The sequence below is a fragment of the Comamonas sp. A23 genome (assembly GCF_004522605.1).
GTDB lineage: Bacteria > Pseudomonadota > Gammaproteobacteria > Burkholderiales > Burkholderiaceae_C > Comamonas > Comamonas thiooxydans.
This window is the reverse complement of sequence record NZ_RSDT01000009.1, coordinates 1-56,113: the sequence shown is the minus strand read 5'-3', so window position 1 is coordinate 56,113 and position 56,113 is coordinate 1. Positions and strand designations below refer to the sequence as shown.

Here is a 56,113-nt window from a genome sequence, read left to right as displayed (position 1 = left end):
ACGCCACAAGAAGCTCGATGAGCTGGTGGCCAAGTGGCGTTTGTATCAGGCACCACGTGCCCAGGCGGGTCGTCGTGAAGCTGCGCAGATCGAAAGCGAGATCGGCGAGAAGCGCTACATCCGTGCTCGCAAAGGTGTGGTGCTGTCCACTGGCGGCTATATCTTCAATTCGGAGTTGCTGGAACGGCATGCGCCGGCTTACAAGCCCGGCTGGCTGACCGGTGCTGCGGGCTGCGATGGCTCTGGTCTGCGCCTCGGGCAATCCGTGGGAGGGATCGCTCAGGATCTGAACAATATCTCGGCCTGGCGCTTCATCACCCCACCCTCGGTCTGGCCCAAGGGTCTGGTGGTCAACACCAAAGGCGAGCGCTTCTGCAATGAACAGGTCTACGGTGCCAAGCTCGGCTACGAGATGATGGAAAAGCAGGGGGGACAGGCTTGGCTCATCATTGATAGCAAGCTGCGCAGGCAGGCTGCGTGGCAGTGCCTGTTTGGCGGTTTGTGGGCCTTCCAGTCCATGCCCGCGCTGGCGCTGATGTACAAGGTCGCGATCAAGGGCAAATCTGTCGCCGATCTGGCCAAAAAGCTTCGCATGGATGCAACAGTGCTGCAGCTCCAGTTCGATCGCGCCAATGCCGCTGCACGCGGTGAGATCGAAGACCCGTTGGGCAAGTCCCAGGACATGCGCCATGAGTTCAAGGGCGGCTCGCTGTTTGCCATCGATATCTCCATCAGCCAGAAGATGTTCCCGCTGGCCGTCCTGAGCCTGGGAGGCCTCAAGGTCAACGAGGACAACGGTGCAGTGATTGACGGTGCCGGCTATGACATTCCCGGGCTGTATGCCGCGGGGCGCACCGCCATTGGTGTGGCTTCCTCGCGTTATGTGAGCGGCTTGTCCCTGGCCGACTGCGTGTTCTCGGGCCGCCGAGCGGGCAAGGCGGCTGCACTGGAAGGGGGCGAGCCCCCTGCTGCCCAGGCAGCGTGTCCGCAGGCAAGCGCTGTGGAGAGCGTCAGTTCCTGACCCCGTGGATTGGGGACGATCTTGTGCCGGGGCGCCAGTGCAAGGTTGCACAAAAGAGTGAGTGAGTAAGGGGTAAGAAGAAATGAGCAGTGAAGCCACAACAACCGCATCGCGGTATCACCCGCTGCGCGTGCGCGCGGTGATTGACGAGACGCACGATACAAAGTCAATTGTGTTCGAGGTGCCAGAGGCTCTGGCTGAGCAATTCAGCTATCGTCCCGGCCAGTTTCTGACTCTGCGACTGCCTATCGAGGGCCGCTATGTGCCTCGCTGCTACTCCATGTCCAGTGCCCCGATGCTCGACGATGCCTTGCGGGTGACTGTCAAGCGCGTCGTCAAGGGACGAGGCTCCAACTGGGTTTGCGACAGGGTTCAGGTGGGTGATTCCATCGAGCTGATGCCACCATCGGGCCTGTTCTCGCCCCGAAATCTGTCTCAGAACTTTTTGCTGCTGGCCGGTGGCAGCGGAATCACACCGGTGTTCTCCATCTTGCGCACCGTACTCAAGCAGCATCAGGGCAATGTGGTGCTGTTCTATGCCAACCGCGATGAGCGCTCGGTGATCTTCAAGAAGGACCTGCAGCAGCTGGCGGCCGAGTATCCGGATCGCCTGCAGGTCATTCACTGGCTGGACTCTGTGCAAGGCGCGCCTTCGCAGAAGCAGCTCGCAGCCTGGGGCACGCCCTGGGTGGCCGATGCTGGCCAGGCTTTTATCTGCGGGCCGGGCCCCTTCATGGATGCCGCGCAGGCCGCGATGATCGAGGCCGGCATGCCTGCCGAGCAGGTACATGTGGAGCGCTTTGTCTCTCTGCCTGACGAGGAGACTCTGCAACTGATGCAGGAGGCAACTGCTCCCGTGGAGGCTGCTGTCGACCAGGCACTGGTGCAGCTGCGTCTGGACGGCGAGGAATACGAATTCAACTGCACTGGCACGGAGACCATTCTGGAGGCCGGACTGCGCGCCGGCATCAATGTGCCCTACTCCTGCCAGGCCGGCATGTGCGCATCCTGCATGTGCCAGGTGCAGGACGGCAGCGTACATCTGCGACACAACGAAGTGCTGGATGCCAAGGATCTGTCCAAGAAGTGGACGCTGGCCTGTCAATCCGTGCCCACCAGCGAAAAGCTGCGCGTCAAATTTCCGGAGTAACTTATGTCGAATACCAACCAGAACGCGATGCCCGAGTCTTCGCTGACCTTGCCCGGCATGCTGGCTGACGTGGTCAGCCGCTTTGCCGGTCGCGCGGCGATTGTCGAAAACGGCAAATCCATCAGCTATGCCCAGCTGCAGCAGCTGAGCCGCCTGGCCGCACGTGCCTTGATGAGTCTGGGCGTGCAGGCTGGCGACCGTGTGGCTCTGTGGGCACCGAATCTCAGCGAGTGGATCGTTGCCGCCTGCGGTGTGCATGCTGCGGGCGGCGTGCTGGTGCCCTTGAACACCCGCATGAAGGGCGCCGAGGCTGCCGATATTCTCGAGCGCAGCCGTGCCAGGGTGCTGGTGTGCGTGGGCGACTTTCTGAACAACTACTACCCGGATCTGCTGAACGGCCTGCGTCCTGTCACATTGCAGCAGGTGGTGGTACTCGGTGACAAGGTGCTGCCCAGTGCGGATATGAACTGGGCGCAGTTCATGGCCAGGGCCGATGACACGACTGCCGAAGCCCAGCAGCAGCGTGAAGCCCGGATCAAGCCTGACGATACGGCCGATCTGATGTTCACTTCCGGCACCACGGGACGCCCCAAGGGAGTGATGTGCGCGCACCGCCCGACGATCCTGGCTTTCAAGGCCTGGTCGGATGTGGTGGGTTTGACCGAAGGCAGCCGATACCTGATCGTCAATCCGTTCTTTCACACCTTTGGCTACAAGGCCGGCTGGGTGGCAGCCTTGCTGCAGGGCTCTACCGTCTATCCCGAGCAGGTATTTGATGCGCAAGCGATCTTGCATCGCATCGAGAGCGACCGTATCAGCTTTCTGCCCGGGCCGCCCACTCTGTTTCTGTCCATGCTGGCGCATCCGGGGCTCAAGAATTTCGATCTGAGTTCGCTGAAGTCCTCCGTGACCGGTGCTTCCACGGTACCTCCCATTCTCATCAAGCGCATGCGCGAGGAGCTGGGCATCGTGAATGTCACCACGGCCTACGGCCTGACGGAGTGCGGTGGCTGTGCCACGCTCTGCGAGCCCTCCGACAATGTGGAAACCGTGGCCAATACCTGTGGCAAGGCCCTGCCGGGGACCGAGGTGCGCTGTGTGGATGAGCAAGGGCAGCCTGTTGCCCCAGGTGAAGCGGGGGAGGTGCTGCTGCGCGGCTACCACATCATGCAGGGCTACTTCGAGGATGAGAAGGCCACGGCAGAAACCATTGATGCCGATGGCTGGTTGCATACAGGCGATGTGGGAGTGCTTGACGAGCGCGGCTATCTGCGTATTACCGACCGCCTCAAGGATATGTTCATCGTGGGCGGCTTCAACTGCTACCCAGCAGAAATCGAGCGCATGCTGTCCAACCACCCCGATGTGGCACAGGTTGCCGTGGTCGGGGTGGCCGACGAGCGCATGGGCGAGGTAGGCTGTGCCTGCGTGGTGACACGCAACGGCGTGACACTGGACCAGGAGGTCTTCATCGCCTGGTGCCGCGCCAATATGGCCAACTACAAGGTACCGCGCTTTGTCCTCCAGCTCGATGGCCTGCCCGTCAACGCATCCAACAAGGTGCAAAAGCGCGATCTGCTGCAGATCGTCAAGGGCAGGCTTGAGTCTGTACCTCAGCCTGCCTGAACAGGGCTATCTGAAAAAGCCATACGGTTTTCGAAAACCGGCTCAAAATCGTGGCTATAATTCAAGTCTGCTCTGTAAGGCGAACGGCTTTGCAGAAATGCGGGAATAGCTCAGTTGGTAGAGCGATACCTTGCCAAGGTATAGGTCGACGGTTCGAACCCGTTTTCCCGCTCCAGATTTTGAAAAGGGAAGCAAAAGCTTCCCTTTTTTATTGCTTTGGTCGCATGGCTGATGCAATACTTCTCGCTGGCGCCCTGCGCCGGTTGTGAAGTGGGCCCCGATGGTGAAATTGGTAGACACTGCAGACTTAAAATCTGCCGCTTTTAACGAAGCGTACCGGTTCGATTCCGGTTCGGGGCACCAGAATTGAAAAGCCTGCTATATCTTGTGTAGCGGGCTTTTTTATTTGTGACTTGAGTAGCCGTTGCTGCCCGCAGTCTTGCTGAAGGTGGGAAAATTCACTCACTGCGATGCCGTAGGGCTGTGGGCGTCAAGGCTTGGCCAAGGCGCTTGGAAAAGTCCTGGCTTCGATGCAATATGGCTTGCAGTTCTGTCATGCTGACGAGGCCTGCACTCCCAGAGAAAAAAGATGTCTAGTTACAACGCTGCTTTTGAAATTCATGTCCACGGACAGGTTCTGCTCCGTGCTGATGTTACGTATGAGCAGCTGCAAGATGCATTGCGTCCCTTGTGGGCCTATGCTGGTGCGCGCTCATTGACCGACGGCGAGGGAAGTCTCTATGAAGAAGAGCCCGGCATTCAGTTCGACGCCAAGGAGCATCTGTTGCAGATGTGCTGGACCGTGCGTGGTGACGATGATTTTCGTCAGTCCCTGGACGATATGTGCATGGGCCTGAACGAGCTGGCCGAGCAGGGCTCGCCCATCGAGGTGACCTTCTACGACACCGAGTTCGACGAGGAAGAGGCTCCTGCCGAGGCCCAGAGTCGCGATGACTTCCTGATGCTGTTTGTCGGTCCCAATCCCGCAGCCATCATGCAGGTGCAGCGCGATCTGCTGGTGCAGGATGTCATCAACATGATGGAGCGTCACTTTGACGGTGCAGAGCTCGGCGGAGTGGTGCAGGAGATCGACAAGCTGTTCTCGCAGCGCTTCGAAGCCCTGGTCAGCTCGCTGGAGCTGGGCAAGCCGCCGCGTGGTGGATCGGGGGGCTCGGCCTCCGGTCATGGCGGCAATCGCCGCCCGCGCCATCTGCATTGATTCCTTCGATCATCCGCTGTCAAAGCCCTCTGTGCTGCAGTCCCGAGACTGTGGCGGAGGGCTTGTCTTTTGTCATGAAGCCCATTCCTACACCCAAGTATTCAGGAGCCGTGACCCAGCAGTTGCGCAAGGACAGGGCTGCGCGCGCCAGCATGGGCGAAGAAGGGGTGAATGCATCCATGCCTCTGGCATTGCCCTATCTCTCGGGCTACGCGCCATCGCTGCAGAATCAGGTGCGCGACTGGCTGCTCGCGGGCAGGGCCGCTGACTGGCTGCTGCGCAAATATCCGCAGGCCCACGCGGTTCGCACGGACGGGGCGCTCTATGACTATGTCGATGCGCTCAAGGCGCAATATCTGCGCAATGCAGGGCAGTTGCACAAGGTGGCCTACGACAGCAAGATTCATGTGGTGCGCAATGCCCTGGGTCTGCATACGCGGCGTGCGATTGCGCATGGAGGCAGGCTCAATGCTCGGCACGAGATTCATGTGGCGGCCATGTTCAAGCAGGCGCCAGATGCCTTTTTGCGCATGATTTGCGTGCATGAGCTCGCGCATATCCGCATCATGGATCACGACAAGGCTTTTTATCAGTTATGCACGCATATGGAGCCTGATTACCATCAGTTGGAGTTCGATGTGCGTTTTTATCTCAGTTATCTGGATCAGGGCGGCGAGCTGCTCTGGAGCTGATGGCGCAGATCAGGCGGGGGTGGGCACTGCGCTGGGCGAGCACACGTTGACGGCCAGGCTGCAGCCTTCGGGTAGCTCCAGCCAACGCTGGGCTGCGGCTTGCATGGCCGTCAGGCGGCCGGTCGTCATGAGCTGAATCTGATCGGCCTGGGCCAGCTGCAGCGATCCATCGGTCTCGGCTCCCAGCAGATTGCGCTGCTCCAGCATGCGCCGGGTCTGGCGTGCCACGGGGGCACCCGTGTCCAGGAGCTGAATATCGGGCCCCAGCAGGGCACGCAAATCATCCTTGACGAACACATAGTGGGTGCAGCCCAGCACCAGCGTATCCATCTGTCCTGTCTTAAGGCCGAAACTCCCTAAAGCGCTTGTGTACTTTGCGCACAGCGCTCTGATCTCCGTGGCGCTTGCATCCTCGGGCAATGCCTGCTCCGTGCTTTGCTCGATCGCCCTGGCCAGGCCGTCGCAGGCTTGGAGGTGAAACTCGGCGCGTTGCCCATGCTCCGACACCAGGCGTGCCACACGCTGGCTGGAGATGGTGCCCCGGGTGGCCATCACTCCCACATGATGGGTCTGGCTGGAAAAAGAGGCAGGTTTGATAGCCGGTTCCACGCCAATGACGGGCAGTTGCGGCAGGCGTTCGCGCAACAGTTCCACGGCCGCAGCGGTGGCAGTATTGCAGGCAATCACGAGAATCTTGATGTCGTGCTGCTCCAGCAGGTATTTCGCAATGGCTAGGCTGCGCTCCTGCACAAACGCATCGCCGCGTGCATCGCCATAGGGTGCATTGCCGCTGTCGGCCAGATAGACAAACTGCTCGTGCGGCAGCTCATGGCGCAGTGCCTGCAGCACGCTGAGGCCGCCCACACCGCTATCAAAAATACCGATGGGGGAGTGAGGAGTGGGCATGGTGCAAGAGGTAGGTGGAGGCGATGGTGCGGCCGTCAGTATGCGCCGCTTTGGGTGCCGGCGGCGCCTCCAGGGCTATGGTTTATCAGGGATTCGGGCTGTCCTGGTCTGCAGGCAAGCCGCAGACCGGGCAGAAATTATCACCATGACCGACTTCATGCCCGGCCGGGCAGTGGCGGATCTTGAGCATGGCAGGCAGGTTCCAGCTCGAGAAGAAGATGCAAAACGCCATGCCGTAGAAGATCATCCAGTGGCCCGAGAACACGCGCAAGCCGTGCTGCTGCTCGGCCATGCCGCCCGCAATGCCGAGAAAAAAGTTGGCAAAAGCGTAAATGAAGACCGCATAGGCAGTGTTGCGCATCCAGGAGGGGCAGCCTGCGAGCACCTTCTTCCAGGAAAACTGCAGGCGATTGCCGTTGTTGATGCGCTGAGCAATCAGTGCCGCAGGCATCCAGACGGCAAAAATCCCGATGGTCATGGCGCTTGTGAATGTCTCCAGGATATCTTGAGGTAAGTGTGTTTCAAGTACATCGATCTGCCCTGCAAATGCTGCCAAATGTGTGATTGCACTGAGTGCAAAGCCCATTCCGGAAATCAGCATCAGTGGCGGCAGAAGAATTTGCATGGCGGCTTGAAAAGATAAAAAAGGAGCTGAAGCGCTGGTTTGCTGGTGGTTTCAGCAGTCAATAAGATGTTTTTTTATTGTGGCACATCGATCAGTGCTCATCTTTTTGCTGTGAGGCCGCCAGACGAATGCTGTCCACAAGCCTGCCAAAGTAGCTTTTGCGCATGGACAGCGAAGCGGGCAATGGGGCAGATGGCAGGCTGTCGTAGCCATCTTCATCAATGCAGAATTCGAAAAACAGGTAGTCAACTTCGGGTAGCTTGAGCTGATGGCGGCAGGCGTGGCGGCCCGAGCCTCGTTTTTTTTCGGCCATGGTCTGCATGCTGATATTGCTTCCCAGGACCGCCGTGTAGGCCATGGGCAGGGTGGCTGCCAGGTTGAGCCAGAGCATGAAAGCCATGAAAGCGGCGCATAGCAAGGCCATCAGCCAGCGCTTGATGGGGCCGTAGCTGAGCCAGGGGCCTGCGGGTTGCCAAAGTCCCAGCCTATGGAGTCGCCGCAACCAGATGCCGGCTGCTGCGGTAAATGCCAGCGCCAGATACAGCGCGATCAGTTGCCAATGCGCATCGGGTATGAAGCTGCGCCAGAAAATGGGGGCAAGTGCGCCCATCATCACCGCCATGAAAGCGACGATCAGCCATTTCTGTGGATTGGAGGTTTCAGGTTTCCAGAGCCAGTTCATGCTTGTTGCATCTGTTGGGGTGCTGTCGGTAGTTTGATCTGAGCCAGGCTCAAAGAGTTTTTCGCATACGCGCGTTGCTCAGGGCAATGCCACGTACGACAGGGGTTTGTCGGCGCTGTAGCTCAAAGCCGAAATGTGCGAAGAAAGCCTGGGCATTGAGACTGACATCGGCGGTCAGCTCAGGCAGGCCGTTTTGCCGTGCTGCTAGTTCGATATGTGCAAGCAGCAATCGGCCCACGCCTTGGCGCGCGTATTGCGGAGCTACAAAAAAGTGGTCGATATAGCCATTGGTCTGCAGATCGGCATAACCCATGGGTAATTCATTGGCGCAGACGGCGACAAAAGGCTTGAGTGCCTGGATGCGCTGGCGCCACTCCATCCAGTCGGGATGTTGGGGCGCCCAGGCGTCAAGCTGCGCCTGGCTGTAGTGATTCACTGCCAGCTGATGAACAGCACCGTGAAACACCTGCCATAGCGCGATTTCATCTCCGGGACGATAGCTGCGTACATGCATGGGTTGGCAGATTGATTGAGTTTGGCAAAAATGTTTTGCAGCAGCAGAGGTATGACATCGGTGCAGCGCGCAAGGGCGGCTGTGGAAGCACTTCTTTATCTGCATGCAACCCGCTGTTTTGATGAATTTTCTGTCATCAATTAAGGATGAACGGTGGTCTAAAGTCTGTGAAATGCTCAGGTTTTTATAGCGGAAAAAATAACGTCAACCTCTAGAATGATCCGCCCATGCCCTTGATATACCTCATCCTCCTACCTTTTGCAGGCAGCCTTCTGGCTGCTTTATTGCCGGCGAATGCGCGCAATACTGAATCAACACTCGCGGGTGTCATTGCGCTGATATGCGCAATTCAGGTAGGGATGCTGTTCCCGGAAATGGCCGATGGAGCGGTGCTCAGGCAGGAGATTTCCTGGCTGCCGGCGCTGGGGCTGAATCTGGTGATCCGCATGGACGGGTTTGCCTGGCTGTTCTCCATGCTGGTCTTCGGCATTGGTGCGCTGGTGGTGCTTTACGCGCGCTACTACATGTCGCCCACTGATCCTGTACCGCGCTTTTTCTCGTTTTTTCTGGCCTTCATGGGGGCCATGGCGGGGGTGGTGCTCTCGGGAAACATCATTCAACTGGTATTTTTCTGGGAACTGACCAGTCTTTTTTCGTTCCTGCTGATCGGCTACTGGTATCACCGCAAGGATGCGCGCCGGGGGGCACGCATGGCTTTGACGGTCACGGGAACGGGCGGGCTGGCCATGCTGGTGGGCATGCTGGTACTGGGTCATATCGTAGGCAGCTATGATCTCGACAACGTTCTGGCGGCAGGGCAGCAGATTCGCGATAGTCACCTCTATCTGTTGGCATTGGTGCTGATTTTGCTTGGTGCACTAACGAAAAGTGCCCAATTTCCATTTCAGTTCTGGCTGCCAAACGCCATGGCGGCTCCCACGCCCGTGTCGGCCTATCTGCACTCGGCCACCATGGTCAAGGCCGGCGTGTTTCTGCTGGCACGGCTGTGGCCGGTGCTGGCAGACACCGATGCATGGTTCTGGCTGGTTGGTGGAGCCGGTGCCATGACGCTGCTGATTGGCGGTTATTGCGCGATGTTCCAGCATGATCTCAAGGGTTTGCTGGCTTATTCAACGATCTCGCATCTGGGGCTGATTACCTTGCTGCTGGGCCTGAACAGCAAGCTGGCTGCCGTGGCGGCAGTGTTTCACATCATGAATCACGCGACCTTCAAGGCTTCGCTGTTCATGGCGGCGGGCATTGTGGACCATGAAAGCGGCACGCGTGACATCCGGCGCCTGTCGGGTCTGCGCTTCATGATGCCGATCACGGCCACGCTGGCCTGTGTGGCCAGTGCCGCCATGGCCGGTGTGCCCTTGCTCAACGGCTTCATCTCCAAGGAGATGTTCTTTGCCGAGACCGTCTATCTGGATGCAGCACCCTGGGTCAAGACTGTGCTGCCCGTGGTTGCGACCGTGGCGGGCATGTTCAGCGTGGCCTATTCGCTGCGCTTTACGTTCGATGTCTTTTTTGGGCCCCAGGCAAACGATCTCCCTCACGAGCCGCACGAGCCGCCGCACTGGATGCGTGTACCGGTGGAGCTGCTCGTGCTGGCTTGCCTGATCGTCGGCATTTTCCCGGCCTGGGCGGTGGGCGGTTTTCTGGCTGTCGCTGCAACTCCAGTCGTAGGAGGTGACTTGCCGCAGTACAGCCTGGCCATCTGGCATGGCTGGAATATGCCGCTCATCATGAGTCTGGTGGCGCTGGCCGGTGGTATCTTGCTCTACACCATGCTGCGCTGGCAGCGCACGGTCGGACACTTTGATACGACGCCCGTGCTGGGCCGTGTCAGCGGTCGCAGGATTTTTGAGAATCTGCTGGCTCGCATCACCTGGCTGGGCCGGGCGGGGCGCCGCAATCTGTCCACGCGCCGCCTGCAGTGGCAGATGCTGTGGCTGGTCTGCGTTGCTCTTGTGGCGGCAGCATTGCCAATGTGGCTATGGGGCATGAAGCTGGGCAATCGCGGCACTTTGCCCGTGTCTTCGGCTTTTGTCCTGCTCTGGGCAATTGGCTGCCTGTGTGCGCTGGGCACGGCCTGGAAAGCCAAGTACCACCGGATGACCGCATTGATCATGCTCGGCGGCACGGGCCTGTGCACGGTGCTGACCTTCCTCTGGTTCTCGGCCCCCGATCTGGCTCTGACTCAACTGGTGGTGGAAGTCGCCACCACGGTGCTGATCCTGCTGGGGCTGCGCTGGCTGCCCAAGCGGGACAAGAATATGCGCACGGCCGATAACGCCGATGCCAGGGCCAAGGCACGCCGCCTGCGCGATCTGGTGCTGTCGCTGATTGCCGGCGGCGGCATGGCCTGGCTGGCATTTGCCATGATGAGCCGGCCTTTCTATGAAAGCACCTCCACCTTCTTCCTCGAAAACGCGCTGGGCGGCGGTGGCGGCACCAATGTGGTCAATGTGATGCTGGTGGACTTCCGCGGCTTCGACACCTTTGGCGAAATCGTGGTGCTGGGCATTGTGGCCATCGTCATCTATGCGCTGCTGCGCCGCTTCCGTCCGGCACGCGAGGCCATGGACATCCCGGAGCAGCAGCGTTATGTGCCTGGCGATTTGCAGACCGACCTGCTCAACCCGCGCAATGCCAGCGATACAGCCGTGGGCTACCTGATGGTGCCAGCCGTGCTGGTGCGACTGCTGCTGCCGTTTGCGACGCTGGTGGCGGCCTATATCTTTGTGCGCGGCCATAACCAGCCCGGCGGCGGGTTTGTAGCGGGGCTGGTGTTTTCGGTCGCCTTGCTGATGCAATACATCATCTCGGGCACGCACTGGGTGGAGGCGCATCTGCCGCTGTATCCGCGTCGCTGGATTGCCGCGGGCCTGCTTTTTGCACTGGGCACGGGCCTGGGGTCGGTGGCCGTTGGCTACCCCTTCCTGACCAGCCACAGCTTTGACTTTTCGCTGCCATTGGTGGGGCATGTGCATCTCGCCAGCGCCACCTTCTTCGATATTGGCGTGTTTGCGCTGGTGGTGGGCTCCACCATGCTGATCCTGACGGCGATAGCCCACCAATCGGTGCGCGGACACCGCTTTCATGCGCGCTTGCTGGAAGAGCAGGAACAAGAGGCCAAGAAGGCCGAGGCCGAGGTGCAGGCAGCCACAGCTGCAGCACTGGCAAGGGGAGGTATGTAATGGAAATCGTTCTGGCCATTGCCATCGGTGTGCTCACCGGCTCGGGCGTCTGGCTGCTGCTGCGCCCGCGTAGCTACCAGGTCATCATGGGGCTGGCGCTGCTGTCCTATGCCGTCAATCTGTTCATCTTCTCCATGGGGCGTCAGGGCCTGTCGATCAACAAGGTGCCGGTGCTGCAAAACGGTGTACCGACCGATTTGTCGCACTATGCAGACCCCATGCCTCAGGCCCTGGTGCTGACCGCCATCGTCATCGGCTTTGCCATGACGGCGCTGTTCCTGGTCGTGCTGCTGGCATCGCGCGGCGCTTCTGGAAACGACCATGTGGATGGCGTGCACTCGCGTACCGAACAGGAAATGCTATGACCGGGTGGATTGAGCATCTGATGCCGCACCTGATGCTGGCTCCCATCATGCTGCCCATGCTGACGGCAGCGCTGATGCTGTTTTTGCGTGAAGAGCGTCAGCGCCTGAAGCTGGGCATGAACATCCTGTCCACCACGATCAGTCTGGTGATCGTGGTCATGCTGCTGGGCTGGACCAACCAGGCGGGCTCTGCCGTCACCATGTCGGTCTATATGCCCGGCAACTGGCCGGCGCCCTTTGGCATCGCGCTGGCGCTGGACAGGCTGACTGCTCTGATGCTGCTGGTCACCTATGTGGTGGCACTGGCTGCGCTGGTGTTTTCCGCTGCGCGCTGGCACAAGGCCGGGGTGCACTTCCACCCCTTGTTCCAGCTGCAGCTGATGGGGCTCAGCGGTGCCTTCATCACGGCCGATCTGTTCAATCTGTTTGTGTTCTTCGAGATCATGCTGGCAGCCTCTTACGGTTTGCTGCTGCATGGTTCCGGCAGCACGCGCATTCAGGCCGGTCTTCACTATATCGCCATCAATCTGGCCGCGTCTTCGCTGTTCCTGATCGGCGTGTCCATGCTCTACGGCATTACCGGAACGCTCAATATGGCCGATCTGGCCCGCGCCATTCCGCAAGTGCAGGACGCCGACCGCGGCCTGCTGCATGCGGCAGCGGGTGTTCTGGGAACGGCATTTTTGATCAAGGCGGCGCTGTGGCCGCTGAATTTCTGGCTGGTGCCTGGCTACAGTGCGGCGACTGCGCCGGTGGGCGCCTTGTTTGCGCTCATGACCAAGGTGGGGGTCTATGTCATCTTGCGCCTGTGGACCTTGCTGTTCAGCTCGGAAGCCGGGGCATCGGCCCTGTTTGGCAGTACCTGGCTGATCGTGGGCGGCATGCTGACCATGGCCTTTGGTGCGATAGGCATGCTGGGCTCGCAACGGCTGACCCATCTGGCGGGCTTCGCCGCCATTCTTTCGTCCGGCACCCTGCTGGCCGCAACGGGCTTTGGCCAGAATCTGCTGACAGCCGGCCTGCTGTATTACCTGCCGGGCTCCACGCTGGCCGTGGCGGCCCTGTTCCTGATCGCCGATGTGGTGGACCGCTGGCGCGTGGATGATGACGCGGGTGAGCCCTATGAGGACGATGAAGCGCCATTCCTCAATGCAGAGCTGTTGCCCACCGAAGGCTTCAATCTCGACGATGATGAAGAGCTCATGATCGGCCGGGCCTTCCCGGCAGCGGCGGCTTTTCTGGGTCTGAGCTTCATGGCCTGCACCTTGCTGATCTCGGGCCTGCCGCCTCTGTCCGGCTTTCTCGGCAAATTCGCCATGCTGACCAGCCTGCTCAACCCGCTGGGCATGGGGACATCCAGTGGTGTGAAGGCCGGTCCGCTGGGCTGGAGCATGGTGGCCCTGCTCATCATCACCGGTCTGATGGCGTTGGTGGCACTCACGCGCGCCGGCATCCGACATTTCTGGGCCAATCCGGAGCAGAGCGCGCCATCACTCAAGGTGGCGGAAGGCCTGCCCATCGTTGCACTGCTGCTGTGCTGTGTGGTGTTGACGGTCAAGGCCGATGATGTGATGCGCTATACCCAGCGAGCGGCCAATGCACTGCATTCGCCCGATGTCTATGTGCGTACCGTCCTGGGTCTTGCTCCGGTACCTGCGCCCAAGGAGAAGAAGGCTCAGGAGGCTGCGGGTCCCGAGGCGGCGGCACGTGCTGCAGCACTGGAAATGCAGGCAGAGCCCGTCCCCGGTATCGGCGATGAAAGCGAAGCTGCACAGGAGGCTGCTACCCAGACCGCAGCCTCGGCTCAGAAAGAGGAGGGCCGCCCATGAAGAACATCATGAAATCCATCTTCCCGGCACCGCTGCTGTCGGTAGCTCTGCTGGTGCTGTGGCTGTTGCTCAACCGCTCGGTCAGTGCCGGCCAGATCTTGCTGGGCCTGATCCTGGGCCTGCTGATCCCCGTGCTGCTGCGCGGCCTGCGCCCCTTGCCGGTGCGGGTCAGCCACCCGCTGAGCATTCTCAAGCTGGCATTCCGTGTGGTCTGCGACACCTCGGTCTCCAATTTCAATGTGGTGCGTTTTCTGCTGCTGCCGCGCATGCGCAAGCACCCGGCGGCCTTTGTCCATATTCCGCTCGAGCTGCGCGATCCCAACGGGCTGGCAGTACTGGCCATGATCGTCTGCCTGACGCCGGGCACGTCCTGGGCCGAAATTTCGCGTGACCGCTCCATGCTGCTGCTGCATGCGCTGGAGGTGGAGGATGCCAAGCAGCTGGCCGACTTTGTGAAGTCCCGCTACGAGAGCCTGCTGATGGAGATTTTTGAATGAATCCCTGGTTTTATTGGGTGCTGATGGCATCTCTGGTCATGCTGCTGGCGGCCATGGGCTGCTCGGTGCTGCGCCTGCTCAAGGGGCCGCATGCGCAAGATCGCGTGCTGGCGCTGGACTGCATGTATCTCAACGGCATGCTGGCCATGCTGGTCATGGGCATTCTGTATGACAGCACCAACTATTTCGAGGCGGCCTTGCTGGTGGCTCTGTTCGGCTGCGTCGGCTCCACGGCCATGGCCAAGTTCCTGTTGCGCGGCGAGGTGATCGAATGAGTACCGAGGTCATTGGCGTGGATCTGCCGCTGTGGGCCCAGATTCTGGTGGCGGCCCTGGTCTTCGGTGGTTCGCTGATTGCTCTCATGGGCTCCGTAGGACTGCTGCGGCTCAAAAGCTATTTCGAGCGCGTGCATGCGCCCTCCATCATCGCCACCATGGGCTGCTGGCTCATCATGCATGCCACCTGGATCTACTTTTCCGTCAGCGGCCAGGGCTTTGTCATGCACTCGGTGCTGATTGCCATCTTCATTGCCGTGACCGTGCCCATCACCACCATCTTCCTCATGCGCGCAGCGCTGTTTCGCTCGCGCCGGGCAGGAGAGAGCGTGCCGCCCACGCTCAGCAACCTGGTGCGCAACGAACCCCTGGACGAAGAAGAGGCCGCCGAGGTCGACGAAAAGCCGGTGGCGAACAAAGTCTGAAATCCTTGGAGTCCAAGCCCTTCAGGGCGGCCGTCTTGCGCTAGATTGGCAGCCATGCTCAATATTGTTGCCATCTGCATCGGTGCCTGCCTGGGCGCCCTGTCGCGCTGGGGGCTGGGACTGTGGCTGAGCGCCGGAGCCAGCATGCCCTGGGGCACTCTTGCCGCCAATCTGATCGGCGGCTATCTGATCGGCGTCTTCATCGCGCTGTTTCAGGCGATGCCCCAGCTGGATCCGGCCTGGAAACTGGCCATCATCACCGGCTTTCTCGGTGCTCTGACCACGTTTTCCAGCTACTCGGCCGAGGTCATCGGCCTGCTGCAGCAGCAGCGCCTGGTCGCTGCTCTGGGCTGGGCCTGTGTGCATCTGGTCGGCTCTCTGTTCATGACCTACATGGGTATGCTCAGCTGGAGCATCGGGTTCAGCCGTTAAGCTGGCAGACCATTTGCCACTATTGCGGCAAACTGCTTCAGCGTTTAGAGGCGAAATACTCTCCAGGGCTATAGCTTTGTGAGCGTATAGTGCAAGCATCATCTGCACTACAGGTGCATTTGAGCTTGAAGTACTTGACGGATGGGCGGTCAGCGCTACGAAATCTTTAGGGATGGCTGTAGTCCGTGCTGCTCAGCATTCTAAGAACCGAGGGTCCATGCAAATTTCTTCACCCCTGTCCGATACCGATCTGGCCAATGCCTGGGCCGAGCTGCACAACCAGGCCCATAACGGCAAAGAGCTGGAACCTCAATCCAACCGCCTTGCATTCGCCGATCCGGAGTTCATGTTCCGCCGCGAAACCCGTGGCATCCGCATGCAGCTGGAAATGCTCAAGCCAGATCTGACCCAGATCGAGCGCGGCATCGAGCACACTGTGGTTGTCTACGGAAGCGCGCGCTTTGTGGATATGGAGCAGGCGCGTCAGCAGCTTGCAGAAGCGAAGGCCAGCGGCGATACCCAGCGCATGGCGCTGGCCGAGCGCGGCATGCGCAATGCCGAGCGCTATGAGGCGGCACGCGCCTTTGCACGCATAGTGGCGACCGAAGGCATGAAGCAGGCGCCCAGCGAGCGCTTTTACATCTGCACGGGCGGTGGTCCCGGCATCATGGAGGCGGCCAACCGCGGCGCGCATGATGCGGGTGCTCCCAATGTGGGGCTGAACATCTATCTGCCGCATGAACAGCATGGCAACCCCTACATCACGCCGGGGCTGAGCTTTAAGTTCCACTACTTTGCACTGCGCAAAATGCATTTCATGATGCGCGCCAAGGCGCTGGTGGCCTTCCCTGGCGGCTTCGGCACCATGGACGAGCTGTTTGAGGTGCTGACGCTGGTGCAGACCCACAAGAGCAAGCCCGTGCCCGTGATCCTGTTCGGCACGGAGTTCTGGAAGCGGGTGCTGAACTTCGACGTGCTGGTGGAAGAGGGCACCATTTCCGCCAAGGATCTGAACCTGTTCCGCTACACCGACGATCCGGCCGAGGCCTGGTCCTTCATCCAGCAGTTCTACCAGACCGGCTGGAACAACGGATAAGCAGTCACGCCTGATCACCAAACGGCCAGAAACCGCCAGAAGATTTTCCTCTGGCGGTTTTTTGTTGCCCATCAATGCATGAAGATAGTTCTTGATGAGCCAGTGCTTGGGCCTGGTTCGGCTTAAATGCCATGCAGCGATTGCTCGGCCAGTTGCTGGGCACGCGCGATCGAAATGCCTTCATGCTGATCGACGACCAGTGCATCGCTTTCCTCATCGCAGCGGTGCAGCACCACGCGCGGGCGTGTGCCGTCGGCCTGGATATGCACATCGGCCGGGCGTGATTCCTGCGTGGGGTAGACGGCAATCAGATTGGACAGCCAGCCAAAGAAAATCGGGTCTTCGGGAGGTTTGTCGAAGGAGTCCAGATAGCGGTGAAAACTGGCTTCGCTGGCCGACACCCAGATGCCCCAGAGAAAGGGCTCGTCCAGGCCATGGATCGGCACTTCCAGAATGGCGCGCACATAGTATTGCGTGCCTTCGGGGTGGGCGATGACGCAGAGCTCGTCGGTCAGCTCGGCCCATGCCTCGCGTTCTTGCTCGCTCAGGCGTCGGTAGGGTGCAGGGGCATCGAAAGCAAAGCTCGGCGATCCTTCGTGAATCTGATCGCATTTGCTGCATTGGTAGGCAAAGATGGCGGCCATGGTGTAAGAGTTCAGCGTTTGCGAAAGACCAGCGTGCGGTTATTGGCCGGCATGGCCTGATCGATTTCAAGCTGCAGGCCGTGCTGACCGGCCAGCGCCACGATGGCTTCAAAGTCGCGCAGGCTGCTGCGCGCATCACGCTGGCGCAGCCAAGCGTCGAAGGCGCGGTTGCTGTCGCTGGTGAAGTGGCCGCCGTAGTTGAACGGACCGTAGATGGCAAACACGCCGCCTTCGGGCAAGTGCGAGCCCACCAGATCAAACATGCGCTGCACCAGCGGCCAGGCCACGATATGGCAGGTGTTGCTGGTAAAGACGGCATCAAAGCCTGATGGATCCTTGGTTGCGGGCCAGGCATCGGTCGCCAGGTCGAACTCCAGCGGAGCAAGCAGATTGGGTGCTCCATGGGCGGCGTGCCAGGCCTGGATGCCTGCATGACTGTCGGCCAGGTCGCTGGTCTGCCAGACCAGCTGCGGCAGGCGCGGAGCGAAGTACACGCTGTGCTGCCCGGTGCCGGAGCCTATCTCCAGCACATGCCGGCTGTGCTGAAAAGCGGACTTCAGCACCTCGAAAATAGGGGCCTGATTGTTTTCGCAGGCCTGGGAAAAAGGCCGTTGCGGGGCTGTCGATGGAAGGTTTTGGGTCATGAGGGTCTTGGCGGGCAGACACGGGAAATCGTACAGGCATCTTCTCCCGAAATGCCAAGTCCGAGCACTGCGACAGCCTTCACGGCCTGAAGCGCAGCCTGATCTCGGGTCGCACGTTCAGGCCACCGATTTTCCAGCTGTATGCGCCCATGCCCAGCGTGGGAGTGGAGCTGGCGTTTTGCGAGAGCACCTCGACATTGCCGGGCAGGCTGACTTTCAGGCTGCCATTCATGGTGATGCCCAGTTGCGCGAAGTCTCTCTTCTCCTTGTCCTTGAGCGGTTTGGCGGCAATCGTCATCACGCCATTCCTGTCGGTCTGCACGGTGAACATGTCCAGCAATCGCAGACCTTCACCGGGCTTTCGCTGGCCGGCAATCTCCAGCGCATAGCGCGCATTGCCTTTGTAGACGGCTTTCCTGACCTCGGGTTCGCGGCTCAGTTGCTGCGCTTGCGCCGCCAGCTCCTGGTGGTCTTTCTCGCTCAGCACACCTTGTTTTCTGAGCTTCATCACGGCCAGGGCATTCACCACCGTGCCGTCAAAGCGGTAGCTGTAGTTGCCATCGGGCTGCACTTCCACGCTGGCGGAGAAGCGCTCTGGTACCAGGCAGGCGGTCAGCAGGGCGACGAGGGCGGTGGTCGTCAACAGCGCAAAAAGCTTGTGCATGAGGACTCCTTTTGAGTGGCATTGCAGTGGCCCAGGGGGCAGAGGTCCGAGTCATCGTAGAGCAAACAGGGCATGCGCCAATAGGGGCTGCCATCAAGATTGCGTGGAGTCTTGCCGGAAGATTATTCAAAAAAGAGTAGCCGCAAGCGATTGCTACATAAGGGATACAGACCTTTGACTTTGATTTCGGCGTGCCGGAAGCGATCGTTCACTTGGATTTTGATTCGGCTTTGAGCTGGCTGATGGCTTCCTGAAAGCCCTGTAGATACTTGGTGCGCGTCTGCTCGGCCAGGGTAGGCCACTGTGCGGCTGGCAGGCTCAGCGATTCCATCGTCAGCCTGGCGGCCAGTTGCGGGTCACGGGAGGCCTGAACCGCCTGCATGCCGTGCAGATTGATCCAGTGCGGGTCGTAGGCGTGGGGTGTACGGCGATCCCAGTCCACAACCTTGGCGATCAACTCCTGAGCCTTGTCCAGATCCTGAAACAGATGGCGGTTGATGGGGGCTCCATAGCTCTGATTCATCACATCGACCGCTTGTCTGGCAGTGACGTCGGCGCAGCGATTGGCGTCGAAGCGGGCACGCAGCTGGCCGGCGTAGAACCAGAAGGCAGCCTCGTCCCGCAGACCTGCCTTGAACAGTGTTTGCGACAGCACATAGAACACGGGCGGTTGAAAGCGCTCGGGCGCTGCGCGTACGCGTTCGAGCACGGCTTGCTGCTGCTGAGGCGTGCCCTGCGACAGCAAGCGAAGAGCCTCCTGCCCCAGTCTGGTGTCGATCTGCGCATAGACGCCCTGGGGGACCAGTACCTGAGTCGCAGGGGAAGGCAATGGCTTGGGCGCAGCCGATGGCTGCTGAGTCTGTGCGGAAGCAAAGCCCGAGAGCGCCACCAGCGCACCGGTCACCATCTTTGCTGCGACATGGCTCATGCTGAACTCCTTGTACTTGCGATGCAAATCATTCTGGACGGTGTCAGACAAATACCCACTCTGTCGCATATCTTAAATAGCATGCTTGGTATCTGTGTCTCGTATTTACCAAGAATTCAATAAAGACGAGGCATCGCGTTGCCGTAAAGCCCGAAAGCTTTGCTTGCTGATGGCGGCGATATGCCCAAGGCCGGCCTAGCCGGCACATGGGCTTTGCCATCGGTGCTGCGCCAATGGCAGAGAACTGATGCAGCCTCGCCACCGAGCCGATAGACCGTCAAAACCGGCAGGCTCAGTCCCGGGCGTTGAAGGCCCTGTGATAACTCACCTCGCCTTGCGGCGGCAGGCCTTCGAAAGTCAGGGCCTGAAAGTACTCGGCAGGCACTCCGGGCAGCACCAGGCCCGGCACCGTCCGGAAACCAAAGCGCCGGTAGTAGTCCGGATCGCCAAGCAGCACGCATCCCCGCGCAGACTGCGCATGCAGAGCGCTGATGGCTGCCTGCATGAGTGCACTGCCGATACCCTGTCGCTGTCTTTGGGGAATGACGGAGATGGGGCCCAGGCCAAACCAGTGCTGGCTGCCGTCACTGATGGTGACGGGAGAGATGGCGACATGCCCGACGATTTGCTCGTCAATCTCTGCGACCAGGGACAGGGCAAGCGCCCCGGCTGCGCGCAACTCACGCACGATGAATTGCTCGGTGTGGTCGGTATGCTGTGCGTCCTTGAAGGCCTGTATCGTCACTTGCTCGATGGCCTGGGCGTCGGCGGGGAGTTCTGCTCGGATTTGCATGGCTTGGAATGGGTTCACAAAAATTCTGCCTCGACTATGCCGCAAACAGAGAAAGAGCCGGGGAAACGGCCAATGGCCCTGCTGCAGCCGCTGTCCAGGCGATCGGGCATGAAAAAACCGCCCGAAGGCGGTTCTTCAAGACAGGGCCTGCTGGGTGATTACACACCGGCCACTTCAATGCCCTTGAATTCCCCGGTCGCAATCTTTTCCTTCCAGATGGCGGGGCCGGTGATGTGGGCGCTGGTGCCGCCGGCATCCACGGCCACGGTCACAGGCATGTCGACCACATCGAATTCATAGATGGCTTCCATGCCCAGGTCTTCGAAGCCAACGACCTTGGCTTGCTTGATGGCCTTGGAGACCAGGTAGGCGGCGCCGCCCACGGCCATCAGATAGGCCGACTTGTGCTTCTTGATGGCCTCGATGGCGACGGGGCCGCGCTCGGACTTGCCGATCATCGAGATCAGGCCGGTCTGCGACAGCATCATGTCGGTGAACTTGTCCATGCGGGTGGCCGTGGTGGGACCTGCAGGGCCAACCACTTCGTCGCGCACGGGGTCCACGGGGCCTACGTAGTAGATCACGCGGTTGGTGAAGTCCACGGGCAGTTTCTCGCCCTTGGCCAGCATGTCCTGGATGCGCTTGTGGGCGGCGTCGCGGCCGGTCAGCATCTTGCCATTGAGCAGCAGTGTGTCGCCGGGCTTCCAGCTGGCCACTTCTTCCTTGGTCAGATTGTTAAGGTCGACCTTCTTGGACTTGTTGTAGTCGGGGTGCCAGTCGATCTTGGGCCAGGTGTCCAGCGAGGGGGCATCCAGGTGCACGGGGCCTGATCCATCCATCACGAAGTGGGCGTGGCGCGTGGCGGCGCAGTTGGGAATCATGGCCACGGGCTTGGAGGCCGCGTGCGTGGGGTACATGTTGATCTTGACGTCCAGCACCGTGGTCAGGCCGCCCAGGCCTTGGGCGCCTATGCCCAGGGCGTTGATCTTTTCAAACAGTTCCAGGCGCAGCTTTTCCACGTCATCGAGCTCTGCACCGCTGGCAGCTTTTTGCTGCAGCTCGTACATATTGAGGTCTTCCATCAGGCTTTCCTTGGCCAGCAGGACGGCCTTTTCAGCCGTGCCGCCGATGCCAATACCCAGCATGCCGGGCGGGCACCAGCCTGCGCCCATGGTGGGGACGGTCTTCAGAACCCAGTCCACGATGTTGTCGCTGGGGTTCATCATGATCATCTTGGACTTGTTCTCGGAGCCGCCGCCCTTGGCGGCCACGGTCACGTCCACCTTGTCGCCGGGCACGATCTGCACATTGATCACGGCGGGGGTGTTGTCCTTGGTGTTCTTGCGCTTGAACTGGGGATCGGCCACGACGGAGGCGCGCAGCGTGTTGTCGGGGTGGTTGTAGCCACGGCGTACGCCTTCATTGATGGCGTCTTCCAACCCCATGGTGAAGCCTTCCCACTTGACGTCCATGCCCACTTTCAGGAACACGTTGACGATGCCGGTGTCCTGGCAGATGGGGCGCTGGCCGGTGGCCGCCATCTTGGAGTTGGTCAGGATCTGTGCCATCGCATCCTTGGCCGCAGGGCTTTGCTCGCGTTCATAGGCGCGGGCCAGATGCTGGATGAAATCCGGCGTGTGGTAGTAACTGATGTACTGGAGGGCACCTGCGATCGAATCGATCAGGTCCTGCTGGCGGATGGAGGTGGTCATCGTGAAGCTTCTCGGGGGTTGCAATCTGTACGCGTGGGGCGCGCACGGTAAACCCATCGATTATCGGTCCAGACGACAATTCTTGCAGCCATAACCCACCAGTCTTATATATGACTGGTGGGCGCTGTGTGGCGTTCAGCCGGTCAGTGCGCCGAGGATGGAGGCCGAGAAATCGGCCTGACCACCTCGGCGATCGCCTCTTGCCCAGGCCAGCAGGCTGTCCGCCGGCATGGGGCGCGCGTAGAAGTAGCCCTGAAGCTCATCGCATTGCATGTCGATCAGGATGTCCCGCTGACCCGCAGTTTCCACACCCTCGGCCACCACGCGCAGGCCTAGGGCATGGGCCAGGCGCACGACGGCATGGACCACGGCGCGGGCATCTTCCTCGGTTTCCAGGTCGCGGATGAAGCTGCGGTCGATCTTCAGCTGCTGCGCGGGCAACTGACGCAGATAGTTGAGGCTGGAGTAGCCGGTGCCAAAGTCGTCGATAGAGAGAAAGATGCCGATGTCGCGCAACTCCTCGATTGCGCGCTGCGTGGCCTGGGTGTCTTCCATGGCCACGGATTCGGTGATCTCGCAGAGCAGCTGGCTGGCCTGTACGTCGTGGCGCAGCAGCGTCTGGGTGATGCGATCTGCCAGGCCGCTTTCGCGCAGCTGGTGCACGGAAAGATTGATCGCCACCCGCATCTGCAGTCCCATATCGCGCCACAGGGCCAGCTGGCGGCAGGCTTCTTCGATCACCCAGTTGCCCAGGCTGTTGATGATGCCGAAGCGCTCGGCCAGGGGAATGAAGATGTCCGGGGCAATCATGCCGCGTTCGGGGTGAGCCCAGCGCAGCAGCGCCTCGACCCCGATGATGTTGCCGCGCTCGCTGTCGATCTTGGGCTGGTAATGCAACTCCATCTGACCGCGCTGAATGGCGTGGCGCAGGTCGTTTTGCAGCTCCAGCTGCTCGGATGCATCGCTGCCCATATGCGGCTCGAACACTGCAAAACCGTTGCCACCATTGCGTTTGGCTGCGTACATGGCGGCGTCTGCGTTGGCGATCAGGTGGTCGCGGTCACCATGGTCGGGAAAGGCCACGATGCCGATGGAGCAGGTGATCTGCAGCTCCTTGTTGCCTAGGCGAAAGGGCTGACTAAGCGCCTTGAGAATGCGATTGGCCACTGCCATGCAGGCGGCCACGTCCTGGGTGTCCTCCAGCAGCACCAGGAACTCATCCCCGCCCACGCGGGCCACGGTATCGCTGCTGCGGGCTTCCGCCATGAGGCGCTCGGCCGCGCTGACGAGGATCTGGTCGCCTGCTGCATGACCGAAGGAGTCGTTGATGGGCTTGAAGCCGTCCAGATCCACAAACAAGATTCCCAGCCTCTCCTTGGTGCGCGAGCGGTTGGCGCGCTCCAGGCGCAGCAGGGCATGGATGAGGCGGTCTTCGAACAGCAGTCGGTTGGGCAGATTGGTCAGTGGATCGGCAAAGGCGCGCTGGCGCAGCTCGGTATTGGCCAGCTGCAGCTTGGCATTGGCTTCCTGCAGCGATTGATTGAGCTTGAAGGCTGTGCTTTGCAGGCGCGCATCGAGCAAGGTGCTGAACATCGCCGCAATCAGCAGCATGACCGTGGTGATGATGATGATGGTGGTGAGCTCGGGGCCGCTCAGGGCTTCCGCACTCAGGCAGACCGAGCCGCTGGCAAAGCTGGCTGCCGACATTCCGGTGTAGTGCATGCCACAGATTGCAAAGCCCATGACCAGTGCCGCCAATGTCTGGAACAGCCATAGCCGCTTGCCGGAGAGCGAAAACAGCGCGCGAAACAGAGTCAGCGCCGTGGCCGAGGCCAGTACTGCGATCAGAGCGGAGGCCGCCACCAGCGGCCAGTCCCAGGCAATCGGGATGGACATCTCGATGGCAAGCATGCCCAGATAGTGCATGGCGCAGATGCCGCCGCCCATGAGCAGCGAGGCGCCCAGAAAATGAGGCCAGCGGTATTCGGCCCTGGTTGCCACTCCAAAGGCCAATGCCGATGCCGCGACTGCCGCGACCCAGGATGCCAGCGTCAGAGCACCGCTGTAACCCAGGGTGATGGGCAGCTCAAACGCCTGCATGCCGATGAAGTGCATGGCCCAGACCCCCGTGCCCATCACCATGGCGCCGATGGCCCACCAGATGCGTCCGATTCTGCCCGAGGCCATGCGCATGCGACGGGCCAGACCCAGCGTCACAAAAGAGGCAAATACCGCGATGACGATGGAGACACACACCATCATCGTGCTGTAACTTGATGTCATGACGGTGGTGGCGATGGGGGGGGAAATATCAGTGAACATTGATGTGGCGGGCCAGCAAGGCCGGTCGGATTCTTTGTCCGACATTGATTTAATGTAACTATGTATTTCTGGCCTTGCCGGCGCAGGGGTGTTGCCTCGATTGTGCTTGCAGCCTGCCGGGCTGAGCTAGCATGGACCGGTTGTGGGAGTGGCCTGCCTGGCGGTGGGTCGACTTCCGTTTGCGGCCAACGGCAGCCAGATTTCTTCAGCCAGCTGCGCCGAGTTGTATTGCAAGGAGCGATTCCATGACAGTCACCCGCCAGGAAAAAGACACTTTTGGCCTGATCGATGTACCCGCCAACAAGCTCTGGGGCGCGCAGACGCAGCGCTCGTTGCAGAATTTTGACATCAGCGGCGAGCAGCAGCCGCGTGAAATCATTGCTGCGCTGGCGCAGGTCAAAAAGGCCTCCGCCAGCGTCAACCAGGCGCTGGGTCTGCTGGACGAGAAAAAATCCAGAGCCATCAATGCGGCCGCCGATGAGGTGCTCGCGGGCAAGCACCCCGATGAGTTCCCCCTGGTGGTCTGGCAGACAGGTTCCGGCACCCAGACCAATATGAACGTCAACGAGGTGCTGGCCAATCGGGCCAGCGAGCTGATGGGCGGCGAGCGCGGTGAAGCCCGTCTGGTGCACCCGAATGACGACGTGAATAAAAGCCAGTCCAGCAACGATGTCTATCCCACGGCCATGCATGTGGCGGCGGTGACGGCCATCGAGCACAAGTTGCTGCCTGCCATCGCCAAGCTGCGTGTCACGCTGCTGGCCAAGAGCGAAGCCTTTGCCGATATCGTCAAGATCGGTCGCACGCATTTGCAGGATGCCACGCCGCTGACGCTGGGTCAGGAAATATCCGGCTGGGTGGCCCAGCTGGCCCATGGCGAAGCCCATGTGCGGGCTGCATTGCCGCATCTGTATGAGCTGGCCCTGGGGGGGACGGCCGTGGGTACGGGGCTGAATGCCCCCAAGGGCTATGCCGAAGGCGTGGCGGCGGAACTGGCCAGACTGACAGGCTCCCCGTTTGTCACCTCGCCCAACAAGTTCGAGTCTCTGGCGAGCTGCGACGGCTTGGTTTATGCACATGGCGCTCTCAAGACGCTGGCTGCAAGCCTGATGAAAATCGCCAACGACGTGCGCTGGCTGGCATCCGGGCCGCGCAGCGGCCTGGGCGAAATCTCGATCCCGGAGAACGAGCCGGGTTCGTCCATCATGCCGGGCAAGGTCAATCCCACGCAGTCCGAAGCCGTGACCATGCTTTGCGCCCAGGTGTTCGGCAACGATGTGGCCATCAATTTCGGCGGAGCCTCGGGCAACTTCGAGCTCAATGTGTTCCGCCCCATGGTGGCGCACAACTTCCTGCAAAGCGTGCGCCTGCTGGCCGACGGCATGGTCAGTTTCAACGATCACTGCGCCGTGGGCATAGAGCCCAACCGTGCGCGCATTGACGAACTGGTAGGCCGTTCGCTGATGCTGGTGACAGCGCTCAACACGCATATCGGTTACGACAAGGCAGCCTATATTGCCAAGAAGGCGCACAAGGAGGGCAGCAGCCTGCGAGACGCGGCCATTGCCAGCGGCCATGTGACGGCCGAGCAGTTCGACCAGTGGGTCGTGCCCGAGCAGATGGTCGGCAATCTGTAAGCCGTTTCCGTACTGAAAAGAGCCCGCCTGCCGGGCTCTTTTCTTTTTGTCCAGGGTTTGCACACAATGCGACATCGTTGATGACTGGAGTCGGCATGCCCGCACAGCAGCACCTGGAGCAGGTTTCGGTTTCGGATCTACGGCCCACGCAGATGACGGTGGGGGCTGCCGAAGTGTTGCTCAAACGCTCTCAATGGGCTCAGCTGAAATCCAAGGCTCGCGACAAACTGTTGCTCAGTCACTGGTTTCCAGCCGTGAAAGGTCCTCAGGGCCGGTTTTTCATCGTGGATCACCATCATCTGGGACTGGCGCTGATGCAAGAAGCGGTCAAAACCGTCTGGGTCATGCAACTGGCCGATCTGAGCGAACAGGGCGCGCAGATGTTTTGGCGCGTCATGGAGTTCCACCACTGGGCGCACCCTTATGACGAGAAGGGGCGGCGTTGCGAGTTTTCGCAGATCCCCCAGCAACTGAGCCAGCTTAGGGATGACCCGTATCGCAGCTTGGCGGGGGAGGTGCGCAAGGCCGGTGGTTATGCCAAGGATGCCTCGCCTTATGCCGAGTTCCTCTGGGCTGATTTCTACCGGCCTCTGTTTCGCAAGGCGGATTTGCGAAGCAGTGGTGGTTTGGGCTTGCCTGAGTCTGCGGTCGTGGAGGCTGTTGCGCTGGCCCGTAGCGTCAAAGCGCAGTTCTTGCCAGGCTGGTCAGGCGTGACCAGCAATCTGCACAAGCCTTTATGACTGCGCGCTGGATGCTTGCGGGCGCGGACTGGATTGCGGGCCTGTCTATCGCGGGGCTGCTGCTGCCCGAGGCCGTGGCCTATTCTGGCATTGCCGGTGCGCCGCCTCAGGCCGGGGTGATTGCGCTGTTTGCGGGCTTGCTGGTCTATGGGCTGCTCGGTACCAGCCGCTTTGCGATTGTGTCGTCGACCTCATCCTCAGCGGCTGTGCTGCTGGCGGCCACGGGCTCGGTGCTGCATGTCTCGGCCGATCATCGCGCGCTCATGGGTGTGGCCATGGTGCTGGTGGCTGGGGTGATGTTTGTGCTGGCGGGCCTGCTGCGGCTGGGCGGCATCTCGCAATTCATTGCCAAGCCCGTGCTGCGCGGCTTTGCCATTGGTCTGGCGCTGACCATTGTGGTCAAGCAACTGCCACTGGCTGTGGGCGTGCATCCCGCGCACAGCGACTTTCTGCATTTCAGCTGGGACTTGATCGCGCTGCTACCGCGCTGGAACTGGTATGGCCTGACCATGCTGCTTGTGGCCTTGCTGGCGCTGCGGCTTCTGGCGCGGTGGAAAGCCGTGCCCGGTGCTTTGCTGGTGATTGCGGCGGGCATTGCGCTCGATGCACTGGGCTTTTGCAGGAGCTGGGGCATAGCGCCTGTGGGTTCGCTGCAACTGGGTGCTGCGCATCTGGCCCTGCCTGCGCTGGACTGGAGCGATTGGCTGCGCGTGGGGCAGCTGGCTGTGGCGCTGGCCCTGATTCTGTATGCCGAGTCATACAGCTCCATCCGCTCGCTGGCGCTGCGCCATGGCGATGGGGTGAACAGCAACCGCGATCTGCTGGCGCTGGGCGGCGCCAATATGGCCTCGGCCCTGTTTCAGGGCCTGCCTGTGGGTGCAGGGTTTTCGGCCAGCTCGGCCAATGAGGTGGCTGGCGCGCAGACCAAGGCCGCAGGCCTGATTGCCTGCGCCGTGGTGGCCGTGCTGGTGTGGCAGTTGCTGCCCTGGATGGAGCGAATCCCTGAGCCCTTGCTGGCCGCCATCGTCATTCATGCGGTGGCACATTCGCTCAACTGGCGCACGCTGCAGCCTTATTTCATCTGGCAGCGTGATCGCGCCGTGGCGCTCACAGCTTTTGCTGCCGTGATTGTGCTGGGTGTGCTTGATGGCCTGCTGCTGGCCATGGTGGTCAGCATTGTGATGCTGCTCAAGCGCATGGCCCAGTCCCATGTCAGCGAGCTAGGGCGGCTGGTGGGCAGCCATGATTTTGTGGACCGCCAGCGCCACCCAGAAGCGCAACCTGTGCCGGGTCTGCTGATTCTGCGGCCCGAGGAAAGCCTGTTCTTTGGCAATGCCGAGGCTGTGATGAGCGATATCCGCGCGCGCGTGGCGCAAGCTGCAGATGTGCATGCCGTGGTGCTGAGTCTGGAAGAAAGCCCTGATCTCGACAGCACCGGCATTGAGGCACTGGGCGAGCTGGCGTGTCAGCTGCAGCAAGCCGGGGTGCTGCTGCGGCTGGCCCGCGTCAAGGACAGTCTGCGCGAGCTGCTGCAGCGCGTGCAGATGCCGGGGCTCAACCCCGACTGCTATTCAGCCTGGAGCGTGGACGATGCCGTGCAGGCCTTGACCGCCGATTTTCACCAGGTGCCCGGCGGTGCCACACAGCCTGCGTCTTCGATATAGACATGCTTGCCTTGCTCCAGCTCGTCGGCCAGCAGCGCCAGCCAGGCCGAGAAGCTGGGTGCAAACACGCCCTTGGGGCCTCCCTCGTGATCAAACTCGATGATCTGGCCCGCATGGCCACCAGCCGCTGGCGCAAGGTCCAGCATGGCGCCATCGCCGCAGTTGTCGGTCAGGGGAATACGCAGTGCATCCCAGTACACGGGGCGCAGGGGGCCTTGCAGATAGTCGGGGTTGTAGTCCGGGCCAAGCCCCCAGCCTTCGCTCTTTTGCATGTCCGCATACATCTGCCAGACCTCCAGCATGCGCTGTGTGGACAGCAGCTCGCCAAAGTACAGCAGATACGCCTCATTGGCCGCGCCGTTGTGCAGGGCCAGTGACTCACGCACATCGTCCGGCAGGCGCTGACCCAGGGCGGCTTCCAGCTCGGCAATTTCTGCCTCGCTGGCGCCATCGGCCAAGACCAGAGTGTCTTTGGGTGTGTTCTGGGCATACCAGGCGCCGATGCGCTGCCAGCTTTGGGCGATGGATGACATGGTGCTCCTTGAATCTGTTTGCTACTGAATATATAGCTGTTTACGATTTTCCATCAAGCGCTAGAGGCCGGTTTCATCTTGAGCGCGCTGCGAAAGCCCAGCTGACCCACGATGCAGGCAATCAGCAGCACTGTAAAAGCCGATAGCGCCGGGCTGCCACCCAGGCTGCCACCCAGGCTGGCTCCCAGCGTGCACAGACCGCCCACGGCCATTTGCGTGAAGCCATAGACTCCGGCGGCCGATCCCGTCAAATCGCTGTGCACGCCCAGAGCCTTGGAGAGTGCGGCGGGGCTGGTCATGCCGGAACCCAAGGTAAACAGCAGCATCAATGTCACGACAGCGGGTACGTTGATCAGCTGCAGCAGCGTCAGGACTACCAGTGCAGCCGCACAGCCCAGGCTCAACATATTGCCGCCCAGTATCAGCCGCTCCAGTGGCCAGCGTTTGATGAGCTGGCGTGCCAGCGCATTGCCTGCTGCCATGCCGGCCATCAGCACCCCGAGGTAGATTCCAAGCTGCGCCTTGCTGGTGTGCAACTGCTCGATGAAGATGAACGGCGCTGCAGCAATAAAGGCGTACATGGATGTGGTGGCGCTACCGCCGCCTATGGCGAAGCCCAGAAACTGGGGGGAACCCAGCAAGGTTCGATAGTCATTGCGCACGGTGCGCCAGTTCAGTTTGCCGGTGGGGTGACCGGTCTCAGGAAGCAGGCGCCAGACTCCGATGGCCGTCAGCGCGCCCATGAGCGCCAGCACCGCGAAAATGATGCGCCAGCCAAACAGGGCATCCAGCCCCGAGCCTATGGAGGGGGCGATGCCCGGGCCAATCATCATCATGAGATTGAGCAAGGCCAGACTGCCCACGGCGGTTTCCGGTGTCGCAGTGTCGCGGGCAATGGCGCGGCCCAGTGCCAGGCCGGCACAGCCGCCCAGAGCCTGAATCAGGCGCGCGCCAATCAGCATATTCGCGCTGGGGGCCAGAAAGGCCGCAAGGCTGGCGACGGTGTAGAGACACAGTCCGACCAGCAACAGAGGGCGGCGACCCAGTGCATCCGACATGGGGCCATAGATCAGCTGGCCCAGTGCCAGGCCGAGGATGTAGACGGTGATGGTCTGCTGCATCTGTCCGCTGCTGGCGCCGAAGTGGCGAGCAGCATCGGGCAGAGCCGGGATGAACATATGCATGGCCATGGTGCCGGCAATGGTGACCATGACCAGCAGCCAGAGCGGCGCTTTGCGTACAGGGGTGACGGGACTTTGCATACAAGTGAAATCCGGAACTGGCTGTGAGGGTTCTGTTGCGTGCGGCGCTAGTTCAGCTTTCGGGCTGGGAGCCCTCGCTGGCGCTTGCTTCCAGCGCAGCCATCTTTTCCAGCATGGTTTCCAGTGCATCCAGTGTGGCGTCCAGCAGATCGGGGGGCAGCTCCTGCATGACTTCGCTGCGGACATCCGCCACGATGGTCTTGACGGTCTCGACCTGAAGCAGTCCGGCCGCCGTGAGCTGTATGCGCTTGACGCGCCGATCGGCATCGTCGATGCGCTCCACCCAGCCTTGGGCCTGAAGGCCGTCAATCAGTCGCACGATGGAAGAGCTGTCCAACGCCAGCGCCAGAGCAAGGTCCTTTTGCCGCATGGCACCCGCACTGCGCTCCAGGTGGACCAGGGGCAGCCACAGCGCCTGCGTCAGACCCAGGGGTGCCAGGACCTTGTCCAGCGTGCGGCGCCATTGCTTGTTGACCTGCGCCATGACGAACATGAGCTGGCGCTGACGACTGGACAGTGAGGCGGTGCTGGACATTCCGAATGCATTCAAATAGTTGGTATTCAAATTATTGCGCAAACAGTATTTATCTTGTTAACAGGGTTTTAGGCAAGGATGCTGTGACCTGCTGTCGTCGGACATGGCACCTTGTCAGGCGTGCGACGCATCGTCCAAACGGAGTGCGGATTTGCCTGTGCTGCGAGCTGCTCCTGCTTGTTCAACAATTTCCTGATTGCTGACGGGAGCGCTGCGGCAAAACGACAAATCACCACAGGAGACAGACCCTATGCAAAGCCCTGCATGCATTCGATCCCACCACCGGCCAAACCGGCGTTTGATGAGCCTGGCCGTTGCAGGATTGCTGGGCTGGCTGTCCATGCCGGCGCTGGCTGGGCAGCATGTGGATGACGCCCATATCGAAGCCAATGCCAGGACCGGCAAGGACTGGCCCAGCCATGGGCTGAACTATCAGGAAAATCGCTTCAGCCCGCTCAAGCAGATCCACAGTGGCAATGTGGACCAACTGGGCCTGGCCTGGTCGTACAAGCTCGATTCGTCGCGCGGCGTGGAAGCCACCCCCATCGTGGTGAACGGCGTGATGTATGTTTCCGCCCCCTGGAGCGTGGTGCATGCGGTGGATGCGCGCACGGGCAAGGCGCTATGGACCTACGACCCACAGGTGCCGCGCGAGATGGCCTACAAGGGCTGCTGCGATGTGGTCAACCGCGGTGTGGCCGTCTACAAGGGCAAGGTGTTTGTGGCTGCCTTCGACGGGCGGCTGATTGCGCTGGACGCTGCCACGGGCCAGCAGGTCTGGTCCACGGACACCATAGACAACAAGAATTTTTCATACACCATCACGGGCGCTCCGCGAGTGTTCAAGGGCAAGGTCTATATCGGCAATGGCGGCGCCGAATATGGTGCTCGCGGTTATGTGACGGCCTATGACGCCGAGACCGGCAAGCAGGTTTGGCGCTTTTATACCGTGCCAGGCGATCCGGCTCGGGCTTATGAGAGCAAGGCGCTGGAGGAGGCGGCCAAAACCTGGGACCCGGCAGGCAGGTATTGGGAGAGCGGCGGTGGCGGAACGGTCTGGAACTCGCTGGTGTTCGACCCAGAACTCGATCAGATGTATATCGGCGTGGGCAATGGTTCACCCTGGGCGCACCGCAAGCGCAGTCCTGCGGGGGGAGACAACCTCTATCTGGGCTCCATCGTGGCGCTGGACCCGGACACGGGTGCCTACAAATGGCACTACCAGGAAACGCCGGGCGATAACTGGGACTTCACTTCTGCCCAGGATATCGTGCAGGCTGACATCAGAATTGACGGCAAGCTGCGCAAGGTATTGCTGCATGCGCCCAAGAACGGCTACTTTTTTGTGATCGACCGCCAGAGCGGAAAATTCATCTCTGCGAGGAACTTTGTGCCCGTGAACTGGGCCAGGGGCTATGACGGCAACGGCCGTCCCATCATGGAGGAGGCCGTGCGCAGAGCCAGCAAGGCCGAGATCATTCCCGGCCCTCTGGGGGCGCATAACTGGCATTCCATGGCCTATAGCCCGCAGACAGGGCTGGCCTATATTCCGGCCCAGCATATTCCCACGGCCATGGCTGACGATCCGAACTGGACCGGCTTCAACAGCAATACGCCGGGCCAGCTCATGAGCAATACCGGCTGGAATACGGGGCGCGTGATGCTGGAGCCCAGCAGCCTGCCCTTTGGTCGCTTGATCGCCTGGGACCCGGTGCGGCAAAAGGAAGCCTGGCATCAAAAGCATGTCTCGCCCTGGAATGGCGGAACGCTGGCGACGGCCGGCGATCTGGTCTTTCAGGGAACGGCCGACGCGCGGCTGGTGGCCTATCACGCCAGAAGCGGCAAAAAGCTCTGGGCGGCTCCCATGGGCAGCGGCGTGATTGCGGCACCGGTGAGCTATGAACTGGACGGCCGGCAATATGTCTCGATTGCAGTGGGCTGGGGTGGTGCTTTTGGCCTGGGTGACCGCGTGGCCGACTTCAAGAGCCCCGGCACGGTCTATACCTTTGTGTTGGGAGGCAAGGCCCCGATGCCGGAACGGGTGGCCTATCAGATGAATGCCCTGATCGGTGGGCTCAAGTACGACCAGCAACTGGTGCCGGCCGGTGCCGCACTCTACAACAGCAACTGCATTGCCTGTCACGGCTATCCTGGCATCAGCAAGGGCGGAGCCCTGCCCAGCCTGACCTATCTGCCTGCGGCCATGATTGACAATCTGGGCAGCTTCATCATCAACGGCCCGGCCACCTCGCGTGGCATGCCCGATTTTGCGGGCAAGCTCAGCGACGACGATGTGCAAAAGCTACGCGCCTTTATTCTCGCAATGGCCGATGCGGTAAGACCGGGCCTGCCGGCAGAAAAAGGCAGGTAAGCGCCGCCGACGCAGGACCGATCACGTGCAAACGCGAGCTCCCGGGCCGTCGCTCTTGCCTTAGAGGCCCAGCGACTTGAGCAGGTCGTCGGTGTCGCTGGAGGCTACAGCAGTATTGATAGCGGCAGGTGCTTGTCCAGATTGGGCTTCACGGGCCTGGGCCATGACAAGATCAGGGTCCGGTTTTTCCTGGGCCTCGAAGTCCTTGATCTTGATGAACTCCATGTGATCCACCGCCATCTCCAGATAGAAGATGTTGTTGTTGCCTGTGTAGAAGGTCACGCGGCGCGCTTCCGGGGCATCCAGATTGGCATCCACGCTCAGATTGACCTGCTTGTTCAGGCGGATCATCTTGGGCTGGCTTTGCGCGATATGGGTCTGCAGCTCGCGCTGCACCTTGCTGGTGAAGTCGCCAACGACCTGGTTCATCAGTTCGCCCATGACGTTGCTCACATCGTCCGAGGTATAGGAACTGGCCAGATCGCTCTCGGCCATGCCCATGGACAGCAGATAGCTGCGGTAGAGTTCCATGGCCGCATCGGCCGAGAAGTTGATGATGATGAGCGCAGAAAAGCCGCCATCGATCAGCACAAAGCAGCCGATATCGGGTTTGAGACTGGTCTTGGTGATGCGTTGCACCATGCCCGAGTACTGGATCGGGCACTGGGTGGCCACCTGCAGCACGCGCGAGACGGAGTTGCACAGGGCAATCAGCACATCTTCGGTGCCGTGGACGATGGGGGCGGTGGGTTGGCTCATGGCTGCATTGGTTCAAGAGATCGCTGATTATGTATGCAACACTTTGTTGCATAGAGATATCTGCAGCAATTGAAGGCTGCCGCTGTCTGTTAACGTGCCTGCTTTTGGAAAATCAGAGGTATTCATGCAGAGCAAGCTGTGGCGCCTGGCGGCCAGTGTCATTGTGGTGACGGGTTTGACCGCCTGTTCGAGCTTGTCCGGCATGACGGACAAGGTTTCCCAGACCTGGGACAAGACCTGGACCGGTCTGACGGGCAAGAAGCAGGCCCAGGCCCAGACCGAGGTCAGGCAGGCCGGCCCTGCCGCCGCAGGCCTCAAGCCTAGCGAGGAAAGCGGGCGCTGGCAGGGTCTGTACAGCCTGGATGGCGAGACGGCCCGCTTTCAGGAGTGCGAATCCGGCCAGATCATCAGCGTTCTGCCCGAGGGCGACAGCGTGCTGCTGGAGCAGGCCTATCTGAACACGCGCAGCAGCGCCACTGTCGCCATGCTGGCTGAAGTGCAGGGCAGGGTGGTAGAGCGAGCCGTGGCCGATCCGGTGCTGGCTCGACAGGGGCGCAAGATGTTGGCGCTGCGGGTGGAGCGCTTTGTCGCCCTGTCCAGCCAGGCGGCCTGCCGCAATGCCAAGGCCAACTGGTAGGCAGCGGCCCGCTGCCGAAAGCACTTTTGATAGCTGCCAGTGCTTTGTCATAAAGCGCTGTAGCCGTTTTTGATCCTTATCTGGCAGCAGCGCGCGCCTGTTCCAGCCAGCCGTCAAAAGTCTGTTGATGGGCCTTGATCCAGCCGTCCACATGGCGGCTGACGTCGGCCGAGCTGCTCTCGCCCTGGCGCATGCGCATGTTCTGGGCGTTGATGTCCTCGATAGATAGCTGCATCACGGCAAACAGCTTGGCTGCCGCCGGATTCTTCTCGGCCCAGGCCTTGTTGGCCAGGATGTACTGCTGATTGAGCTTGAAGCCGTAGTTCTTGCCATTGGGCAACTGGGTCTGGTCTTCGCCCTGGGCACCGGGGACATTGGGTACCTCCAGCCAGCTGACCTCCTTGCCCGGGCGCAGCACGGTGTTCACCCAGAACGGGGTCCAGACGTAGTAGAGAATGGGCTTTCCGCTTTTGTAGCGGGTGATGGTGTCGGCAATCAAGGCCTGGTAGTTGCCTTGCCTGTGGGTGATGCTGGACTCCAGATCCAGTCCCTTGAGATGCTTGTTGATGGCCAGCTCGCAGCCCCAGCCCGGGTTGCAGCCCGTCAGATCGGCCTTGCCGTCGCCATCGGTGTCGAACAGCGCTGCCAGCTTGGGGTCCTTGAGCTGCGTGATGCTGGTGATTTTGTACTTCTCGGCCGTGGCCTTGTCGATCAGATAGCCTTGCACCGCATTGCGCGAGTAAGTGCCGGCGCGATAGAAGGCCCTGTCTGCGCCATTGTTCTCATAGAAGGCGCGGTGCAGCGGCATCCAGTGAGTGGCGGTAAAGGTGGCATCGCCCTGGGCCACTGCCACATGCTGGGTGCCGTTTTCCAGGCTCTTGACGGGTTGTACCCGGTAGCCCAGCTTCTCCAGAGCACGCGAAACCAGCAGGGTCTGGAACATTTCCTCATCCACCGTGCCCTTGAGTGGCTGCACCGAGACGCCTTTGCCGGGCAGCTCGTCAGCGTTTGTTTGCGCTTGCGCGGCAGCGGCGCCAAAGCTCAGCAAGGCGATGGCAACCAGATCGCGGTATCGGGGCTGCAGGGTTGGGAGAGGGGAATGTGCGGGCTTGTTGCTGTGCATGAATACTCCTTGGATGCTGGGTGCCTACCCCGAAATCGGCATGAAAAAAGCGAAAGGGTTGATGAAGGAAACGGCGCCCGGATCAGGTCCGGTGCGCCGTTGGCGAATCAGGATTTCAGGGCTGCGGCCTTGGCCTGGGCAATCCAGGCGTCAAAAGTCTGCTGGTGGGCCTTGATCCAAGCGTCCACATGGCGGTGGATATCGGCGGGCTTGCTTTCCCCTTCGCGCAGCAGCTGGTTCTGGCGGCTGATGTCGTTGATGGGAATCTGCATGATCTCGAACAGCTTGCCGGCGGCCGGGTTCTGCTCGACCCAGAGCTTGTTGGCCACGATGTACTCGTTGTTGAGCGGAAAGCCGTAGTTGCGGCCATTGGGCAGCTTGGTGTCGGTGCCGGCCTGCACCCCGGGCATGGAAGAGCGCGACACCTGCAGCCACACCACTTCCTGGCCGGGGCGCAGCACATTGCTGAGCCAGTAGGGCGTCCACGCGTAATACAGCACAGGCTTGCCGGCCTTGAAGCGCGCCAGCGTGTCGGCAATCAGCGCCGGATAGTTGCCCTGGGTGTAGCTGACGGTGTTTTCCAGACCGAAAGCCTTGATCTGGTGGGCCACCACGGCCTCGCCACCCCAGCCGGCGTTGGGACCGATCAGATTGGCCTTGCCGTCGCCGTCGATATCGAACAGGGCCGCCAGTCCGGGGTCCTTGAGCTGGTCGAGATGGGTGATCTTGTGTTTGTCGGCTGTCTTCTTGTCGATCATGTAGCCCTGGGCCGCACCGGCTGCATACACGCCCTTGCGCGAGAGCTTGGCGTCGCCGCCGGCCTGCTGATAGAACTCGGCGTGGTGCGGGTTCCAGTGGTTGGCCATGAAACTGGCATCGCCATTGGCCACGGCCACGTGGATCAGCGGGTAGTCCAGCTCTTCCCAGGGCTTGACGGTGTAGCCCAGTTGCTGCAGCGCCTTCATCACCAGCAGCGTCTGGAAGTTCTCCTCGGCCAGAGCGCTCTTGACGGGCAACACGGTGATGCCTTGGCCCGGAAGCGCATCGCCAGACACATTCTGGCCGGCTGCCCAGCTTGGTGACTGACCCAGACTCAGCGCTGCGGCTCCGGCCGTGCCCAGCAGCAGCTGGCGCCTGGCGCGTCGGTTTGGGGTCGGGGTCTGCACAGACTTGCTCATTGTTCTTGTCTCTCCTTGGCTTGGGTGGGCCTGCGGCCCGATTGCAAATGACACCCCACGCTCCCCACTGCGTGTGGTTCGCTGCCCCTCCAGGAGGGGCGTTTTATCTTGGGGCGGCCCGGTGATAAAAAAACGGCGGCCGCCGTAGCGGTCGCCGTGATTCGGGGATTGTGATCAGGACTTCTTGGCAGCCGCCAGCGCCTGGCTGATCCAGCCGTCGAAAGTCTTCTGATGGGCCTTGATCCAGCCGTCGGTGTGACGCTCGATGTCGGAGGCCTTGTTCTGGCCCTGGCTCATCATGTAGTTCTGGGCGTTGATGTCGCCCACGGGCAGCTTGATGATTTCAAACAGCTTGGCTGCCGCAGGGTTCTGCTCTGCCCAGGCCTTGTTGGCCACGATTTGCTGGTTGTTGGCAATGAAGCCGTAGTTCTTGCCGTTGGCCAGCTTGGTGTCCGTGCCGGACTGCTCGCCGGGCAGTGCGGAGAACGGAACCTGCAGCCAGACCACATCCTTGCCGGGCTTGAGCACATTGCTCACCCAGTAGGGCGTCCAGGTGTAGTAGAGGATGGGCTTGCCGGCCTTGTAGCGTGTGATGGTGTCGGCCATCAGCGCCGAATAGGTGCCCTGCTTGTGGGTGACCGTATCGCGCAGCTTGTAGGCGCCGAGCTGGTGCTCGATCATGGCCTCGCAGCCCCAGCCGGGCGTGCAGCCTGTCAGGTCGGCCTTGCCGTCACCGTCGGTGTCGAACAGCTTGGCAATTTCGGGGTTCTTGAGCTGGCCCAGATTCGTGATCTTGTGTGCATCGGCCGTCTTCTTGTCGATCAGATAGCCTTGAGCTGCATTGGCCGAGAACACGCCCTTGCGGTAGAGCTTGGCGTCGCCGCCCGCATTCTTGTAGTAGTCGGCGTGCAGCGGGTTCCAGTGATTGGCCATGAAGGTGGCATCGCCGTTGGCCAGTGCAATATGGGCCGTGGGGTATTCCACTTCCTTCATGGGCTGGACCTCGTAGCCCAGCTTTTCCAGGGCCTTCATGACGAGCTGGGTCTGGAAGGCTTCTTCGGCAATCGAGCTCTTGAGCGGCTGGACCTTGACGCCCTTGCCAGGAAGCTCGTCGGCAGCGAAAGCAGCGGTGCTCACCATGGACAGGGCCATGGAGGCTGCGGCTGTGCTGGCAAGCAGCCAGTGGCCCAGGCCATGGCGGATGCTGGCAGTGTTGGTGGCTGTATTCATGCGTTCTCCTTGTTCTTGATTCAGATCGTTGCTGGCTTGGTGGCTTCGCTGCCGGGCTTGGGAGCCGGTGCCGAGCGCTTGTTGCCCAGCAGACGCACGGCCAGACCAGCTGGGCCGGTGGCCCACCAGCGGGCACTGCCGCGCTTGGGCTCGCCCATGGCCTGGGTGATGCGGTCCAGCACGATGGCCAGCAGCACGATGCCCAGGCCGCCGACGGTGGCCAGACCCATGTCCAGACGGCCGATGCCGCGCAGCACCATCTGGCCCAGACCGCCGACGGCGATCATGGAAGCAATCACCACCATGGACAGGGACAGCATCAGCGCCTGGTTGATACCGGCCATGATGGAGGGCATGGCCAGCGGCAGCTGGACTTTCCACAGCAACTGGGCGGGCGATGCACCGTAGGCACGGCTTGCCTCGATCAGGTCGGGGCGTACCTGGCGAATGCCCAGGTTGGTCAGGCGGATCAGCGGCGGCAGGGCAAACACAATCGTCACGATCACTCCGGGCACATTGCCAATGCCGAACAGCATGACCACCGGCACCAGATACACGAAGGCCGGTGTGGTCTGCATGGCGTCCAATAGTGGGCGCGTCCAGCGCTGGGCACGGTCGCTGCTGGCCAGCAAGATGCCGACGGGCAGGCCGATCACGATGCAGAAGAACAGCGAGGTCAGCACCAGGGCCAGCGTGACCATGGCTTCGGACCAGATGCCCAGCAGGGCAACAATCAGCAGCGAAACTGCCGAGCCAATGGCTAGCTTGCGGCCTGCAAACTGCCAGGCCAGCAGGGCAATCAGCAGCACCAGTGCGGGCATGGGGATGGTCTGCAGCACATCGGTCACACCGTTGAGCGTGGCGTCGATGGGGGTACGAACAGCCTGGAAGAAGGGGCGGAAATGATCAACCACCCAGGTGAGGCCGTTGTTGATCGAGTCCTGCACGGGCAGGCCTTCGGTGGTGATCTGGTGCCAGAGCTGGCCTATGCCGCCGTCATGCTCGGGCACATCGGTGGGCGAGGGAGTGCTGAGCCAGTCGGTGCTGCTGGCCTGGCTGGCAGCATCGCCGCTGCTCCAGGCATCGGTGCTTGAGCCGGCATCCGCATCGGCATAGGAGGCAGCCCAGGGATCGGCATCTGCCGCCGAGCTAGTGACATTGGCGCTGGCCGGCTCGGTGGCGGGCGCAGAGGCTGCGGCCCACGGGTCGTCAAAAGCCGTGCTGGTGGTTTCTGTGTTGGGGTTGTTCAGTGCGTTGTCGTTCAAATCGGCTCCCTTCTTTTATTGCGCTGCGTGCTGGGCAGCTTGCGTGTTGGACTTGGGCTGGAAGTGCTGGTCCAGCTTGATGGGCGGAATTTCCTTCTGGGGTGGCGGCACCGGCGGGGTGGCGCGATCCAGGAACTTGAGCATGGTGGTGCGACTGATAACGCCCAGGTATTTGCCCTCTTCATCCACCACAGGCAGCGGGTAGGCAGGAGTGGCTACGGTGCCGAACAGCTCGGCCACCGGCGTGCTGCTGGCTATAGGCTGCACATCGGAGATGAAGGCGTGCTTGAGGCCCAGCATTCCCTCGTGGCCGTGCAGCGCATCGCGCAGCGACTGCGACGAAACCACGCCCAGAAAGCGTTTGCGGGCATTGAGCACATAGGCGTAATCGCGGTCGGAGTCCTCCAGCAGGCGAAGCGCGGCGCGGCAGCCACGGTCGCTGTGTTCGGAAATCACGGTCAGCGCCTGACGGGCGATGTCGGCGGCCTTGAACACGGCTGCCGCATCCACGCCCTGAATGAAGGTGCGCACATAATCGTTGGCCGGGTTGCGCAGAATCTCGTCGGGCGTGCCGACCTGCTGCACCATGCCGTCTTTCATGATGGCGATGCGGTCGCCAATGCGCATGGCTTCGTCCAGATCGTGAGAGATGAAGACGATGGTGCGGCGCTTGATTTCCTGCAGACGCAACAGTTCGGACTGCATCTCGGTGCGGATGATGGGGTCCAGTGCCGAGAAGGCCTCGTCCATCAGCAAAATGGACGGGTCGGAGGCCAGCGCGCGGGCCAGGCCCACGCGCTGCTGCATGCCGCCGGAGAGCTCGTCCGGGTAGCTGGCGCCCCAGGCACCCAGACCCACCTGCTCCAGGGCATCCTGAGCCTGCTGCTGGCGCGTGGCGCGGTCCACGCCGGCCAGCTCCAGACCAAAGGCCGTGTTGTCCAGCACCGTGAGGTGGGGCATGAGGGCAAAGGACTGGAACACCATGGAGATGTCCTTGCGGCGCAGCGCGCGCAGTTCCTTGTCATTGAGCGCATTGATGTCCTGGCCGTCGACCAGGATGCGGCCGCTGGTGGGCTCGATCAGGCGATTGAGCATGCGCACCAGGGTGGACTTGCCCGAGCCCGACAGGCCCATGACTACAAAGATTTCACCGGCTTCGATGGTGAAGTCGGCGTCGAACACGCCGATGGATTGCCCGGTCTGGGCGAGGATCTCCTGCTTGCTCCGGCCCTGTTTCACAAGGCTGAGCGCGGTTTTCGGATCGTTGCCGAAGACCTTGAAGACATGATCGATAGCGATTTGCTTGGCCACTGTGGCGTTCTCCTTTTTGATGAGATGGAACACAGTCCAGCGCCCACAGCCGGCGATGCCGGTGGGCGCTGGCGCACAAGCCAAAATAAAAGCCCTGATGCCGCAGCTCAGCCCGGCCTTGTGGACAGGACTGCGCAATGCAGATGGCGCAGCGATGGCGCCGAGTTTTCAGCCCGGATGGCACAGTCAGGTGTGCGCAAGAGCTGGCAAATTGGAAGAAGCAGCTGGCTGGCAGAGCGGGTACCGACTGGCACGCATCTGCACGGCTTCTTGTCAGGCCAACCCCGGCAATATCGGCCGGGGAGAGCCCCCTACATCAGGGCCGTGTTTCGGCCCGGTTGACGGGGCTGCGCCAAAGAGCGGCAAGCGCTCATGAATTGACACAACGATCCGCCGGGAAGTGAGTCAACCGCATCTCAACAATGCGGTGACGACCTGCACGGCAGGTTGTAAATGACTTTTTAATATATCGAATTGGGTTTTATGCGTCAAATCGAGCTGTAAGCTTTGCCGCCTGCATCCGCCGGAAATAGCGCCATTGAAACATTTGCATACGCAAAAACAGGAGACGCAAGTGCTTGATAGATAAGGCGTGGCAGCCTATCGATGGCTTTTTTTTGCCGGTTGTCAGCTTTTGGCGCGTTTTGCCGCTGTCAGGGGCATGAAAAAAGCCCCTTCATGGACAACCATGCGGGGCTTTTTTGGGGGAGGGGGCTGCTTCAGTGGTGAGCGCTTTGGGTGAGCTTGTCGGTCAGGGCAATGGCCAGGGCGCTGAGCAGGAAGACCACATGGATGATGGTCTGCCACATCAGTACCTGCACTTCATAGCTGCCGGCGTTGATAAAGCTCTTGAGCAGGTGGATGGAGCTGATGCCGATGATGGACAGCGCCAGTTTGACCTTGAGTACCGAGGCATTCACATGGCTCAGCCACTCGGGCTGGTCGGGGTGGGATTCCAGGCCCATGCGGCTCACAAAGGTTTCGTAGCCACCCACGATGACCATGATCAGCAGGTTGGAGATCATGACCACATCGATCAGGGCCAGTACCACCAGCATGATGATGGTTTCGTTCAGGTGGGTGATCTGTACATCGCTTTTGTAGCCAATATTGGTGATCAGGGCATGCAAGGCTTCCTGATTGCCGAAGACAGCCTCCACCAGATGCCATAGCTCCAGCAGAAAGTGCCAGACATAGACACCCTGGGCGGCAATCAGACCCAGGTACAGCGGCAGCTGCAGCCAGCGGCTGGCAAAGATCAGCGAGGGCAGGGGGCGCAATGCGCCAGAGGGCTGGTAGCCGCCATGCGGCGTCTGGTGGGTGGAGTTGCCTGCTTCGTCGGAAGGGATGCGGCTCATGATGTGTGCTCGGGGCGGACTGGATGCGATGGGTGGGCAACGGGATGCCGCCACCTTGTAAGACTGGTTTTGCTGGGGCCGCGTCCCGGACTGCCTGCGCCTTCGAGAGCAGGCCGTAATGTGGGCTCAGGCCTCTGCAGCAGCAGGTGCGCGATTCTAAGGGTTTGTTCCAGGGTGTTTTGAAAAAAATGCAAGCAAATCAACACCAAGCAGGCACTTTCTGCTGCAAAAATGGGAGCGAATGACGGGCTTGACGGCGCGCAAAAGCCGCTTCTCAATTTCAGTCAGTGGGGTGTAAGACCGAGCCTTGACAGTACACCCACAATTATTTCATTGCTTATGCATCAGGAGACAAAACGATGAGCGCTGCGACATCAACCATCGAATCCGTGCTGGTGGAAAACCGTGTGTTCCCGCCCCCTGCGGATTTCGCCGCCAAGGCCCGCATCTCGGGCATGGCGCAATACCAGGCCCTGTGCGATGAAGCCGAGCGCGACTATGAAGGCTATTGGGCACGGCTGGCCCGCGAGAACGTGCAGTGGACCAAGCCCTTCACGCAGGTGCTGGACCAGAGCAACCCGCCTTTCTATAAATGGTTTGCCGACGGCGAGCTCAACGCCAGCGCCAACTGCCTGGACAAGCACATGGGCACGCCCGTGGAGAACAAGACGGCCATCATCTTTGAAGCAGACGGCGGCGAGGTCACCAAGGTCACTTACAAAGAGTTGCTCGCCCGTGTGAGCCAGTTCGCCAATGCGCTCAAGGCGCGCGGCGTGCAAAAGGGCGATCGCGTGCTGATCTACATGCCCATGACCATCGAGGGTGTGGTAGCCATGCAGGCCTGTGCACGCATCGGCGCCACGCATTCCGTGGTGTTCGGCGGTTTCTCGGCCAAGGCCGTACAGGAGCGCATTGTGGACGTGGGTGCCAGTCTGGTCGTCACTTCCAACTACCAGATGCGCGGCGGCAAGGAGTTGCCGCTCAAGGCCATCGTCGACGACGCGCTTGCGCTGGGCGGCTGCGAAGCCGTCAAGAGCGTGCTGGTCTATGAGCGCACGGCCACTGCCTGCAATATGGTCGCGGGCCGCGACATCAGCTTCACCGAGGCATTGGCCGGCCAGTCCACCGAGTGCGAAGCCGTGCCCGTCAATGCCGAGCACCCGCTCTTCATCCTCTACACCAGCGGCTCCACCGGCAAGCCTAAGGGCGTGCAGCATGCCACCGGCGGCTATGTGCTGTGGGCCAAGCAGACCTTCGAATGGACTTTCGATGCCAGGGACAGCGATGTCTTCTGGTGCACGGCCGATATCGGCTGGATCACCGGCCACAGCTATGTGGCCTATGGCCCGCTGGCGGCCGGTGCCACGCAGATCGTCTTCGAAGGCGTGCCGACCTTCCCCAATGCGGGCCGCTTCTGGCAGATGATAGAGCGCCACCAGTGCAGCATCTTCTACACGGCACCCACGGCCATACGCTCGCTGATCAAGGCGGCGGACTCCGACCCCAGCGTCCACCCGAAGAACTGGAATCTGTCCAGCCTGCGTCTGCTGGGTTCGGTGGGCGAGCCCATTAATCCCGAGGCCTGGATGTGGTATCACAAGCATGTGGGCGGCGAGCGCTGCCCCATCGTGGATACCTTCTGGCAGACCGAGAACGGCGGCCACATGATCACGCCGCTGCCCGGTGCCACGCCTCTGGTGCCCGGCTCCTGCACCCTACCCCTGCCCGGCATCACGGCGGCCATCGTCGACGAGGCCGGTAACGAGATCCCCAATGGCGCCGGCGGCATCCTGGTGGTGAAGAAGCCCTGGCCCTCGATGATTCGCACCATCTGGGGCGACCCCGAGCGCTTCAAGAAGAGCTACTTCCCCGAAGAGCTCAAGGGCTATTACCTGGCCGGCGACGGCGCCGTGCGCAGCGAGGATCGCGGCTATTTCCGCATCACGGGCCGTATCGACGATGTGCTCAATGTCTCGGGCCACCGCATGGGCACCATGGAAATCGAGTCGGCCCTGGTGGCCAAGACCGATCTGGTGGCCGAGGCCGCCGTGGTCGGCCGTCCCGACGACCTGACCGGCGAAGCCATCTGCGCCTTTGTGGTGCTCAAGCGCGGCAAGCCCACGGGCGAGGAAGCCAGGCAGATTGCGACCGAGCTGCGCAACTGGGTGGCCAAGGAGATCGGCCCGATTGCCAAGCCCAAGGACATCCGCTTCGGCGACAACCTGCCCAAGACCCGCAGCGGCAAGATCATGCGCCGCCTGCTGCGCTCGCTGGCCAAGGGAGAAGCGATTACCCAGGACACCAGCACTCTGGAGAATCCCGCGATCCTCGAGCAATTGTCGGAGACCAATTGAGCCGGCGCATGCCGCTGATCTGAACGCATCATGACGACAGGGCCGCTGGCAACAGCGGCTTTGCCATTTCTGGCGCTTGCTGACGCAAGCCGATGCGATCTTGGGTTAAAACAAGGCATTCCGGAGTACAAGGAGAAGAGCATGAACTTTCGCACCATCTGCATTGCCATCATCGTGGCCCTGATTGCCGTGTTGGCAGCCTTCAACTGGACGGCGCTGTCCACACCTGCAACGGTTTCGCTGGGCCTGACCGAAATCCAGGCACCGCTGGGCGTGCTCATGCTGGCGCTGACGATTTTGCTGAGCGTGTTCTTCATCGCCTATGTGCTGTGGATGCAAGGCTCGGTGCTGCTGGAGGCACGCCGCCACGCCAAGGAGATGCAGGCCCAGCGCGATCTGGCCGACAAGGCAGAGGCTTCGCGTTTCACGGAGCTGCGCAGCGTGCTCGAAGCCTTGCATGCCAGGGACAAGGAAGAGGTGATGGCCCGGCTCGATGTGCTGGAAGCGCATCTGGTGCAGCGCGCCCAGGAGTCGGACAACAGCACGGCAGCCTATGTGGGGCAGCTGGAACAGCAGGTGCACCAGATCAATCGCTGATGCCTCAATACTGATAGCCTCAATCGCTTTGCCTACAAGCGATTGAGGCGTATTCGGCATGAAAAAAGCCGCTGCACTGCAGCGGCTTTTTCACGCAGGCGAACCGAATTACTTCTTGTCGTTGCCCAGCTGTGGCAGGGCGTTGGCGCTGCTCACGCTCAGCAGGCCGGCTTGCGAGTAGATGGCCAGCTTGGCGCGGGTGTCGATCAGGTCCAGGTTGCGCATGGTCAGCTGACCGATGCGGTCGATGGGGCTGAAAGGCGCGTCTTCGACCTTTTCCATGGACAGACGCTCGGGAGCGTAAGTCAGGTTGGGCGACTCGGTGTTCAGGATGGAGTAGTCGTTGCCGCGGCGCAGTTCCAGCGTCACGGTGCCGGTCACGGCGCGGGCCACCCAGCGCTGCGAGGATTCGCGCAGCATGATGGCCTGGGGGTCGAACCAGCGGCCCTGGTACAGCAGACGGCCCAGGCGCAGGCCGTTGATGCGGTACTGCTCGATGGTGTCCTCGTTGTGGATGCCGGTCACCAGACGCTCGTAGGCAATGTGCAGCAGGGCCATGCCGGGGGCTTCGTAGATGCCGCGGCTCTTGGCTTCGATGATGCGGTTCTCGATCTGGTCGCTCATGCCCAGGCCGTGGCGGCCGCCGATGCGGTTCAGCTCCAGGAAGACTTCCACGGCATCGGTGTATTCCTTGCCGTTGATGGCCACGGGGCGGCCTTCTTCGAAGGTGATGGAGACTTCTTCTGCCTTGACTTCAACTTCGGGCTTCCAGAAAGCCACGCCCATGATGGGGTTCACGATGCGGATGCCAGAGTTCAGGAACTCCAGATCCTTGGCTTCGTGGGTGGCGCCCAGCATATTGGAATCGGTGGAATAGGCCTTCTCGGCCGACATCTTGTAGCCGAAACCTTCCTTGGTCATGAAGGCCGACATTTCTGCACGGCCGCCCAGCTCGTCGATGAAGTTGCTGTCCAGCCAGGGCTTGTAGATCTTCAGCGCGGGATTGGTGAGCAGACCGTAGCGGTAGAAGCGCTCGATGTCGTTGCCCTTGAAGGTCGAGCCGTCGCCCCAGATGTTGACGTCGTCTTCCTTCATGGCGGCCACCAGCATGGTGCCGGTCACGGCACGGCCCAGGGGCGTGGTGTTGAAGTAGGTGATGCCGCCGGTGGAAATGTGGAAAGCGCCGGACTGGATGGCGGCAATGCCTTCGTTGGCCAACTGGGGACGGCAGTCGATCAGACGGGCCTTTTCTGCGCCATATTCCATCGCCTTGCGGGGGATTTCGTCGTAATCGGCTTCGTCGGGCTGACCCAGGTTGGCCGTGTAGGCGTAGGGCAGGGCACCCTTGTTCTTCATCCAGCGCAGAGCGGCAGAAGTGTCCAGGCCGCCGGAGAAGGCGATGCCGACCTTCTGGCCGACGGGAACATGTTGCAGAATGGTTTCCATGAGATTTCTCTTCAAAGTGATAGCTGCAATCGCTTGATGGGTAAACGATTGGGGCTGAAAAGGCTTGAAATTCTCGGGTCTGGCCCGAAGCCGGGCCAGGCGCGGATTACGCGTAGTGGCAGATGTAGTGGTAAGCCTCGGTCACGCGGATGTCGAACTTGGAGTTCGCGGGAATCTGGAAGCTCTCGCCGGCCGAGGACTTCTTCCACTCGTCGCTGCCGTCGAGCTTGTATTCGCAGGAGCCGCCCACGCATTCCATGATTTCTGCGGCTGCGGTGCCAAAGGTCAGCGTTGCAGGCAGCACCACGCCCACCGACTTCTTGGTGCCGTCGGCCAGCGTGAAGCTGTGGCTGACGCACTTGCCGTCAAAGTAAACATTGGCCTTGGTGGTGAGGCTGACGCCTGCGATGGTTTCGGTGGTCATGGAAGAGGTACGCTGTGCGTGGTCGAAGATCAAAAGCATTGATTTTAGGCCACGGGATTTGCACCTGCGCGAATGCCCAGCAAAGGCAGGAAAAACAAGAGCCCCGTGACGGGGCTCCTGAGCGGCTCGCAAGGCCGGATCGGCTTGGATCAGCGGCGCCAGCCATGGCCGCCGTGGCCACCGTGCCAGCCCGGACGGTAGCCGGGTCGGTAGTAATGGGGGCGGGTGGCGTAATAGGCGCCCGCACCAATGGCTGCGCCGATCAGCAGCGGCGCCACATAGTCAGACGCCGAGTAGGTGGGCGCCACGGGCTGAGGGGCGTAATAGCCGCTGTCGTAGTTTTGCGGATAGCTGGTGCTGTAGGCGCCCTGAGGAGGCGTCTGGGTGCTGTAGTAGCCGTCGTTGCTGTAGACCGGGTCGTTGGCCACGGGCTGCACATTCAGCGCAATCCATTGGCCGGGCGGGTTGGCGGTCTGCGTGGTGTAGTTGCGACCGTTGTACTCATAGGTCACGTTGTAGCCCACGGTACGGTTCTGGTAGAAGGTCTGCGTGCTGCACTGGCGCATGTTCTGGTACTGCACCGGGCCCGAGGCTTCGGCCTGATTGCCGAGCATGGCACCGCCGACCACGCCGGCTGCCGTGGCCGCGGCACGGCCGCCACCGCCACCGATGGCATTGCCTATCAGGCCGCCGGCAATGGCTCCGACCACGGCACCTGCACCGGTGGGGCGAGGAGCGACCGCCACCGGCTGGTCGCTGCAGACCTGCTGCGGCACGGCGACCTGCTGGGTGATGGGGGTCGAGGACAGCACGCGACCGCGCTCCTGGGCATAGGCCCCGGTGGCGGCCACGGCGGTCAAAGTCAAAACTGCCAGAGTTCTCATCAACATCTCTCCTGTCTCTGAAGCTTTAACGCATCAGATCACCGAAAAGTTTAGGGGATCTGCGTAAATTCAAGCACTCGGCACCGTAAAACTAGGTAAAGCCATGTGTAAATGTGAGCGGTTGCTTATGTGTTTTGCAGCGTATCCCATTCATCGGCCTTGAAACCGACGGTGATTTTCCCGTCGGCCCATTCCACCACGGGTCGCTTGATGGTGCTGGCGTGCTCCTGCATCACGGCGGCGGCACTGGGCGCATCCACGGCTGAGGCCTTTGTCGCGTCATCGAGCTTGCGCCAGGTCGTGCCCTGGCGGTTGAGCAGCTTTTCCCAGCCCAGAGCCTGCATCCACTGGGGCAGACGCTCGGCGGGAACGCCTTGTTTCTTGAAGTCGTGGAATTGGTAAGTAATACCTTGCTCACTGAGCCAGCTGCGTGCTTTCTTGACGGTGTCGCAATTGGGGATGCCGTAGACGGTGGTGATCTTGCTCATGGTGTTCGGTAGCGGTGAAACGGTTGGAGTCAGATGTAACGCATTTGCCAAGTGCCGGCAGCCATAGGGCCTCTGACAGTGGGCGACAATAGCGCCCAGTATGCACACCATATTCCCCACCTTGGATGCCTGGCTGGCTTATTGCGAGCGCCTGCATCCCCAGAACATCGCCCTGGGTCTGGATCGCGTGCGTGAAGTCGCACAGCGCATGGGCCTGCAATTCGACTGCCCCGTGATCACGGTGGCCGGCACCAATGGCAAGGGCTCGACCTGTGCCATGCTGGAGGCCGTGGCCCTGCAGTCCGGCTATCGCCCCGGTGTCTATACCTCGCCGCATCTGGTTCACTTTGAAGAGCGCTGCCGCGTGGGTGGCGAGATCGTCAAGGCCGAGGAGCTGATCCCGCATTTTGAAGCGGTGGAGCAGGCCAGGGTCAAGGAGGGACAAGAGGTTGCACTCACTTACTTCGAGTTCACCACGCTGGCGATATTGCGCCTCATGAGTCTGTCCAGGCTGGATGTGGCGATTCTGGAAGTGGGTCTGGGAGGCCGGCTCGATGCTACCAACATCATCGATGCCGACTGCGCCATCATCACCAGCATCGATCTCGATCACATGGAACTGTTGGGCCCCGATCGCGAAAGCATTGGCCGCGAAAAAGCCGGCATCATGCGTGCCGGTCGTCCCGTCATCGTCAGCGACCCCGTGCCGCCGCAAAGCGTGATCGATCACGCGGCCGAAATCGGAGCCGACCTCTGGCGCTTCGGCAAGGATTTCAACTACGACGGCGACAAGCAGCAATGGGGCTGGGCCGGCCGTGGCCGCCGCTATGCGGGGCTGGCCTATCCGGCGCTGCGCGGCGCCAATCAGCTGATGAATGCTTCCGGCGTGCTGGCCGCCTATGAAGCCATTCGCGGCAAGCTGCCTGTGACGGCGCAGGCCGTGCGCACGGGCTTGTCCATGGTGGAGCTTCCCGGTCGCTTCCAGATCGTTCCCGGCCAGCCCACGCTGGTGCTGGATGTGGCGCACAACCCGCACTCGGTGGCAGCGCTCACGGCGAATCTCGATGCCATGGGTTACTTTCCGATCACGCATGCCGTATTCGGTGCCATGGCCGATAAGGACTGGGAGCCCATGCTCACCAAGGTGGGTCCGCTGGTTGATCGCTGGTATTTCACCGATCTGCCGACGCCGCGTGCGGATTCGGCAGAAAACCTCAAGGCCAAGCTGCAGCAGTTGCAGGCCAAGGGCGTGATCCGCAAAGATGTGAGTATGCAGACCTTTGCCAATCCCCAGCAGGCCCTGGATGCCGCAGTCGCGGCAACGGAGGCGGCTGATAGAATCGTGGTCTTTGGATCGTTCTTCACTGTGGGCGGAGTGTTGCAAAACGGCACGCCTCGTCTGAACGCCAAACACCTGACTCACTGAGTCAGCGGCCTGCCGCCCCGGCTTTTGTCGGGTGGCAGGCCTCAACAAGTCCTCACTCATGGCATTTTTCAATTTCCGTTGGCCTGGCAAAAAAGACGAAGCCGAGTCCGTGGCCGGAGCCAAGCGCCCCAGCCGCTTGGCCCAGGGCGAAAGCGTGGAAGCCATGCGCCGCCGCGCACGTCATCGCCTCATCGGGGCGGCCGTGCTGGTGCTGATCGGTGTGGTGGGCTTCCCGCTGCTGTTCGATACGCAGCCACGTCCCATTCCGGTCAATATTCCGATTGAAATTCCCGATCAGGCCAACTCGGCTCCCGAGGTCGTGCCTGGCACTCAGGTGGCGAGCCAGACGGCTGCACCGTCAGGGCGTGTTGCTGCCAATGCTTCTCTGGATGATGGCGAAGAAGTGCTTGCGCCTTCGGCCAGGCCTGCAGCTCCTGCGGCGGCCGCTGTGGCGCCTGCTGCGCCGGTGGTCGGGGCTGCAGTCACTGCGGCTGCCGTCGGCACTGCCGCCGCGGTGGCATCTCAGGTCAAGCCCGAGCCCAAACCAGAGGTCAAACCTCAGCCCAAGCCGGAGCCTAAGCCGGAAGTAAAGCCTGAGCGCAAGCCGGAACCGAAGCCTGAAAAACCCAAGGCCGAGGTCAAGCCAGAGGTCAAACCCGAGATCAAGAAGCCGGAAGCCAAACCCGAGCCCAAGCACAAGCCGGAGGCGCCCAAGGTGGACGAAGCCGCTCGTGCCCGTGCACTGCTGGAGGGGCGCAGTACCTCGGAAGCAGCACCGGCCAAGGAGGCTGCAGCGACTAACGAGCGCTTTATCGTTCAGATCGGCGCCTTTGCCGAAGTCGGCAAGGCCAACGAAATCAAGGGCAAGCTGGGGGCCGGAGCCTTTACCCAGACCGTGGATACCAAGGACGGCAAGCGCACACGTGTTCGCATGGGGCCTTTCAAGAGCCGCGAAGAAGCCGAGAAGGCTGCCGCCAGAGCCAAGGCCCTGGGTTTGCCGGCATCGGTGTTCAAGGCTTGAGACCGGTTTTCCGGCAACGGTTTGATTGATGAGCACGCTGGACTGGATTTTTGTGGTCGTTGTGCTGGGCTCCTTGTTGCTGGGGGCCTGGCGCGGTCTGGTCTATGAAGTCCTGTCCTTGCTGGGCTGGCTGGTAGCCTTCATGGTCGCGCGGACCTGGGCGCAAGAGGTGGCGGTGTGGCTGCCGCTGGATGGCTGGGACATGCAGCTGCGTTATGCGGCGGGCTTTGTGCTGCTGCTGGTGGGGTCCATGTTTGCCTGGGGAGTGATCTCCTGGCTGTCCAAGCAGTTGATTGAAGCCGTGGGTCTGAGGCCTGTGGATCGCACCCTGGGCGCATTGTTCGGTGTCTTGCGTGGTGGCCTGCTGCTGTTGGTGCTGGCTCTGGTGATCCAGTACACGCCGTTGCACAAGGCTTTGTGGTGGCAGGACTCGATGCTGGCGCCCTGGTTGACCGAGGCGCTGGGCTGGGTGCTGCCGGCTCTGCCAGAGGAGTGGGGGCAGTATCTGCCCAAGGCTTCCTCTTGAAGCGAAGTTTTTTGCCGCAATTTACCTAAGGGTTGAAAGTGGCTAAGGTGCTTGCTGTAAAACGCAGTGGGTGCTGACGAGAGTTTGGTGTTGGCGTGATCCGCCATGCCGGATATCAAAGCGCAGGCTAGCCAATGGGTGGCGAAGCAGGCGAGTGTGGCGAAGGGCGACTTTCGCGAACAGATGGAACGCAACTATGTGTGGAATCGTTGGTGTGGTGAGCACCACACCCGTGAATCAGCTGATTTATGACGCTTTGCTGCTGCTGCAGCACCGTGGGCAGGATGCAGCCGGCATCGTGACCCAGCAGGAACGCAAGTTCTTCATGCACAAGGCCAAGGGCATGGTGAAGGATGTGTTCCGCACCCGCAATATGCGTGCTCTGCCCGGTGATGTGGGTCTGGGTCAGGTGCGTTATCCCACGGCGGGCAATGCCTCCAGCGAGGAAGAGGCTCAGCCCTTCTACGTGAATGCGCCCTTCGGCATCGTCATGGTGCACAACGGCAACCTCACCAATGCCAAGCAGCTGCGCCGCGAACTGGCGGATACCGATCACCGCCACACCAACACCGAAAGCGACTCCGAGGTCCTGCTCAACGTGCTGGCGCACGAGATCGGTCGCGCCTCCAGCGGCGCTCCGCTGCAGAGCGAGGAAATCTTCAAGGCCGTGCGTGCGGTGCACAAGCGCATCAAGGGCTCTTACGCCGTGATCGCGCTGATCGCCGGCTACGGCCTGCTGGCCTTCCGCGATCCCTTCGGCATTCGTCCGCTGTGCATGGGGCGCGGCAATGATGGCACCATCATGCTCGCCAGCGAGTCCGTGGCGCTGGAAGGTACGACCCATCAGTTCGAGCGCGACATCGCTCCCGGCGAAGCGATCTTCGTGCACAACGACGGCCGCGTCGAGAGCCAGCAATGCGCTGAAAAGACCCAGCTCAATCCCTGCGTGTTCGAGTATGTGTATCTGGCACGTCCCGACTCCACCATGGATGGCATTTCGGTCTATCAGGCTCGCCTGAACATGGGGGAAACGCTGGCCAAGCGCGTGATCTCCATGGTGCCGCCCAATGAAATCGATGCGGTGATTCCCATTCCCGAATCGAGCCGCCCCAGCGCCATGCAATTGGCACAGTTGCTGGGCAAGCCCTATCGCGAAGGTTTTGTGAAGAACCGCTATGTGGGCCGTACCTTCATCATGCCGGGTCAGGGCGCTCGCAAGAAGTCGGTGCGCCAGAAGCTCAACGCCATCAGCAGCGAGTTCAAGGGCCGCAATGTGCTGTTGGTCGATGACTCCATCGTGCGCGGCACCACCTCCAAGGAAATCGTGCAGATGGCGCGCGATGCAGGTGCCAACAAGGTGTATCTGGCCTCCGCTGCGCCCCCCGTGCGTCACCCCAATGTGTACGGCATCGATATGCCCACGCGCTCCGAGCTGGTGGCTCACGGCCGCACGGTCGAGGAAATTCGCCAGGTCATCGGCTGCGACGCGCTGATCTATCAGGACGTGGAAGCCATGAAGCAGGCCGTGGGCAAGATCAATGCCCAGGTAAGCGGTTTCGAGGCCTCGTGTTTCGACGGCATCTACATCACCGGTGATATCTCCGATGAAGAGGTGACGGCGCTCAACGAAGGCCGCAACCGCGGCAGCGAAGAGGAGAGCGAAGACACTTCGCGCCTGTCCCTGCCGAATGCTCAGGAAAGCTGAGCGCTGGCGTTAAAGCGCAGCGAATGACCGAGTCGGAAAGGGTTGCTTAGGCAACCCTTTTCATTCGGGAGGACAATGGCAGAGCTGTGCGGTCGGTGTGCTCTTTAAAAGTGAGCTGTTGACGTATGCTCATTAAGGGTTTGAGCCTGATACGACTCAAATTTCATGATGTGCGAGCAAAGCATATTCAAAGACCGGCACGGCGAGTGCCGCCGGTCAAGCTGGTAGAGCAGCATGCGTGCGGGCCTGATTGGCGGTCTGCAGCGGACTCATGACCGGTACCAACCATCTGGATTTGACGATTGTGACCAACAAGACATTACCCGAAGGTTTGCATCCTGAAACTCTGGCCGTGCGCGAAGCGGTCGAGCGCAGCCAGTGGGGCGAGCATTGCGAAGCCCTGTACATGACCAGCAGCTTTGTGCAGCCCGATGCGGCGACCGCAGCGCGCCGCTTTGCCAATGAAGAGCCGGGCTTCACCTACAGCCGCACTGGCAACCCCACGGTCACCAGCTTTGAAAAGCGTCTGGCGGCCATGGAAGGCACGGAATGTGCGGTAGCGACCTCCACCGGCATGTCGGCCATCTTGCTGGTGGCGCTGACGGCGCTCAAGACGGGCGATCATGTGATCTGCTCGCAGTCCATGTTCGGCTCCACCATCAAGCTGCTGGGAACCGAAATGGCACGCTTCGGTGTGGAAACCACGTTTGTCTCGCAGACCGATATCGAAGCCTGGAAGGCGGCCATCAAGCCCAACACGCGCATGCTGTTTGCCGAGACGCCCACCAACCCGCTGACCGATCTCTGCGACATCGCCGCACTGGCCGAGCTGGCGCACGCCAACAACGCGCTGCTGGCCGTGGACAACAGCTTCGCCACTCCCGTGCTGCAGCAGCCCGTGAAGTTCGGCGCCGACCTCGTCGTGCACTCGGGCACCAAGTTCCTTGACGGCCAAGGCCGCGTCATGGCCGGTGCGGTTTGCGGCACCATTGCCCTCGTGGACAAGGTCATGGGCACTTTCTTGCGCAGCGGCGGTCTGAACATTGCTCCCTACAATGCCTGGACGGTGATGAAGGGTCTGGAAACCCTGGCTTTGCGCGTCAAGGCGCAAAGCGCAGCAGCGCTGGAGTTTGCCGCCTGGCTGGAAGCCCATCCCAAGGTGGCGCGTGTGTACTACCCGGGCCTCAAGAGCCATCCTCAGCACGAGCTGGCCATGCGCCAGCAAAATGGCATGGGCGGTGCGGTGCTGGCCTTCGATGTGGTGGGCGAGGGTGCCGAGCAACTGCGTGCCAATGCCTTCCATGTCGTGGACAGCACGCGTCTGTGCTCGATTACGGCCAACCTCGGTGATGTGAAGACCACCATCACCCATCCGGCCAGCACCTCGCATGGTCGTCTGACCGAGGACCAGCGTCAGGCTGCCGGCGTGGGTCAGGGTCTGATTCGTATTTCCGTGGGTCTTGAGCATCTGGAAGACCTCAAGGTCGACCTGGCTCGCGGACTGGATACGCTGTGAAACACTCCCTGAGTCGCTTCGCGCCTTCCCCTTCCTGGGGGACTATGCCTGCGCTGCGAGGCGGCTCTTGCTCGGCATCTCTGGCCGAGACTGCGTGCGTATCAAGCGCCGCAGCCTTGGCGCGGGGAATGTCGTACAAGGATTTCTGATATGACAAACAACAAAATTCGCACCCGCTTTGCCCCTTCGCCCACGGGTTTCATCCATCTGGGCAATATTCGTTCGGCCCTCTATCCTTGGGCGTTTGCGCGCGCCAATGGCGGCGACTTCGTGCTGCGCATCGAGGACACCGATCTGGAGCGCTCCACCCAGGCTTCCGTGGACGTGATCCTGGAAGGCATGGAGTGGCTGCAGCTCGACCATGACGAAGGCCCGTTCTACCAGATGCAGCGCATGGATCGCTACAAGCAGGTGCTGGCGACCTTGCAGGAAAAAGGCTATGTCTACCCCTGCTATATGAGCATGGAGGAACTGGACGCGCTGCGTGAAAAGCAGATGGCTGCCAAGGAAAAGCCCCGCTATGACGGCACATGGCGTCCCGAGGAGGGCAAGGTCCTGCCCGCGATTCCCGAAGGCGTGAAGCCCGTGCTGCGCTTCAAGACTCCGCAAACCGGTGTGGTGGGCTGGGAGGACAAGTGCAAGGGCCATATCGAGTTCCAGAACTCCGAGCTCGACGATCTGGTGATTGCCCGACCCGACGGCACGCCCACGTACAACTTCTGCGTCTGCGTGGACGACATGGACATGAACATCACCCATGTCATCCGTGGCGACGACCATGTGAACAACACGCCGCGCCAGATTCACATCTTTGAAGCGCTGGGTGCCACCGTTCCTACCTTTGCCCACCTGCCCACCGTGCTCAACGAGCAAGGTGAAAAGATGAGCAAGCGCAACGGTGCCAAGGCCGTGACCCAGTACCGCGATGAAGGCTATCTGCCCGATGCCATGGTGAACTATCTGGCGCGTCTGGGCTGGAGCCACGGCGACGACGAAATCTTCAGTCGCGCCCAGTTCCTGGAGTGGTTCAACCTGGATCACCTGGGCCGCAGTGCCGGCCAGTTTGACGAAGCCAAGCTGCGCTGGGTCAATGCCCAGCATCTGAAGGCCATGGACGACGCCGAGCTGGCCCAGTTGGTCAAGCCCTTTGTCGTCAAGGCGGGCGTGGCCGAGAGCCTGATCGACGCCGATGACCGTCTGGTGCGCATTGCTGCCTTGTTCAAGGACCGTTGCGAGACCTTGGTGGATCTGGCCAACTGGGCCAAGGTCTTCTATGCGGACAGCGTGGAGCGCAATGCGGAAGACTACGCCAAGCATGTAACCGAGGCGGCCAACCCCGTGCTGGATGCATTTGCGGCCGTGGTGGAAAACGTGGAATGGACCAAGGAAGCCATTGCGGCTGCGATCAAGGAGCTGCTCAAGGCGCAGGGCGTGAAGATGCCCGTGCTGGCCATGCCCGTACGTGTTCTGACCGTGGGCACGGCCCATACTCCCTCGGTCGATGCGGTGCTGGAATTGCTCGGACGTGAAAAAGTTATCGCGCGTTTGAAAAATCGCTAAAAACCTGTCTATAATTCGAGTCTCTGCAAAACGCGACTGATTAAAAGGTTGTCTTGCAGAGAGTTTTTGGGGGTATAGCTCAGCTGGGAGAGCGCTTGCATGGCATGCAAGAGGTCATCGGTTCGATCCCGTTTACCTCCACCAAAATTAATGACGGCGAGTCGCAAGACTCGAATCGTTCTAGGAATTGACCCTATCGTCTAGAGGCCTAGGACATCACCCTTTCACGGTGAGTACCGGGGTTCGAATCCCCGTAGGGTCGCCAAGTTTGAAGCGCTTGCAGCTACATGATATGTAGC

At 61.1% G+C, this 56,113-nt stretch carries 52 protein-coding genes and 4 tRNA genes (1 of these 56 cut by a window edge); 30 read left to right on the top strand and 26 right to left on the bottom strand.

Annotation, left to right across the window (positions count from 1 at the left end):
* From EIC84_RS18795 to EIC84_RS18765, 7 genes are all read left to right on the top strand, one after another.
* A protein-coding gene (locus EIC84_RS18795) for an FAD-binding protein (protein ID WP_003071332.1) crosses the window boundary here: on the top strand, positions 1-1,021 show its 3' portion. It extends 716 nt beyond the left edge of the window; the window shows 1,021 of its 1,737 coding nt (coding positions 717-1,737); its start codon lies beyond the left edge, outside the window; the stop codon is at positions 1,019-1,021.
* Positions 1,022-1,103: 82 nt separating this feature from the next.
* Positions 1,104-2,171 carry a ferredoxin--NADP reductase gene (locus tag EIC84_RS18790; RefSeq protein ID WP_003071329.1) on the top strand — a complete coding sequence of 356 codons (1,068 nt, stop codon included), beginning with the start codon at positions 1,104-1,106 and terminating at the stop codon, positions 2,169-2,171.
* A 3-nt stretch (positions 2,172-2,174) separates the two neighbouring features.
* Positions 2,175-3,797: a FadD3 family acyl-CoA ligase gene (locus EIC84_RS18785; protein WP_003071327.1), complete on the top strand. Its 1,623-nt coding sequence runs from the start codon at positions 2,175-2,177 to the stop codon at positions 3,795-3,797.
* A 99-nt stretch (positions 3,798-3,896) separates the two neighbouring features.
* Positions 3,897-3,972, top strand: a tRNA-Gly gene (locus EIC84_RS18780).
* Positions 3,973-4,071: 99 nt separating this feature from the next.
* Positions 4,072-4,160, top strand: a tRNA-Leu gene (locus EIC84_RS18775).
* Between the two features lie 226 nt (positions 4,161-4,386).
* A complete protein-coding gene (locus EIC84_RS18770) occupies positions 4,387-5,016 on the top strand; it encodes a DUF6806 family protein (RefSeq protein WP_003061017.1) in 630 nt (209 codons plus the stop codon).
* 74 nt (positions 5,017-5,090) lie between these two features.
* A complete protein-coding gene (locus tag EIC84_RS18765) occupies positions 5,091-5,708 on the top strand; it encodes a M48 family metallopeptidase (RefSeq protein ID WP_003061019.1) in 618 nt (205 codons plus the stop codon).
* A gap of 9 nt (positions 5,709-5,717) precedes the next feature.
* Here the strand turns inward: EIC84_RS18765 and murI are convergent, their stop codons facing one another.
* From murI to EIC84_RS18745, 4 genes are all read right to left on the bottom strand, one after another.
* Positions 5,718-6,614, bottom strand: a complete 897-nt coding sequence (gene murI / locus EIC84_RS18760; protein ID WP_012837546.1) for a glutamate racemase — start codon at positions 6,612-6,614, stop codon at positions 5,718-5,720.
* An 85-nt stretch (positions 6,615-6,699) separates the two neighbouring features.
* Positions 6,700-7,092, bottom strand: a complete 393-nt coding sequence (locus tag EIC84_RS18755) for a hypothetical protein (RefSeq protein WP_003061025.1) — start codon at positions 7,090-7,092, stop codon at positions 6,700-6,702.
* Between the two features lie 238 nt (positions 7,093-7,330).
* Entirely contained in the window at positions 7,331-7,921 is a 591-nt protein-coding gene (locus EIC84_RS18750) for a hypothetical protein (RefSeq protein WP_003061028.1), read from the bottom strand.
* Between the two features lie 49 nt (positions 7,922-7,970).
* A complete protein-coding gene (locus tag EIC84_RS18745; RefSeq protein WP_003061031.1) occupies positions 7,971-8,435 on the bottom strand; it encodes a GNAT family N-acetyltransferase in 465 nt (154 codons plus the stop codon).
* 227 nt (positions 8,436-8,662) lie between these two features.
* Here EIC84_RS18745 and EIC84_RS18740 point away from each other — a divergent pair, with 227 nt between their 5' ends.
* From EIC84_RS18740 to EIC84_RS18705, 8 genes are all read left to right on the top strand, one after another.
* The gene (locus EIC84_RS18740) at positions 8,663-11,638 is read left to right on the top strand and encodes a monovalent cation/H+ antiporter subunit A (protein ID WP_034361100.1); all 2,976 of its coding nucleotides are present in this window, start codon (positions 8,663-8,665) and stop codon (positions 11,636-11,638) included.
* The gene (locus EIC84_RS18735) at positions 11,638-12,003 is read left to right on the top strand and encodes a Na+/H+ antiporter subunit C (protein ID WP_003061035.1); all 366 of its coding nucleotides are present in this window, start codon (positions 11,638-11,640) and stop codon (positions 12,001-12,003) included. Before EIC84_RS18740 ends, EIC84_RS18735 begins: the two co-directional genes overlap by 1 nt.
* Positions 12,000-13,832 (top strand): monovalent cation/H+ antiporter subunit D, encoded by a 1,833-nt coding sequence (locus tag EIC84_RS18730; RefSeq protein WP_003061037.1) that lies wholly within the window; start codon positions 12,000-12,002, stop codon positions 13,830-13,832. Before EIC84_RS18735 ends, EIC84_RS18730 begins: the two co-directional genes overlap by 4 nt.
* On the top strand, positions 13,829-14,329 hold the full coding sequence (locus EIC84_RS18725; protein WP_003061039.1) for a Na+/H+ antiporter subunit E: 501 nt from the start codon (positions 13,829-13,831) through the stop codon (positions 14,327-14,329). Before EIC84_RS18730 ends, EIC84_RS18725 begins: the two co-directional genes overlap by 4 nt.
* On the top strand, positions 14,326-14,604 hold the full coding sequence (locus EIC84_RS18720) for a K+/H+ antiporter subunit F (protein ID WP_003057255.1): 279 nt from the start codon (positions 14,326-14,328) through the stop codon (positions 14,602-14,604). The genes EIC84_RS18725 and EIC84_RS18720 overlap by 4 nt, the downstream gene beginning before the upstream one ends.
* The gene (mnhG, locus tag EIC84_RS18715) at positions 14,601-15,029 is read left to right on the top strand and encodes a monovalent cation/H(+) antiporter subunit G (RefSeq protein ID WP_003061041.1); all 429 of its coding nucleotides are present in this window, start codon (positions 14,601-14,603) and stop codon (positions 15,027-15,029) included. Before EIC84_RS18720 ends, mnhG begins: the two co-directional genes overlap by 4 nt.
* A gap of 54 nt (positions 15,030-15,083) precedes the next feature.
* A complete protein-coding gene (gene crcB / locus EIC84_RS18710; protein WP_003061043.1) occupies positions 15,084-15,461 on the top strand; it encodes a fluoride efflux transporter CrcB in 378 nt (125 codons plus the stop codon).
* 217 nt (positions 15,462-15,678) lie between these two features.
* A complete protein-coding gene (locus EIC84_RS18705) occupies positions 15,679-16,557 on the top strand; it encodes a TIGR00730 family Rossman fold protein (protein WP_003061045.1) in 879 nt (292 codons plus the stop codon).
* A gap of 4 nt (positions 16,558-16,561) precedes the next feature.
* Here the strand turns inward: EIC84_RS18705 and EIC84_RS26545 are convergent, their stop codons facing one another.
* From EIC84_RS26545 to EIC84_RS18670, 8 genes are all read right to left on the bottom strand, one after another.
* Positions 16,562-16,690, bottom strand: a complete 129-nt coding sequence (locus tag EIC84_RS26545) for a hypothetical protein (RefSeq protein ID WP_255432077.1) — start codon at positions 16,688-16,690, stop codon at positions 16,562-16,564.
* Complete coding sequence (locus tag EIC84_RS18700) at positions 16,680-17,201, bottom strand: DUF2199 domain-containing protein (protein WP_003061047.1); 522 nt, start codon at positions 17,199-17,201, stop codon at positions 16,680-16,682. Before EIC84_RS18700 ends, EIC84_RS26545 begins: the two co-directional genes overlap by 11 nt.
* Before the next feature lie 11 nt (positions 17,202-17,212).
* Positions 17,213-17,845, bottom strand: coding sequence for a DUF938 domain-containing protein (locus tag EIC84_RS18695; RefSeq protein ID WP_003061048.1), 633 nt, complete (start codon positions 17,843-17,845; stop codon positions 17,213-17,215).
* A gap of 79 nt (positions 17,846-17,924) precedes the next feature.
* On the bottom strand, positions 17,925-18,509 hold the full coding sequence (locus EIC84_RS18690; protein WP_003061049.1) for a hypothetical protein: 585 nt from the start codon (positions 18,507-18,509) through the stop codon (positions 17,925-17,927).
* 208 nt (positions 18,510-18,717) lie between these two features.
* Positions 18,718-19,437, bottom strand: a complete 720-nt coding sequence (locus EIC84_RS18685; protein ID WP_003061050.1) for a hypothetical protein — start codon at positions 19,435-19,437, stop codon at positions 18,718-18,720.
* 292 nt (positions 19,438-19,729) lie between these two features.
* Positions 19,730-20,230 (bottom strand): GNAT family N-acetyltransferase, encoded by a 501-nt coding sequence (locus tag EIC84_RS18680; protein WP_003061051.1) that lies wholly within the window; start codon positions 20,228-20,230, stop codon positions 19,730-19,732.
* Positions 20,231-20,388: 158 nt separating this feature from the next.
* Positions 20,389-21,942, bottom strand: coding sequence for a fumarate hydratase (locus tag EIC84_RS18675; protein WP_003061052.1), 1,554 nt, complete (start codon positions 21,940-21,942; stop codon positions 20,389-20,391).
* 135 nt (positions 21,943-22,077) lie between these two features.
* Positions 22,078-24,264, bottom strand: coding sequence for a bifunctional diguanylate cyclase/phosphodiesterase (locus EIC84_RS18670; protein ID WP_237704378.1), 2,187 nt, complete (start codon positions 24,262-24,264; stop codon positions 22,078-22,080).
* A 245-nt stretch (positions 24,265-24,509) separates the two neighbouring features.
* Here EIC84_RS18670 and fumC point away from each other — a divergent pair, with 245 nt between their 5' ends.
* The 3 genes from fumC to EIC84_RS18655 all read left to right on the top strand — a co-directional run bounded on the left by fumC (position 24,510) and on the right by EIC84_RS18655 (position 28,305).
* The gene (gene fumC / locus EIC84_RS18665) at positions 24,510-25,901 is read left to right on the top strand and encodes a class II fumarate hydratase (RefSeq protein WP_003061054.1); all 1,392 of its coding nucleotides are present in this window, start codon (positions 24,510-24,512) and stop codon (positions 25,899-25,901) included.
* 95 nt (positions 25,902-25,996) lie between these two features.
* A complete protein-coding gene (locus EIC84_RS18660) occupies positions 25,997-26,641 on the top strand; it encodes a ParB-like protein (RefSeq protein WP_003061056.1) in 645 nt (214 codons plus the stop codon).
* Positions 26,638-28,305, top strand: coding sequence for a SulP family inorganic anion transporter (locus EIC84_RS18655; protein WP_003061058.1), 1,668 nt, complete (start codon positions 26,638-26,640; stop codon positions 28,303-28,305). Before EIC84_RS18660 ends, EIC84_RS18655 begins: the two co-directional genes overlap by 4 nt.
* On the opposite strand, the gene EIC84_RS18650 is transcribed toward EIC84_RS18655, so the two are convergent.
* From EIC84_RS18650 to EIC84_RS18640, 3 genes are read right to left on the bottom strand one after another with little or no spacing between them, the layout of a single operon-like run.
* Positions 28,260-28,838, bottom strand: coding sequence for an SMI1/KNR4 family protein (locus tag EIC84_RS18650; protein WP_003061059.1), 579 nt, complete (start codon positions 28,836-28,838; stop codon positions 28,260-28,262). The two genes, EIC84_RS18655 and EIC84_RS18650, sit on opposite strands and share 46 nt — an antisense overlap.
* A gap of 53 nt (positions 28,839-28,891) precedes the next feature.
* Entirely contained in the window at positions 28,892-30,100 is a 1,209-nt protein-coding gene (locus EIC84_RS18645; RefSeq protein ID WP_003061061.1) for a multidrug effflux MFS transporter, read from the bottom strand.
* A 52-nt stretch (positions 30,101-30,152) separates the two neighbouring features.
* Positions 30,153-30,635: a MarR family winged helix-turn-helix transcriptional regulator gene (locus EIC84_RS18640; RefSeq protein WP_003061063.1), complete on the bottom strand. Its 483-nt coding sequence runs from the start codon at positions 30,633-30,635 to the stop codon at positions 30,153-30,155.
* A 301-nt stretch (positions 30,636-30,936) separates the two neighbouring features.
* Between EIC84_RS18640 and EIC84_RS18635 the strand changes: the two genes are divergently transcribed.
* Positions 30,937-33,006: a PQQ-dependent dehydrogenase, methanol/ethanol family gene (locus EIC84_RS18635; RefSeq protein WP_003061065.1), complete on the top strand. Its 2,070-nt coding sequence runs from the start codon at positions 30,937-30,939 to the stop codon at positions 33,004-33,006.
* A gap of 60 nt (positions 33,007-33,066) precedes the next feature.
* On the opposite strand, the gene EIC84_RS18630 is transcribed toward EIC84_RS18635, so the two are convergent.
* On the bottom strand, positions 33,067-33,765 hold the full coding sequence (locus tag EIC84_RS18630) for a DUF3334 family protein (protein ID WP_003061066.1): 699 nt from the start codon (positions 33,763-33,765) through the stop codon (positions 33,067-33,069).
* A 124-nt stretch (positions 33,766-33,889) separates the two neighbouring features.
* On the opposite strand from EIC84_RS18630, the gene EIC84_RS18625 reads away from it, so the two are divergent.
* Complete coding sequence (locus tag EIC84_RS18625; protein WP_003061068.1) at positions 33,890-34,402, top strand: hypothetical protein; 513 nt, start codon at positions 33,890-33,892, stop codon at positions 34,400-34,402.
* A gap of 76 nt (positions 34,403-34,478) precedes the next feature.
* On the opposite strand, the gene proX (EIC84_RS18620) is transcribed toward EIC84_RS18625, so the two are convergent.
* From proX (EIC84_RS18620) to EIC84_RS18595, 6 genes are all read right to left on the bottom strand, one after another.
* Complete coding sequence (gene proX, locus EIC84_RS18620) at positions 34,479-35,525, bottom strand: glycine betaine/L-proline ABC transporter substrate-binding protein ProX (RefSeq protein WP_003061070.1); 1,047 nt, start codon at positions 35,523-35,525, stop codon at positions 34,479-34,481.
* A gap of 107 nt (positions 35,526-35,632) precedes the next feature.
* Positions 35,633-36,703, bottom strand: coding sequence for a glycine betaine/L-proline ABC transporter substrate-binding protein ProX (gene proX, locus EIC84_RS18615; protein ID WP_003061072.1), 1,071 nt, complete (start codon positions 36,701-36,703; stop codon positions 35,633-35,635).
* A 174-nt stretch (positions 36,704-36,877) separates the two neighbouring features.
* Positions 36,878-37,933 carry a glycine betaine/L-proline ABC transporter substrate-binding protein ProX gene (gene proX / locus EIC84_RS18610; protein ID WP_003061074.1) on the bottom strand — a complete coding sequence of 352 codons (1,056 nt, stop codon included), beginning with the start codon at positions 37,931-37,933 and terminating at the stop codon, positions 36,878-36,880.
* A gap of 20 nt (positions 37,934-37,953) precedes the next feature.
* Complete coding sequence (gene proW, locus EIC84_RS18605) at positions 37,954-39,198, bottom strand: glycine betaine/L-proline ABC transporter permease ProW (protein WP_003061076.1); 1,245 nt, start codon at positions 39,196-39,198, stop codon at positions 37,954-37,956.
* Positions 39,199-39,213: 15 nt separating this feature from the next.
* On the bottom strand, positions 39,214-40,509 hold the full coding sequence (gene proV / locus EIC84_RS18600) for a glycine betaine/L-proline ABC transporter ATP-binding protein ProV (RefSeq protein ID WP_003061078.1): 1,296 nt from the start codon (positions 40,507-40,509) through the stop codon (positions 39,214-39,216).
* Between the two features lie 719 nt (positions 40,510-41,228).
* Positions 41,229-41,867 carry a YqhA family protein gene (locus EIC84_RS18595; RefSeq protein ID WP_003061080.1) on the bottom strand — a complete coding sequence of 213 codons (639 nt, stop codon included), beginning with the start codon at positions 41,865-41,867 and terminating at the stop codon, positions 41,229-41,231.
* Positions 41,868-42,226: 359 nt separating this feature from the next.
* Between EIC84_RS18595 and acs the strand changes: the two genes are divergently transcribed.
* Together acs and EIC84_RS18585 are read left to right on the top strand one after the other, a co-directional pair.
* Positions 42,227-44,221, top strand: coding sequence for an acetate--CoA ligase (gene acs, locus EIC84_RS18590; RefSeq protein ID WP_003061081.1), 1,995 nt, complete (start codon positions 42,227-42,229; stop codon positions 44,219-44,221).
* A 141-nt stretch (positions 44,222-44,362) separates the two neighbouring features.
* Entirely contained in the window at positions 44,363-44,818 is a 456-nt protein-coding gene (locus EIC84_RS18585; RefSeq protein ID WP_003057208.1) for a hypothetical protein, read from the top strand.
* Between the two features lie 108 nt (positions 44,819-44,926).
* On the opposite strand, the gene argG is transcribed toward EIC84_RS18585, so the two are convergent.
* The 4 genes from argG to EIC84_RS18565 all read right to left on the bottom strand — a co-directional run bounded on the left by argG (position 44,927) and on the right by EIC84_RS18565 (position 48,060).
* On the bottom strand, positions 44,927-46,264 hold the full coding sequence (argG, locus tag EIC84_RS18580; protein ID WP_003057205.1) for an argininosuccinate synthase: 1,338 nt from the start codon (positions 46,262-46,264) through the stop codon (positions 44,927-44,929).
* A gap of 106 nt (positions 46,265-46,370) precedes the next feature.
* A complete protein-coding gene (locus tag EIC84_RS18575; RefSeq protein WP_003057202.1) occupies positions 46,371-46,688 on the bottom strand; it encodes a pyrimidine/purine nucleoside phosphorylase in 318 nt (105 codons plus the stop codon).
* Between the two features lie 149 nt (positions 46,689-46,837).
* Positions 46,838-47,572, bottom strand: a complete 735-nt coding sequence (locus EIC84_RS18570; protein ID WP_003061083.1) for a glycine zipper 2TM domain-containing protein — start codon at positions 47,570-47,572, stop codon at positions 46,838-46,840.
* A 125-nt stretch (positions 47,573-47,697) separates the two neighbouring features.
* Positions 47,698-48,060 carry an ArsC family reductase gene (locus tag EIC84_RS18565; protein WP_003061086.1) on the bottom strand — a complete coding sequence of 121 codons (363 nt, stop codon included), beginning with the start codon at positions 48,058-48,060 and terminating at the stop codon, positions 47,698-47,700.
* Between the two features lie 100 nt (positions 48,061-48,160).
* On the opposite strand from EIC84_RS18565, the gene folC reads away from it, so the two are divergent.
* The 8 genes from folC to EIC84_RS18525 all read left to right on the top strand — a co-directional run bounded on the left by folC (position 48,161) and on the right by EIC84_RS18525 (position 56,079).
* The gene (gene folC, locus EIC84_RS18560; protein ID WP_003061088.1) at positions 48,161-49,486 is read left to right on the top strand and encodes a bifunctional tetrahydrofolate synthase/dihydrofolate synthase; all 1,326 of its coding nucleotides are present in this window, start codon (positions 48,161-48,163) and stop codon (positions 49,484-49,486) included.
* Between the two features lie 58 nt (positions 49,487-49,544).
* Positions 49,545-50,507, top strand: coding sequence for an SPOR domain-containing protein (locus EIC84_RS18555; protein WP_003061090.1), 963 nt, complete (start codon positions 49,545-49,547; stop codon positions 50,505-50,507).
* 28 nt (positions 50,508-50,535) lie between these two features.
* Entirely contained in the window at positions 50,536-51,033 is a 498-nt protein-coding gene (locus EIC84_RS18550) for a CvpA family protein (protein ID WP_003061092.1), read from the top strand.
* 196 nt (positions 51,034-51,229) lie between these two features.
* A complete protein-coding gene (gene purF / locus EIC84_RS18545; RefSeq protein WP_003061095.1) occupies positions 51,230-52,738 on the top strand; it encodes an amidophosphoribosyltransferase in 1,509 nt (502 codons plus the stop codon).
* A gap of 304 nt (positions 52,739-53,042) precedes the next feature.
* Entirely contained in the window at positions 53,043-54,254 is a 1,212-nt protein-coding gene (locus EIC84_RS18540) for an O-succinylhomoserine sulfhydrylase (protein WP_003061097.1), read from the top strand.
* 150 nt (positions 54,255-54,404) lie between these two features.
* On the top strand, positions 54,405-55,814 hold the full coding sequence (gltX, locus tag EIC84_RS18535) for a glutamate--tRNA ligase (RefSeq protein ID WP_003061099.1): 1,410 nt from the start codon (positions 54,405-54,407) through the stop codon (positions 55,812-55,814).
* A gap of 68 nt (positions 55,815-55,882) precedes the next feature.
* Positions 55,883-55,958, top strand: a tRNA-Ala gene (locus tag EIC84_RS18530).
* Positions 55,959-56,003: 45 nt separating this feature from the next.
* A tRNA-Glu gene (locus tag EIC84_RS18525) sits at positions 56,004-56,079 on the top strand.
* Positions 56,080-56,113 lie beyond the last annotated feature (34 nt).

Bases quoted from the DNA above. Each gene is read 5' to 3' on its own strand.
- EIC84_RS18790 (WP_003071329.1), top strand. From the start codon at position 1,104: ATGAGCAGTGAAGCCACAACAACCGCATCGCGGTATCACCCGCTGCGC.
- EIC84_RS18785 (WP_003071327.1), top strand. From the start codon at position 2,175: ATGTCGAATACCAACCAGAACGCGATGCCCGAGTCTTCGCTGACCTTG.
- EIC84_RS18770 (WP_003061017.1), top strand. From the start codon at position 4,387: ATGTCTAGTTACAACGCTGCTTTTGAAATTCATGTCCACGGACAGGTT.
- EIC84_RS18765 (WP_003061019.1), top strand. From the start codon at position 5,091: ATGAAGCCCATTCCTACACCCAAGTATTCAGGAGCCGTGACCCAGCAG.
- murI (WP_012837546.1), bottom strand. From the start codon at position 6,614: ATGCCCACTCCTCACTCCCCCATCGGTATTTTTGATAGCGGTGTGGGC.
- EIC84_RS18755 (WP_003061025.1), bottom strand. From the start codon at position 7,092: ATGACCATCGGGATTTTTGCCGTCTGGATGCCTGCGGCACTGATTGCT.
- EIC84_RS18750 (WP_003061028.1), bottom strand. From the start codon at position 7,921: ATGAACTGGCTCTGGAAACCTGAAACCTCCAATCCACAGAAATGGCTG.
- EIC84_RS18745 (WP_003061031.1), bottom strand. From the start codon at position 8,435: ATGCATGTACGCAGCTATCGTCCCGGAGATGAAATCGCGCTATGGCAG.
- EIC84_RS18740 (WP_034361100.1), top strand. From the start codon at position 8,663: ATGCCCTTGATATACCTCATCCTCCTACCTTTTGCAGGCAGCCTTCTG.
- EIC84_RS18735 (WP_003061035.1), top strand. From the start codon at position 11,638: ATGGAAATCGTTCTGGCCATTGCCATCGGTGTGCTCACCGGCTCGGGC.
- EIC84_RS18730 (WP_003061037.1), top strand. From the start codon at position 12,000: ATGACCGGGTGGATTGAGCATCTGATGCCGCACCTGATGCTGGCTCCC.
- EIC84_RS18725 (WP_003061039.1), top strand. From the start codon at position 13,829: ATGAAGAACATCATGAAATCCATCTTCCCGGCACCGCTGCTGTCGGTA.
- EIC84_RS18720 (WP_003057255.1), top strand. From the start codon at position 14,326: ATGAATCCCTGGTTTTATTGGGTGCTGATGGCATCTCTGGTCATGCTG.
- mnhG (WP_003061041.1), top strand. From the start codon at position 14,601: ATGAGTACCGAGGTCATTGGCGTGGATCTGCCGCTGTGGGCCCAGATT.
- crcB (WP_003061043.1), top strand. From the start codon at position 15,084: ATGCTCAATATTGTTGCCATCTGCATCGGTGCCTGCCTGGGCGCCCTG.
- EIC84_RS18705 (WP_003061045.1), top strand. From the start codon at position 15,679: ATGCAAATTTCTTCACCCCTGTCCGATACCGATCTGGCCAATGCCTGG.
- EIC84_RS26545 (WP_255432077.1), bottom strand. From the start codon at position 16,690: ATGGCATTTAAGCCGAACCAGGCCCAAGCACTGGCTCATCAAGAACTA.
- EIC84_RS18700 (WP_003061047.1), bottom strand. From the start codon at position 17,201: ATGGCCGCCATCTTTGCCTACCAATGCAGCAAATGCGATCAGATTCAC.
- EIC84_RS18695 (WP_003061048.1), bottom strand. From the start codon at position 17,845: ATGACCCAAAACCTTCCATCGACAGCCCCGCAACGGCCTTTTTCCCAG.
- EIC84_RS18690 (WP_003061049.1), bottom strand. From the start codon at position 18,509: ATGCACAAGCTTTTTGCGCTGTTGACGACCACCGCCCTCGTCGCCCTG.
- EIC84_RS18685 (WP_003061050.1), bottom strand. From the start codon at position 19,437: ATGAGCCATGTCGCAGCAAAGATGGTGACCGGTGCGCTGGTGGCGCTC.
- EIC84_RS18680 (WP_003061051.1), bottom strand. From the start codon at position 20,230: ATGCAAATCCGAGCAGAACTCCCCGCCGACGCCCAGGCCATCGAGCAA.
- EIC84_RS18675 (WP_003061052.1), bottom strand. From the start codon at position 21,942: ATGACCACCTCCATCCGCCAGCAGGACCTGATCGATTCGATCGCAGGT.
- EIC84_RS18670 (WP_237704378.1), bottom strand. From the start codon at position 24,264: ATGTTCACTGATATTTCCCCCCCCATCGCCACCACCGTCATGACATCA.
- fumC (WP_003061054.1), top strand. From the start codon at position 24,510: ATGACAGTCACCCGCCAGGAAAAAGACACTTTTGGCCTGATCGATGTA.
- EIC84_RS18660 (WP_003061056.1), top strand. From the start codon at position 25,997: ATGCCCGCACAGCAGCACCTGGAGCAGGTTTCGGTTTCGGATCTACGG.
- EIC84_RS18655 (WP_003061058.1), top strand. From the start codon at position 26,638: ATGACTGCGCGCTGGATGCTTGCGGGCGCGGACTGGATTGCGGGCCTG.
- EIC84_RS18650 (WP_003061059.1), bottom strand. From the start codon at position 28,838: ATGTCATCCATCGCCCAAAGCTGGCAGCGCATCGGCGCCTGGTATGCC.
- EIC84_RS18645 (WP_003061061.1), bottom strand. From the start codon at position 30,100: ATGCAAAGTCCCGTCACCCCTGTACGCAAAGCGCCGCTCTGGCTGCTG.
- EIC84_RS18640 (WP_003061063.1), bottom strand. From the start codon at position 30,635: ATGTCCAGCACCGCCTCACTGTCCAGTCGTCAGCGCCAGCTCATGTTC.
- EIC84_RS18635 (WP_003061065.1), top strand. From the start codon at position 30,937: ATGAGCCTGGCCGTTGCAGGATTGCTGGGCTGGCTGTCCATGCCGGCG.
- EIC84_RS18630 (WP_003061066.1), bottom strand. From the start codon at position 33,765: ATGAGCCAACCCACCGCCCCCATCGTCCACGGCACCGAAGATGTGCTG.
- EIC84_RS18625 (WP_003061068.1), top strand. From the start codon at position 33,890: ATGCAGAGCAAGCTGTGGCGCCTGGCGGCCAGTGTCATTGTGGTGACG.
- proX (WP_003061070.1), bottom strand. From the start codon at position 35,525: ATGCACAGCAACAAGCCCGCACATTCCCCTCTCCCAACCCTGCAGCCC.
- proX (WP_003061072.1), bottom strand. From the start codon at position 36,703: ATGAGCAAGTCTGTGCAGACCCCGACCCCAAACCGACGCGCCAGGCGC.
- proX (WP_003061074.1), bottom strand. From the start codon at position 37,933: ATGAATACAGCCACCAACACTGCCAGCATCCGCCATGGCCTGGGCCAC.
- EIC84_RS18595 (WP_003061080.1), bottom strand. From the start codon at position 41,867: ATGAGCCGCATCCCTTCCGACGAAGCAGGCAACTCCACCCACCAGACG.
- acs (WP_003061081.1), top strand. From the start codon at position 42,227: ATGAGCGCTGCGACATCAACCATCGAATCCGTGCTGGTGGAAAACCGT.
- EIC84_RS18585 (WP_003057208.1), top strand. From the start codon at position 44,363: ATGAACTTTCGCACCATCTGCATTGCCATCATCGTGGCCCTGATTGCC.
- argG (WP_003057205.1), bottom strand. From the start codon at position 46,264: ATGGAAACCATTCTGCAACATGTTCCCGTCGGCCAGAAGGTCGGCATC.
- EIC84_RS18575 (WP_003057202.1), bottom strand. From the start codon at position 46,688: ATGACCACCGAAACCATCGCAGGCGTCAGCCTCACCACCAAGGCCAAT.
- EIC84_RS18570 (WP_003061083.1), bottom strand. From the start codon at position 47,572: ATGAGAACTCTGGCAGTTTTGACTTTGACCGCCGTGGCCGCCACCGGG.
- EIC84_RS18565 (WP_003061086.1), bottom strand. From the start codon at position 48,060: ATGAGCAAGATCACCACCGTCTACGGCATCCCCAATTGCGACACCGTC.
- folC (WP_003061088.1), top strand. From the start codon at position 48,161: ATGCACACCATATTCCCCACCTTGGATGCCTGGCTGGCTTATTGCGAG.
- EIC84_RS18555 (WP_003061090.1), top strand. From the start codon at position 49,545: ATGGCATTTTTCAATTTCCGTTGGCCTGGCAAAAAAGACGAAGCCGAG.
- EIC84_RS18550 (WP_003061092.1), top strand. From the start codon at position 50,536: ATGAGCACGCTGGACTGGATTTTTGTGGTCGTTGTGCTGGGCTCCTTG.
- purF (WP_003061095.1), top strand. From the start codon at position 51,230: ATGTGTGGAATCGTTGGTGTGGTGAGCACCACACCCGTGAATCAGCTG.
- gltX (WP_003061099.1), top strand. From the start codon at position 54,405: ATGACAAACAACAAAATTCGCACCCGCTTTGCCCCTTCGCCCACGGGT.